This is a genomic window from Gluconobacter sphaericus NBRC 12467 (assembly GCF_006539125.1).
In the GTDB taxonomy this organism is placed as follows: domain Bacteria; phylum Pseudomonadota; class Alphaproteobacteria; order Acetobacterales; family Acetobacteraceae; genus Gluconobacter; species Gluconobacter sphaericus.
In genome coordinates this window covers 1-43,686 of the sequence record NZ_BJMK01000018.1, presented here as the reverse complement: position 1 = coordinate 43,686, position 43,686 = coordinate 1, and the positions used below count along the sequence as shown (strand labels likewise).

Annotated in this window: 41 protein-coding genes, 1 tRNA gene, 2 pseudogenes and 1 riboswitch; of the genes and pseudogenes, 15 read left to right on the top strand and 29 right to left on the bottom strand. The window is 57.6% G+C overall.

The features are described 5' to 3' along the window. Positions 1–344: 344 nt before the first annotated feature. Together GSP01_RS10555 and GSP01_RS10550 are read right to left on the bottom strand one after the other, a co-directional pair. Positions 345–1,205, bottom strand: a complete 861-nt coding sequence (locus GSP01_RS10555; protein ID WP_202257892.1) for an aldo/keto reductase — start codon at positions 1,203–1,205, stop codon at positions 345–347. A 24-nt stretch (positions 1,206–1,229) separates the two neighbouring features. Beyond that, positions 1,230–2,213, bottom strand: coding sequence for an aldo/keto reductase (locus GSP01_RS10550; RefSeq protein ID WP_141353352.1), 984 nt, complete (start codon positions 2,211–2,213; stop codon positions 1,230–1,232). A gap of 149 nt (positions 2,214–2,362) precedes the next feature. On the opposite strand from GSP01_RS10550, the gene GSP01_RS10545 reads away from it, so the two are divergent. Further along, positions 2,363–3,256, top strand: a complete 894-nt coding sequence (locus tag GSP01_RS10545) for a LysR family transcriptional regulator (protein WP_141353350.1) — start codon at positions 2,363–2,365, stop codon at positions 3,254–3,256. Between the two features lie 49 nt (positions 3,257–3,305). Here GSP01_RS10545 and GSP01_RS10540 read toward each other — a convergent pair. From GSP01_RS10540 to GSP01_RS10530, 3 genes and pseudogenes are all read right to left on the bottom strand, one after another. After that, positions 3,306–3,724: pseudogene (locus GSP01_RS10540) on the bottom strand (IS481 family transposase); the annotation flags it as partial. Positions 3,725–3,786: 62 nt separating this feature from the next. Continuing rightward, positions 3,787–4,551 (bottom strand): anti-sigma factor family protein, encoded by a 765-nt coding sequence (locus tag GSP01_RS10535; RefSeq protein WP_141353348.1) that lies wholly within the window; start codon positions 4,549–4,551, stop codon positions 3,787–3,789. Next, positions 4,548–5,051 carry a sigma-70 family RNA polymerase sigma factor gene (locus GSP01_RS10530; protein ID WP_141353346.1) on the bottom strand — a complete coding sequence of 168 codons (504 nt, stop codon included), beginning with the start codon at positions 5,049–5,051 and terminating at the stop codon, positions 4,548–4,550. Before GSP01_RS10530 ends, GSP01_RS10535 begins: the two co-directional genes overlap by 4 nt. A 173-nt stretch (positions 5,052–5,224) precedes the next feature. On the opposite strand from GSP01_RS10530, the gene GSP01_RS10525 reads away from it, so the two are divergent. Together GSP01_RS10525 and GSP01_RS10520 are read left to right on the top strand one after the other, a co-directional pair. Beyond that, positions 5,225–6,319, top strand: coding sequence for a catalase family peroxidase (locus GSP01_RS10525; RefSeq protein ID WP_141353344.1), 1,095 nt, complete (start codon positions 5,225–5,227; stop codon positions 6,317–6,319). Beyond that, positions 6,316–6,888 (top strand): cytochrome b, encoded by a 573-nt coding sequence (locus GSP01_RS10520; RefSeq protein ID WP_141353342.1) that lies wholly within the window; start codon positions 6,316–6,318, stop codon positions 6,886–6,888. Before GSP01_RS10525 ends, GSP01_RS10520 begins: the two co-directional genes overlap by 4 nt. Before the next feature lie 20 nt (positions 6,889–6,908). Here the strand turns inward: GSP01_RS10520 and GSP01_RS10515 are convergent, their stop codons facing one another. Continuing rightward, positions 6,909–7,745: an alpha/beta fold hydrolase gene (locus tag GSP01_RS10515; RefSeq protein WP_141353340.1), complete on the bottom strand. Its 837-nt coding sequence runs from the start codon at positions 7,743–7,745 to the stop codon at positions 6,909–6,911. 81 nt (positions 7,746–7,826) lie between these two features. Further along, the gene (locus GSP01_RS10510; RefSeq protein ID WP_141353338.1) at positions 7,827–8,579 is read right to left on the bottom strand and encodes an SDR family NAD(P)-dependent oxidoreductase; all 753 of its coding nucleotides are present in this window, start codon (positions 8,577–8,579) and stop codon (positions 7,827–7,829) included. Positions 8,580–8,692: 113 nt separating this feature from the next. Between GSP01_RS10510 and GSP01_RS10505 the strand changes: the two genes are divergently transcribed. Further along, positions 8,693–9,586 (top strand): LysR family transcriptional regulator, encoded by an 894-nt coding sequence (locus tag GSP01_RS10505; protein WP_141353336.1) that lies wholly within the window; start codon positions 8,693–8,695, stop codon positions 9,584–9,586. A 220-nt stretch (positions 9,587–9,806) separates the two neighbouring features. Here the strand turns inward: GSP01_RS10505 and GSP01_RS10500 are convergent, their stop codons facing one another. From GSP01_RS10500 to GSP01_RS10475, 6 genes are all read right to left on the bottom strand, one after another. Then, positions 9,807–10,697, bottom strand: coding sequence for a helix-turn-helix domain-containing protein (locus tag GSP01_RS10500; protein ID WP_141353334.1), 891 nt, complete (start codon positions 10,695–10,697; stop codon positions 9,807–9,809). A gap of 212 nt (positions 10,698–10,909) precedes the next feature. Further along, the gene (locus tag GSP01_RS10495) at positions 10,910–14,329 is read right to left on the bottom strand and encodes an ATP-binding protein (protein WP_141353332.1); all 3,420 of its coding nucleotides are present in this window, start codon (positions 14,327–14,329) and stop codon (positions 10,910–10,912) included. Continuing rightward, on the bottom strand, positions 14,329–15,567 hold the full coding sequence (locus tag GSP01_RS10490; protein WP_141353330.1) for a metallophosphoesterase family protein: 1,239 nt from the start codon (positions 15,565–15,567) through the stop codon (positions 14,329–14,331). Before GSP01_RS10490 ends, GSP01_RS10495 begins: the two co-directional genes overlap by 1 nt. Before the next feature lie 40 nt (positions 15,568–15,607). After that, complete coding sequence (locus GSP01_RS10485) at positions 15,608–16,111, bottom strand: DUF892 family protein (RefSeq protein ID WP_141353328.1); 504 nt, start codon at positions 16,109–16,111, stop codon at positions 15,608–15,610. Positions 16,112–16,279: 168 nt separating this feature from the next. Then, the gene (locus GSP01_RS10480) at positions 16,280–18,790 is read right to left on the bottom strand and encodes a TonB-dependent receptor (RefSeq protein ID WP_141353326.1); all 2,511 of its coding nucleotides are present in this window, start codon (positions 18,788–18,790) and stop codon (positions 16,280–16,282) included. 225 nt (positions 18,791–19,015) lie between these two features. Next, positions 19,016–19,783 (bottom strand): sulfotransferase family protein, encoded by a 768-nt coding sequence (locus GSP01_RS10475; protein ID WP_141353324.1) that lies wholly within the window; start codon positions 19,781–19,783, stop codon positions 19,016–19,018. A 159-nt stretch (positions 19,784–19,942) separates the two neighbouring features. Beyond that, positions 19,943–20,151, top strand: a riboswitch (cobalamin riboswitch). 107 nt (positions 20,152–20,258) lie between these two features. Here GSP01_RS10475 and GSP01_RS10470 point away from each other — a divergent pair. Genes GSP01_RS10470 through GSP01_RS10455 form a run of 4 tightly spaced genes read left to right on the top strand, consistent with a single transcriptional unit; the run spans position 20,259 to position 24,882 of the window. Then, positions 20,259–22,256 carry a TonB-dependent receptor plug domain-containing protein gene (locus tag GSP01_RS10470; RefSeq protein WP_228123910.1) on the top strand — a complete coding sequence of 666 codons (1,998 nt, stop codon included), beginning with the start codon at positions 20,259–20,261 and terminating at the stop codon, positions 22,254–22,256. Next, positions 22,246–23,118, top strand: a complete 873-nt coding sequence (locus GSP01_RS10465) for an ABC transporter substrate-binding protein (RefSeq protein ID WP_141353322.1) — start codon at positions 22,246–22,248, stop codon at positions 23,116–23,118. Before GSP01_RS10470 ends, GSP01_RS10465 begins: the two co-directional genes overlap by 11 nt. After that, positions 23,115–24,101, top strand: coding sequence for a FecCD family ABC transporter permease (locus tag GSP01_RS10460; protein ID WP_141353320.1), 987 nt, complete (start codon positions 23,115–23,117; stop codon positions 24,099–24,101). Before GSP01_RS10465 ends, GSP01_RS10460 begins: the two co-directional genes overlap by 4 nt. A gap of 10 nt (positions 24,102–24,111) precedes the next feature. Then, a complete protein-coding gene (locus GSP01_RS10455; protein WP_141353318.1) occupies positions 24,112–24,882 on the top strand; it encodes an ABC transporter ATP-binding protein in 771 nt (256 codons plus the stop codon). Here GSP01_RS10455 and GSP01_RS10450 read toward each other — a convergent pair. From GSP01_RS10450 to GSP01_RS10400, 11 genes are all read right to left on the bottom strand, one after another. After that, on the bottom strand, positions 24,807–25,829 hold the full coding sequence (locus GSP01_RS10450; protein ID WP_141353316.1) for a bile acid:sodium symporter family protein: 1,023 nt from the start codon (positions 25,827–25,829) through the stop codon (positions 24,807–24,809). The two genes, GSP01_RS10455 and GSP01_RS10450, sit on opposite strands and share 76 nt — an antisense overlap. 672 nt (positions 25,830–26,501) lie before the next feature. Continuing rightward, on the bottom strand, positions 26,502–26,891 hold the full coding sequence (locus GSP01_RS10445; RefSeq protein ID WP_228123911.1) for a DUF1269 domain-containing protein: 390 nt from the start codon (positions 26,889–26,891) through the stop codon (positions 26,502–26,504). 116 nt (positions 26,892–27,007) lie between these two features. After that, positions 27,008–27,469: a hypothetical protein gene (locus tag GSP01_RS10440; protein ID WP_141353356.1), complete on the bottom strand. Its 462-nt coding sequence runs from the start codon at positions 27,467–27,469 to the stop codon at positions 27,008–27,010. A gap of 134 nt (positions 27,470–27,603) precedes the next feature. Next, on the bottom strand, positions 27,604–27,882 hold the full coding sequence (locus GSP01_RS15445) for an energy transducer TonB (RefSeq protein ID WP_373320060.1): 279 nt from the start codon (positions 27,880–27,882) through the stop codon (positions 27,604–27,606). Positions 27,883–28,000: 118 nt separating this feature from the next. Continuing rightward, positions 28,001–28,076, bottom strand: a tRNA-Phe gene (locus GSP01_RS10430). Positions 28,077–28,136: 60 nt separating this feature from the next. Further along, a complete protein-coding gene (locus tag GSP01_RS10425) occupies positions 28,137–28,316 on the bottom strand; it encodes a DNA gyrase inhibitor YacG (protein WP_141353314.1) in 180 nt (59 codons plus the stop codon). Continuing rightward, a complete protein-coding gene (locus GSP01_RS10420; protein ID WP_141353312.1) occupies positions 28,313–29,356 on the bottom strand; it encodes a ribonuclease E/G in 1,044 nt (347 codons plus the stop codon). The genes GSP01_RS10425 and GSP01_RS10420 overlap by 4 nt, the downstream gene beginning before the upstream one ends. Further along, complete coding sequence (locus tag GSP01_RS10415; RefSeq protein WP_141353310.1) at positions 29,353–30,009, bottom strand: Maf family protein; 657 nt, start codon at positions 30,007–30,009, stop codon at positions 29,353–29,355. The genes GSP01_RS10420 and GSP01_RS10415 overlap by 4 nt, the downstream gene beginning before the upstream one ends. A 13-nt stretch (positions 30,010–30,022) precedes the next feature. After that, positions 30,023–30,241, bottom strand: coding sequence for a translation initiation factor IF-1 (infA, locus tag GSP01_RS10410; protein ID WP_007282896.1), 219 nt, complete (start codon positions 30,239–30,241; stop codon positions 30,023–30,025). Positions 30,242–30,436: 195 nt separating this feature from the next. Next, entirely contained in the window at positions 30,437–31,732 is a 1,296-nt protein-coding gene (locus tag GSP01_RS10405) for a DEAD/DEAH box helicase (protein ID WP_141353308.1), read from the bottom strand. Between the two features lie 127 nt (positions 31,733–31,859). Further along, positions 31,860–32,300 carry a hypothetical protein gene (locus tag GSP01_RS10400; RefSeq protein WP_141353306.1) on the bottom strand — a complete coding sequence of 147 codons (441 nt, stop codon included), beginning with the start codon at positions 32,298–32,300 and terminating at the stop codon, positions 31,860–31,862. Between the two features lie 567 nt (positions 32,301–32,867). Here GSP01_RS10400 and GSP01_RS10395 point away from each other — a divergent pair. Together GSP01_RS10395 and GSP01_RS10390 are read left to right on the top strand one after the other, a co-directional pair. Continuing rightward, positions 32,868–34,097: a cytochrome-c peroxidase gene (locus tag GSP01_RS10395; protein ID WP_141353304.1), complete on the top strand. Its 1,230-nt coding sequence runs from the start codon at positions 32,868–32,870 to the stop codon at positions 34,095–34,097. 103 nt (positions 34,098–34,200) lie between these two features. After that, on the top strand, positions 34,201–35,826 hold the full coding sequence (locus GSP01_RS10390; protein ID WP_141353302.1) for a phospholipase C: 1,626 nt from the start codon (positions 34,201–34,203) through the stop codon (positions 35,824–35,826). A gap of 42 nt (positions 35,827–35,868) precedes the next feature. On the opposite strand, the gene hisD is transcribed toward GSP01_RS10390, so the two are convergent. The 4 genes from hisD to GSP01_RS10370 all read right to left on the bottom strand — a co-directional run bounded on the left by hisD (position 35,869) and on the right by GSP01_RS10370 (position 40,120). Continuing rightward, positions 35,869–37,158, bottom strand: coding sequence for a histidinol dehydrogenase (hisD, locus tag GSP01_RS10385; RefSeq protein ID WP_141353300.1), 1,290 nt, complete (start codon positions 37,156–37,158; stop codon positions 35,869–35,871). Further along, positions 37,158–37,883, bottom strand: a complete 726-nt coding sequence (hisG, locus tag GSP01_RS10380) for an ATP phosphoribosyltransferase (RefSeq protein WP_141353298.1) — start codon at positions 37,881–37,883, stop codon at positions 37,158–37,160. Before hisG ends, hisD begins: the two co-directional genes overlap by 1 nt. Positions 37,884–38,026: 143 nt before the next feature. Continuing rightward, positions 38,027–38,653, bottom strand: coding sequence for a guanylate kinase (gmk, locus tag GSP01_RS10375; RefSeq protein ID WP_141353296.1), 627 nt, complete (start codon positions 38,651–38,653; stop codon positions 38,027–38,029). A 207-nt stretch (positions 38,654–38,860) separates the two neighbouring features. Next, positions 38,861–40,120 carry an AI-2E family transporter gene (locus GSP01_RS10370; protein ID WP_141353295.1) on the bottom strand — a complete coding sequence of 420 codons (1,260 nt, stop codon included), beginning with the start codon at positions 40,118–40,120 and terminating at the stop codon, positions 38,861–38,863. Between the two features lie 182 nt (positions 40,121–40,302). On the opposite strand from GSP01_RS10370, the gene pqqA reads away from it, so the two are divergent. The 5 genes from pqqA (at position 40,303) to pqqE (ending at position 43,473) form a co-directional block, all read left to right on the top strand. Beyond that, a complete protein-coding gene (pqqA, locus tag GSP01_RS10365) occupies positions 40,303–40,383 on the top strand; it encodes a pyrroloquinoline quinone precursor peptide PqqA (RefSeq protein ID WP_010502998.1) in 81 nt (26 codons plus the stop codon). Positions 40,384–40,497: 114 nt separating this feature from the next. Beyond that, the gene (gene pqqB, locus GSP01_RS10360) at positions 40,498–41,412 is read left to right on the top strand and encodes a pyrroloquinoline quinone biosynthesis protein PqqB (RefSeq protein WP_141353293.1); all 915 of its coding nucleotides are present in this window, start codon (positions 40,498–40,500) and stop codon (positions 41,410–41,412) included. Further along, positions 41,409–42,128 carry a pyrroloquinoline-quinone synthase PqqC gene (gene pqqC, locus GSP01_RS10355; RefSeq protein WP_141353291.1) on the top strand — a complete coding sequence of 240 codons (720 nt, stop codon included), beginning with the start codon at positions 41,409–41,411 and terminating at the stop codon, positions 42,126–42,128. Before pqqB ends, pqqC begins: the two co-directional genes overlap by 4 nt. Beyond that, positions 42,125–42,415 carry a pyrroloquinoline quinone biosynthesis peptide chaperone PqqD gene (pqqD, locus tag GSP01_RS10350; protein ID WP_141353289.1) on the top strand — a complete coding sequence of 97 codons (291 nt, stop codon included), beginning with the start codon at positions 42,125–42,127 and terminating at the stop codon, positions 42,413–42,415. The genes pqqC and pqqD overlap by 4 nt, the downstream gene beginning before the upstream one ends. After that, on the top strand, positions 42,412–43,473 hold the full coding sequence (gene pqqE, locus GSP01_RS10345; protein ID WP_141353287.1) for a pyrroloquinoline quinone biosynthesis protein PqqE: 1,062 nt from the start codon (positions 42,412–42,414) through the stop codon (positions 43,471–43,473). The genes pqqD and pqqE overlap by 4 nt, the downstream gene beginning before the upstream one ends. Before the next feature lie 58 nt (positions 43,474–43,531). Here pqqE and GSP01_RS10340 read toward each other — a convergent pair. Continuing rightward, positions 43,532–43,686: pseudogene (locus GSP01_RS10340) on the bottom strand (IS481 family transposase); the annotation flags it as partial.

The window sequence follows — 43,686 nt, the reverse complement described above, 5'->3', positions numbered from 1 at the left end:
AAAACAGATCGCTCATCTTCAGCCTCCTTACAGAGCCTGAATCAGATTTTTGTAATAAAATCAATGGCTCTTGAACCTAGGCCCGTTTAACAACACGTCAAATTAGAGCAAGCAGAAACAAACTTCACTGCACAGCCTGCTCAGAAGAAGAACAGGCCTCTCATCCATGAACTTCTCTATTTTTGCCTGCTATGGGGGAGGGGAAGCAGAATGTCTGATTATGAGCGAAATTGCCGATACTCGGACATTCTCTTTAACTCACATGGATCGAAAAAATATCCGCTCTAATCCGATAGGATATGCAGAAATCTGAATGTAGGCGGACAACTCTGACAAGAAACCTCTTACCCTAACTTTCTTGTGCCTAGCCATCGGACTTTTTCTGGATCGCGGTGATCGAAGAAACTGCTGGCTCTCTGATCAAGCGTGGCAATTGCCTCAATATCAGCATTGTCCAACGTAAAATCGAAGATAGCGAAGTTTGTGGCCATACGCTCTTTTCTGACTGATTTGGGGATCGCGACAATTCCGCGCTGGTTCAACCAACGCAATACGACCTGAGCGATAGTCTTGCCATGTTTCTGCGCAATGGACTGAAGCACGTCATTCGAGAACAGCCCGTTTCGCCCCTCTGCAAACGGTCCCCAGGCTTCCGCCTGAACATCATACTGCTTCAGGATTTCCAAAGCATCGTCCTGTTGATGAAAAGGATGGAGCTCAATCTGATTGATCGCGGGTGTGATCTCATTATGCAGTACGAAGTCCACCAGTCGGTCAGGATAGAAATTGCTGACACCAATCGCCCGGATACGGCCCGCACGATACAGTTCTTCCATTGCGCGCCATGCCCCATAGACGTCTCCATATGGTTGATGGATCAGCCAAAGATCGAGATAGTCAGTTTGGAGTTTGTTCAACGATCGTTCAAAAGCAGCCTTGGCTCCCTCATAGCTCGTATCTTCAATCCAGAGCTTGGTGGTGACGAAAAGTTCGTTTCGGTCGATCCCATGGTTGTGAATCGCATGTCCGACTGCTTCCTCGTTGCCATAGGAGGTGGCTGTGTCCAGAAGTCGATAACCGACATCAATGGCATCCCGAACGCTGCGTTCACACTCCGCCGGGTCAGGAACCTGAAATACACCGAAGCCAAGAGAAGGCATTGGGATGCCATTGTTCAACATCACGACAGATGTGGCGATAGTCACGATTATTCTCTCCGCGACAGTAGCTTAGCGATTGATGAGGTTCTGATGTGAGGCAGGATAACGATCCCCTTGCAGGGTAATTTCGTTGAGCGCCTGTTCAATGCGAGTCAGGTCATCAACCGTCAGATTGACATCAGCCCCTCCCAGATTTTCTTTTAGACGATCAAGTTTCGTCGTACCGGGAATGGGAGCAATCCACGGCTTCTGAGCTAGAAGCCACGCTAATGCGATTTGCGCAGGTGTGCAGGATTTTTCAGATGCAATGACTTTGACAAGATCAACAAGAGCCTGGTTCGCGGCTAGTGCATCAGCTTGGAAACGGGGAACAGAGCTTCGGAAATCATCCTTGGCGAACACGGCCTTTGGGTCGAGTTTTCCAGTCAGAAACCCTTTGCCAAGCGGCGCAAATGGCACAAAGCCGATACCCAGTTCTTCAAGCAGCGGTAGGATTTCCAATTCCGGCTCGCGCCAGAACATCGAGTATTCACTCTGGAGAGCTGCAACCGGCTGTACGGTATGTGCACGACGGATTGAATTCGTTCCGGCTTCAGACATGCCAAAATGCTTGACCTTTCCCGCTGCGATAAGGTCTTTCACTGTTCCGGCAACATCTTCAACCGGCACGTTTGGATCGACGCGATGCTGGTAAAAGAGATCAATCCTGTCAGTCCGCAGGCGCTTCAGCGCTTCATCTGCAACCTGTCGAATACGCTCCGGCCGACTATCCAGTCCCTGTGCTGGTACGCCGTTTACGAACCCAAATTTGGTGGCAATCACGACCTGATTACGAACCGGCTCTAGTGCCTCCCCAACAACTTCTTCATTAATGCCTGGTCCATAAGCTTCGGCAGTATCGAAGAAAGTGACCCCACGCTCATAAGCTGCGCGGATCAGGGTAATAGCATCCTTGCGGTCGGTGGCAGGGCCATAGCCATAGCTCAGACCCATGCAGCCGAAGCCAAGCGCTGATACTTCCAAACCACTCTGGCCCAATAGACGTTTTTGCATGTTTCTTGATCCCGCGTGTTAATCCTTGGGCATCGACCAAGGCTCTGAACACACAAATCTTAAGCCCAGACTCATCAATCGATTAGACGAGGTAAATTACTTAGGTCTATGACTTTCAGTCATGAAAATCACCAGAAGGCCTGAGTACAATGCTGCGTGAAGAGCTTGGAAGTCTGGCCATGTTCATGGCAGTTGCTGATGAAGGCAGCTTCACTAAGGCCGCAGGGAAGCTTGGCATTTCACAATCTGCGCTCAGCCATTCTCTTCGGCGGCTCGAAGCCAGACTGGGTCTACGATTGCTTACACGCACAACCAGAAGCGTCGCACTTACACTGGCTGGTGAACGCCTTATAGAAACACTGCGTCCTGCCCTAGAAGATATTGATCAGAAGCTTGCCGCACTGACCGAGTTGCGGGATCGCCCTGCTGGCACTGTTCGGATCACGACAAGCTCTCACGCGGCGTACACATTGCTCTGGCCAGCTATTGATCGTGTCACAGCCGAACATCCTGACATCAACGTGGAAATCAATATCGAAGGAGGCCTCGTCGATATTGTGGCTGAGCGATATGACGCCGGGATAAGGCTTGGAGAAAGACTGGAGCAGGACATGATTGCAGTACCAATCAGCCCACGCCTTAGGATGGCTGCTGTGGCCTCCCCATCATATCTGAGCGAAAAGACCATCCCGGAAACGCCGTACGATCTGGCGCAACATAACTGCATCAATCTGCGCTTGCCGACTTCTGGTGGATTATACGCTTGGGAGTTTGAGCGCGATGGCAAAGAGATCCGGGTTAAAACGCAAGGACAGCTTGTGCTCAATGATATCAATCTGATTGTGGAAGCCGCCCTCACCGGGCACGGTATTGCTTTCATGCTTGAGGATCACGTCAAAGATCACCTTTCTTCCGGAACTTTGATGCAAATTCTTGAAGAGTGGTGTGAGCCATTTGATGGCTATTATCTGTATTACCCAAGCAAGCGTCAGCCCTCTCCAGCATTCAATCTTGTTCTTGATGCTCTGCGTTACAAAAGCTGAATAAGGTTTGTTACAGGTAAATCAGGGGAGGGGGCAGAATGTCTCCTTAAATCAGAAGTGTGTCCTCAGCGGTCTGGACTTCCGCGATATCAAGATGAAAATACCCAATCGGGGTGTGTTCGAAGTGTTGTCGTTTTTGGTTTGTCTCCCTCGTTGGCCGGCAATCGTGAGATCTCGTGGCGCTGAAAGCAGCGATGCAGGGCTGAGCGGGTCAAATGAGGGCGGCAGCAACGTATGTCAGTGAAATGCCATGGTCATCGCTTCGTCCGTCTCGGACAGGATCGTTGATCGCGGCTCTTTAGGACCTGTATTCTGATCTTCGACACTCTGTCGCTTCTGCCACTTTGCAACTGTTTTCGGGTTGATCCCGAACTCCTTGCTCAGCGCCACGAGCGAAGCTTGCGATCGCTGTATTGCTTCTTGCACGGCGTGCGTCGTCGTTGCACTGCCATGACGTATCTGCCCCATAAGGCTTTCTTCCACTCACGTGAAAATATCACGCTATCAAAATACGGGACTAAACAATAAACCTATAGAGATGAATGCCGCTGTGCCATGAGATCCCGCGCCTGATTTGCAAGACTGTGCAGACCTAGAACTGATTCGTCCGATATCATGCTAACACCCAGGCCATCCTGCGCCCAAATATAGCCCGGTATATCCCTCATCGCGCGCATCGGGGCCGTCATGTCACGGCCGTGCATGGGACGAATGAAAAGTGAAATGCGTGTACCGTGTTTATCCTTGTATAAAAATACACAAGCTGGCCCATGATCTGTCGTGACCAGTTGTCCTGTCAGAAAATGGTAACCTGCGGCGGATAGGTCCGGTGCACGCACTAGGCGACCAGATGTTTGCGTCCCCCAGGCTGTGAGCTGAGCAACATTTCCCTCTGCGATTATGCTGTCCGTACCTGAAACATGTACGATCATTGCTTCCTGTTCAACGGATGCAAGTCCAAGAGGGACTTCGCGTTCCCGAAGGAACCAACCTCCTCCAAGTCCAATAGATAGCGCAAGGACAACGGACGCAGCCATCTGCGATATGCTGAAATAACGAATTCGTAATTGATTTGGTATCGTAATATCCAAATGTACAGGAGGATACTGTTCAAAGTCAGTATTCAGTGCAGCCCGTAGCAAGATTCTCTCTTTCCGCCATGTCATCACACGCTGTTGCACTGCTGGATTTTCATCCAGCCACCTTTCTACAGTCCGCAGTCGTTCCGGCGAAAGCAGCTCATCGACCCAGGCGTGAAGATCATCCTCAGTTACGGGGGGGGCAGACCGTGTCATTTTATCCTCCTGAGCTTGGGTCGTTCGCCTTCATCGACAAGCCGGTGCAAGGCATCTCGGGCTCTGGATAGTCGGGACATTACGGTTCCGATCGGAACTCTCAGGATGTCCGAGACAGTTGCATATTCTAAATCTTCAACTCCCACGAGTAGCAGGACCTGCCGATGCTCATCAGACAAACGGTCAAAGGCATTGATGACTTCCTTCCACTCAAGGTGTGGGATCTGGGTAGCATCCTGAATTGAGTCAGAAGATGTTTCCGGTGGAGTGACCAGAGATTTCAGGTGACGCCAGTGGCTGATATTGAGACGATACGCGATAGTGAACAGCCATGGCCGCAGATCCGATAGGTCGCGCACCTGATGCATTCGCGTAAGGGCACGCTCCAAACAGTCCTGCACAAGATCTTCTGCTCGGTGGGGATCGCGCGTCAGGACCCGCGAGTACCGTCTCAAGGCCGGTATCGCCCGTTGTAACCTGATGTCGTTGGTCTCGTTCAACCCGGCCTCTGCTTCATGTAGTTATCATACTTCTGAATGTGAACGCGCACGGGTCCAGTTTATTCCGAGCCAAATGACGAGACGGGTACATTTTCACTAAATATTTTACTCAGACGGAATAGATCCGCCTGCTCGATCGTCTTTAAACCAGACGAGGTCAGAGGATCGAAAAAATGACGACCAACACTCATACGCTGTCTGGTTCCATCCTGCGCTGGCTCGGTGTGATCGCGCTTCCATTTTTTCTCATGCTGTTATTTCTTTGGGCGGGCGGGTGGCTGACGCCTTACCGCCTGACACAGGTCGCTATGCTGGACGCTTTGCAGAAAGGGAGTGGCATGCACCCTGGATTTCGTCGCAACCACGCCAAAGGTGTCTGTATAACTGGATGGTTTGAGGGTAATGGGAACGCCTCCAGCCTTTCGATGGCCACCGTCCTGCAGAAAGGGCGGGTTCCTGTCGTTGGGCGGTTCGCACTTGCTGGCGGCCTTCCATATCAGGCCGATGCTCCTGAGAAAGTGCGCAGCATGGCCCTGCGTCTGATGCCGTCGGACCGTCAGGAATGGCGTATGGGAATTAACGATATTCCTGTCTTTCCTGTTGGAACGCCGCAGGAATTCCACGACCTCCAGCTTGCATCGCGCCCGGATTTGACGACGGGAAAACCTGACCCCGCACGCATGCAGGTTTTCCGTACAAGCCATCCTTGGTTACAAACTGCGAGGGCACAGATTGGTCGACGACCTGTTTCGTCGGGTTTCGCCGATGATACCTATCGTAGTCTCGACAGCTTTCTTTTTGTCGCGGAAGACGGAACGAAGACAGCCGTACGTTGGGCTATGGTGCCGGTCCAACCAGTTATGCCTGAGATTGGTCATGCGAATGATCATGATTATCTGTTTCATAAAGTTATCGAAGACATTCACACCCATCCACTGCAATGGCGGCTGATGGTAACGCTGGCAGGTAGCGGCGACGCAATTGACAACCCGAGCAAGGGATGGCCGCAGGATGATCGACAGATCAATGCGGGAACCTTGACCCTGACAGGTATCGGGAGTGAGGAAAACGGCCCATGTACCGGCATAACTTTTGATCCGCTTGTCTTGCCCGAGGGCATAATGCCGTCAGGCGATCCGATCCTACAGGCCCGATCTGCGGCCTATATGCGTTCGTTTTATCTGCGTTCCGGCGAACGGCCGACTGCCCCTGCTGTTTCACCTGAAATGACGGTCCCGTCTGCCAATGCGAGAGACAAAAAATCATGAAAAACGTGGAATCTTTCACCCTGCCGTCTCGCATCCTGCACTGGGTTATGGCCGTCATGATCTTGGCCATGCTCCTCATTGGTGTGTTCATGGCGTCGACCGTTGGATCTGGTTACTATCGCCTGGTGGCGTTGCATCGCTCTGTGGGGATCGCAATCCTTGTCCTTGCTATGCTGCGTCTGGGAAACCGGCTGCACACGCCTCCACCTCCCTTACCGGAGGATTTTCCCCCAGTGATGAAAATTGGAGCTCATGCATCGCATATCCTGCTTTATGTGCTGATGATTGTTTTGCCGCTTGTTGGATGGGGGATGTTGTCGGCAGGGGGTTATCCCATTCCGCTATGGGGTCAGTCCGTGCTTTTACCACCGATCCTTCCTCACAATCCGATGCTCTGGGCGGAACTTCGATCAGTGCATACCCTACTGGCCTTTCTGCTGTTTGGTCTCGTTTTGGCGCATATCGCCGCCGCTTTGTTTCATGGCCTGATCCGGCGCGATGGCGTACTTCGCAGCATGGTGTTCCGGAAAAGCCTTGATCCGATCTCTCAAGAGAGCCACGGCGATTAAGCCGTGGCTGCTGATGGATGTCAGCTTGCAGCAAACGCAAGGAGATCCACGTTGAGTGCCTCCGCATTGACCGTCAGCATTCCGTGCGAGAAGCCGGGATAGGTTTTAAGGGTGCTATTGGCGAGTAACTCAACAGACTTGAGTGCTGAATCAGCGATGGGCACGATCTGGTCGTCTTCTCCATGCAGCACGAGTGTTGGTATCGTGATGCTTTTCAGGTCTTCGGTCTGGTCTGTTTCGGAAAATGCCTTAATGCCCTCGTAGTGCGCTTTGGCGCTCCCCATCATGCCCTGACGCCACCAGTTTTGAATGACGCCCTCTTGCGAGCTGTTACCCTCGCGATTGAACCCATAGAACGGACCGGTTGGCACATCGCGGAAGAACTGTGCCCGGTTGGCTGCGAGGGCAGCGCGGAAACCATCGAACACCTCAAGCGGCAGACCCTCGGGATTTGCTTCTGTGCGCAGCATCAGGGGCGGGACAGCGCTGACCAGAACGGCTTTGGCGGCGCGTCCGGACGGCTGACCGTGTTTGGCCACATAACGTGCGACTTCGCCGCCACCAGTGGAATGACCGATATGTACGACGTTTCGGAGGTCCAGTTTTTCGACCACGGCGAACGCATCTGATGCGTAGTGGTCCATGTCATGCCCCGCCGAAACCTGCTCAGAGCGCCCGTGGCCGCGGCGGTCATGGGCCACAACGCGGAATCCATTCTGTAAAAAGAAGAGCATCTGGGCATCCCAGTCGTCGGAAGAGAGGGGCCAGCCATGATGGAACATGATGGGACGGGCGTCTTTCGGTCCCCAGTCCTTGTAGAAGATCTCGACATCATCCTTGGTGGTAACGAACGACATGATTATTTCTCCAAAATTCAGATGGTGACAGTTGTCTCGGGGCTACCCCGGAACACGTCCGGGAGGCAGTTTTGATGGCGTTCAGATCTGTTTCTGACCACCGTCAACGTAAAGTTCGATCCCATTGATGAAACTAGCCTCGTCAGACGCCAGAAACAGAACCGAGCGGGCGATTTCTTCCGGCTGGGCCACGCGACCTGAGGGGATCAGGCCAGAGAGATAGGTTTTGGTTTCTTTGGCCTGTTCGCCGCCGCCAAAAAGCTGATTCAAACCTGCCGTATCGGTCACACCCGGACTAACTGCATTGACGCGAATATGTCGGTCCTTGAGGTCAAGCATCCAGTTTCGCGCAAAGCTGCGTACAGCTGCCTTCGTTGCAGAATACACGCTGAGAGCCGGGGTGCCCGCGGCGCTGACATTCGAAGCATTCAGCACGATCGAGGCCCCGTCGCGCAGCAGGGGAAGCGCCTTCTGTACAGTAAAGAGCACGCCTTTGACGTTATTGTCGAAAGTGGACTGATAGTGTTCTTCGGAAATGGCACCAAGTGGTGCAAATTCCCCGCCACCGGCATTGGCGAAGACAACATCGATCTGGCTATGTGTTTGCTGAACGGTATCATATAGACGGTCGATATCTTCTAGACGGCCCATATCACCGCGTACACCCGTTACTTTGCCACCGATGCGAGTGACAGCGGCGTCGAGCGCTTCCTGTCGTCTTCCGGTGATGAAAACGAATGCGCCTTCATCGGCGAAAGCTTTGGCGGTAGCCAGACCAATGCCACTTGTACCGCCGGTTACAATCACGACCTTGCCATCAAATCCGTAAGTCATTGTTCTGTTCCTTATTTTCAGCGCTCCGTTTGCGCCGTCAGGAAAGAGATGCCATTGGAACGATCATCGCTGTAGATGGCAATACTGACACACAGCGTTCAGAAAGAGGAACGATGAAACGTCGAGATCTCAATGATTATGCGTATTTCGTAGCAGTCGTCGCGCATGGCGGCTTTTCGGCTGCTTCGCGTGTGCTGCATGAGCCGAAGTCAAAACTCAGCCGCCGCATTACCGATCTGGAAAGCCGGCTCGGTATACGTCTGATCGAGCGGTCCAGTAGACGCTTCCGCGTCACGGACCTCGGTCGGATATTTTATGAGCGCTGCCGTACTATGCTGGATGAGGCAGAAGCTGCAGAGGCAATCATCAGCGCGGCCCAGGCTGAGCCAGCGGGCGTCGTTCGGTTCAGTTGTCCGACTGGCATGGTTGCTGTGATCGGTCACTTGATGACAGGCTTTCTGGATCGCTACCCCAAGGTGCGGTTGCAACTTTTGGCGGTAGATCGGGCAGTGGATCTGATAGAGGAGCGCATCGACCTCGCATTACGGGTTCGCCTGGCTCTCACCTCGGATGCAGCTTTGACAATGCGTACTCTCGGGCGCTCCACACGTGTTTTAGTCGCACATCCGCGTGTAGCTGCAAGCATCAGAAACCTGCAGGATCTGAAGAGTGCATCGCTCTTAACAACAAGCGACGAGGCAACAGACTGCATCTGGCCTTTAATAAATCACCACGGCGAGACTCACGAAATACGCCGAATGCCTCGGTTTGGTTCGCAGGATATGGGCATAGTGCGGGATGCGGCGATTGCAGGGCTGGGTGTTGCGTGGCTTCCGGATCATTTCGTTCGGGAGCCACTGGAGAAGGGTCTGGTAGTGCAGGTCCTTCCGGAATGGAGAGGAGCAGAAGGAATCGTCCATCTCGTATTTACAACGCGGCGTGGGCTGCCATCAGCGGTACGTGCGTTCATCGATTACCTCGCCGCTGGATTTCCGAAGCGCCTATAAGTGCTGCGCTCTGGCGGCAGAGACGCCCGTTTCTAGATAATGGTGTGAATCGTGACGGTTTCGACTACCTAGGTGACTGCTACCCTGAGGGTTCGAAAACCCTTCGCAAGCACTTTCAGTGTACGACCATACCAAGGGCTTGTGAGTCTGAATTAACTGGGCAAGAGGGTTTTTCGAATCCTCCAAGTCGTTCTGCTGGACCTGGTCGTAGGCCAGTCTACTACCCGCCTCGTCCGTGCCATCCTGACGATCCAGTCTGTTCCAAACGCCCCAGCCGCAAGGCGGAACGCTGCCGGATTTCCCGCGGGGACGCCCCGAATTTCTGCCGGAAACGCCGGGAGAAATGCGCGGCATTGCGGAAACCATGGTTCAGCGCGATCTGCGCGATCGACAGTGTATCATGTGCTGGGTTCGTCAGATCCGCATGGATCCGCTCAAGCCGCCTGTTAAGGATCCAGCCCGCGACCGCCCCGTCCTTGCCATCGAAAAGCTGATAGAGCGCACGGGTGGAAATCCCCGACGCCTCCGCAATACTCTGCGGCGTCAGATCATGCTCGTGTAAACGTGTCTCTATATAGTGTCGGATATGCTTCTGCCGATGCCGGCGCCGCCCGGCGACACTGACTTCCAGTTGCAGGCAGTCCAGAATTGTCGTGATGAGTAGATCCGTAACATGCTGCATGAGGCGCTGGCGTGTCTGCGAAATCGTGCCTTCCAGCATACCAGCCTCAAGCATGGACCCCGCGGACAACAGGAATGCCCCCGGCCCTTTCTCCATATTGAAAGACAGGGGCGGCAGCGCCGCAAGCATCGGAAGATACCGCAGCAACGCACTGCGCGTAACGCTCAGCAGAAAGACATCTGCCGTCGGTTCGATCTGCGGCGGCGTGGCCAGTGTCGAGAACTGGTGCTGATCCAGATAAAGCTTGCCCGTGGAATGCCGTGACAGCACAAGAACCGCCCGTTCCTGCTCCAGAACCTCCGCGATACCCTCAGACAGAGCCGTGCTGAGACGAGCGACGATCGGGTCCATTCCACGGGGAGGTGCCGCAAGGGTTGCGAGCGGTATGATGCGCTGTGCATTCAGGCTACCGCGTGGGCTTTCAGTCACGACTGCGCTCCGTGAAGGAAAGTGGGAATGCCTCTAAACACCATTTTTAATAGTAAGACCAGTCAAAACACCCATGTCAGGATGGCTATATTGAAGATCAGCTCAAAGGAAAATAGACAGTCTGTATTTCATAATATTTCGTCACTCAGTGCCATTGAAAAAGAAGGAAAGAATTAAAATATCATAAAATAAATATTTTTTCATTAATATAATTATAGTTCTATAAAAGAACAAATTTCTTTCGATTGATTTAAAATATATCTATGATGGGTAAAAAACAGAACCTGCGTTTTTTCCGAAATCTCAGCCAAAATTTTCAGACCCGCATCCGTGCGCTCTTCATCAAACGTCACGAACAAGTCATCCGCAAGGAAAGGTAGACGGATTCCCCGCTCCAAAGCCTGTTCGACGGATGCCAGTCGCAGCGCCAGATAAAGCTGGTCGCGCGTGCCCTCGCTCATGGCGTAAACTGGAACAAGCGCCGTATTTCCCGGTCGGCATCCTGCCAGAACCAGCCCGTCCGAGCCGTCTTCTTCCGTCGCAAGCCCGACATAACGCCCAAGTGTCAGTCGGGAAAACAGCGCCCCCGCACGCGTCAGCAACGGCCCGTGCGCTTGCTGGCGCCCCTGTTCCACCAGTCGTGACAGCATCAATTGCTGGAGCCTGAGTGAGACATAGCGGCTGGCCCGCTCGGCAATCTCCGCTTCTGTCTCTTGGATTTCCTCGGCCGTCTCATGAACGCCTCGCGCATTTTCCAGCCCCGCCAGAACTGCGCGCGCATTGAACAGCCGCTCATCCACTTCCGATCTGCGGGCGTTCAGCGCCGTTGTTTCTGCCTCGATGGCTTCGAATTCCTGCTCGAGTTGTGCCGGGTCCGTTTCACGGGCTTCTTCCAGAAGAATATCGAGTGGACGGCCATTGCCCGCCTGAAGGATCTGATCCCGCAATCCCTCACGCGTCTCACAAAGCCCGGCGCGCTCGCAGGCTCGTGACAAAGCGCGGCGCAAATCATCATTCGGCCCCAGACCCAGCGTTGATCGCACAGGCACCAACTCCGCCATCAGCGATGCAATCTTCAGATCCTTCTGCGCAATCTCGGCCTCAAGGGCCGCATGTGCCTGCACAGTCGCCAGCCGCTTTTGCTCGAGACCCAGCTTCTGCGTCAGGAAGGTCTCAAGTTCCACCGCAGAGCCCTGCCCGTGACGCTGAAGGAACACCCGCAGTTCATCGTGGAAAGCCGCAATATCGCGGGCCTCGGCCACCTGTTCCTTCTGCTCGCTGTCCATCCGGCTCTGGATCGTTCGCGCCTCACGCACATCCAGCAGATCCGTGCGGTCCGGCCGGCCCGGGTAATGACACGCCTGACAGGCCAGCGCCCAGTCTTCGTCCCACTGCGCCAGACTGCGCTCCAGTGCGACCAACGCAGCCCGGTCTTTCGCCACGGCCTCCAGTAAGCGGCGCTGCTCCGCGATCCGGGTCTCGTTCTGGCGGGCTTCGGCCTCGTCACGCTCCAGAACGGACGCGGCCTGCCGGATCTGAGCCGCCAGCCGGTCGGACGGAGATGCGGGCACGAAAACCTGCAGCCGGCGACACATATCCGCCCGCGTTTCTGTCGCGGCCTGCAACTGCGAGCGTGTGACCTGCAACTGCTCTTCAGCTTCAAGAGCCTCCTGACGCCGCGTAATCCAGACCTGAAGCGGGGCAGGCGGCAAGACCGGCGCACCCAAGGTTTCCAGAAGAGCCGACCATGCGGCATCCCGTCGATCCAACTCTGCCTCTGCATGAGCCGTCCGACGCCGGGCCTCTGCGGTCCTCAGCACCAGATCCTCGACCTGCCGTGAAAGCGCCGCAAGCTGGGCGGACTGCTCGGCATGGTCATGGCGCCGGTCCGCCAGACCATCCGCATTCTGGACCAGAACCCCAAACGCCTCCCGTATTGCCGAAGGCGGAATGTCTCCGGACTGGCAATGACGGTCCATCTCCTGCCACAGCCGGTCGCGTTCTTGTCGCGCCGCGGAAAGCTGCTCGCGTGACACCGCCTGTCCGCTTTCCTCAAGTCGCCGACGCTGCTGCTCCAGACGCGCGTGTTCCGTCTCCGTCGCCTGCGCGTCGTCGCACGCGGCCCGCCGCTGCTCGTCCAGCGCTGTCCGGAGCCGTAATTCCTCTTCGAGGACCGCCATGTCCGGCAACGCAAGCGCCGTCAGTTCGGCCTTCGGATTTGCACCTGTCGTACGCCACGGCAACAACGCTCCATAAGCCGCTGCCGTGACATTTTCGTGCCGTGCAACCTCATCCGAAAGGCTGTCGATCAGCTCATCCAGCTTACCAAGGCTACGCGCCTCATCCAGTTCCAGCCGAAACAGGCGCAGACGCTCCCCATCGGCTTTTTCATCCGTATCTGGAACGGATCTCGGACGAAGCGCACCGAGCGCCTGCTCCGTCTCCCGAAGCCGCGCGCCCAGGTCCTGCGCCTGCGTCTGCAGCAGCGCGCGCGCCTGAAGTCGCTGGTCCAGATCGTCCAGTTCCGACAATTCTGGCAGCGCGCCCGCCTCACAGCCATGCCGCGCCCTGAACTGCTCAAGCCAGATCCCGTCCCGCGTCAGCCGTGCCTGACGGTCTCCCACCGCCGCTTCAAGACGCGCGACAAGCACAGCCCGTCCCAGCAGCGCCCGGATGGCGTCCTGCTCTGCAAGAACAGGATGTGGCTCCCCATAGTCCCGCACCTGCCCGGATAATGTCTCAAGTTTCTGGCGCGTGATCGAAAGCGCCTCTTCGTCCCGATGCAGGGTTTCAAGGGTTTTCTCGATCCGCGCGCAATCCTGAGCCGTCAGATCCCAATGCGGAAAAGTAGCGATCTCCGCTTCGGTCTCCATCAGTTTCTGAATAGGAACAGATGTCGCTTTCAGCCGGGAGTTGGTCCTGCGACGCACCCCGAGCGCCTGAGCTTGCTTTTCACAGGCTGTCCGTTCTGATTCAGAAACTGATACTGCCTTGTTCGCAATCGAAAGTTGCCGCGCTGTCGTCGTGTCCTGACGCAGGGTCTGCTGCAAATCTTTCAGTTTCTGCTTTGCCTGCTGCAAGGCCGAGCGTGCCCGCCCGGATTTCCATTCCGAATTCACTTCTTCCTGAAGCGTCGTCGCCAGTTTCCCGATGCCTTCAAGACCCAGACCAGCCGCCAGAATCTGAAGCCCTGCATCATCCTTCAGACGACGCATCTCCTCGCCGCCTTCGCGCAGCCGCGCATGATCCAGCGCCCAGGCCGCCTCGAACCCTTTTGCGTCCAGCCCACCAAGCCAGCTCCGCAATGTCAATGTCAGATCATCGAGAGCAGTCTTATCATCGGTCGCAAAAAGCGTCTGATTCCGCCCCCGACGCCGCAGGCCCTCAAAAACCGTTCCGTCCTGCTCCAGACACGCCCCGACCCGCAGCAGCGACGCGGCCGTCATCCAGTCACCCCTCGCAACATGATGCGGAAACCCGAACAGGAAATCCCGGATCGCACAAAGCGTCGTCGATTTTCCGGCTTCGTTGGGCCCGTAAATGACATGCAGATCCCGCGCACCTTTTGGAAAGGTCAGCGTTGCATCCTGAAACCCACCATAGCGCAGAAGATCGAGACGTTCGAAACGCATTATTCCGTCTCCCCCACAAGCCGCGCCCGCAAGGCCGCCCGGGCCTGCTCAAGAGGAAACTGCCCCTCCGGCATCAGACTGTCGCGTTCAACGCAGGACGGCAGAACCGAGAAAAATCCTTCAAACGCCTCGGGCAGGGACGCCAGAAACTCGTCGTCCTGCCTCAGCCCTTCAAGTGCCAGATCCAGCTCTCGCGTCTCCGCCACGCCCGTCCGGTGCGCAGGCGCGGAAGTCTCGTTACGGATTTTCTCCAGCGCAATCTGGGCTGTGCCCTGCGCCATCGACACTGCTATGCCCCGCAGATCCTCTTTCCATGCCTGCGACGCACATAACCGGTCATGCAGAACGCTCCGTCCCGTCAACACGATCCGCGCAATGACCGTCCGCCCCCCGGCCTCGGACAGTGCGCCTTCCATCGCCTGACGCGCCGTGCCCAGAACCGCATCCATAGTCTGGATATCGCTGACATCGAGCTCCAGCCGGGCCCAGCGCACAACATCACATTCCACGAATTCAACAGACCGGACGATCCCGTCCTCAACCGTAACCAGTTCACAGCCACAGGCTCCGGTCTCGCGCGCATGGCGCCCCTGAAGCACGCCGGGAAACACAATCCACGGATGCTCGCAGACAATCTCGCGCGCATGAACATGCCCCAGCGCCCAGTAATCATACCCCTTGGCCGAGAGGGTCTCGACAGAGCAGGGCGCATAGGTTTCGTGCTCCCCATATCCTGAGAGCGACGTATGCAGCACACCGATATTAAAACACCCCGCCACTGGCGCGGGATAGGCACGCGTCATGTCCTGCGTGACATGCCGGTCCCGGAAACTCTGCCCATGGAGTCCCACGCCCAGTTCGGGCCAGTGCAGCGTCTGGGGTGCATCATAGGAGAAATGATCGATCCCGTCCGGAAGCGGCAGTTCGCGCGCAATGACCGACTGGGCATCATGATTGCCCGAAAGCGTCACGACCCGGATGCCAGCCTGAACCAGCCGGCTCAGTGCCCGGACCATGTAAAGCCCGGTCCCCACATCCTGCCAGGATCCGTCATACAGATCCCCCGCCAGCACGAGGAAATCGACCTTTTCCGTCAGCGCTGTCTCGACAAGCCGGTCCAGCGCGCGCCGCGTGGAGCCCCGGATTTCCGCCTCGGGAAGCCCCTCGTAACGGCTCAGTCCCCGCAGGGGGCTGTCGAGGTGGATGTCAGCAGCGTGAAGAAAGCGGAATGAGGACATACCCGAAGTTTACGCCCTCACGGATGTCTTGCAAGCTGCCTCAGCCTGCCGCCAGATACTGCGCCACGATTTCTGGCGTCAGTCCTTCGAGCGCCCCGGCCGCCGCTATTTCCTCATCCTTCAGGCAGTCCAGAGCCGCTGCGTCCTGCGCAAAACCAAGCTGCTGTGCCAGCACAATTAGAACCTGAAGTGATGCGATCTGATGCGCGCGATATCCGCTCGCCGCCAGCACGTTCTTCAGAACGTCATGCTCCTCACCCCCATGCAGAAGCCCCGAGACGGTGCTGAGAATGGACGAGACGGTTTCATGAGGAACTGGGGCAGGGTGTCCGTGTCGGGACAGAAGGATCGTGACCTCCCGCGCATGGCTCCGACCCATCGCCAGATCCTGCTCCATCCGCCGACATAGCCCCGGATACCGCTCACATACAGGCAACTCGGAAAGCGCGGTCTCGATGGCCTTGGATTCAATGGACAGATGATCCCTAAGAGCCCTCAGATAGATATCCAGAGCTGACCTGTCCGTCGTTTTCGTTCTGCCCACCGTGGATCCTTATGTGTCTCTGGTGTGTCGCGAGTGTGGGTTTAAATGGCCCTATTGTCCAATAGAGCGCAAGAGTGCAGCGCTTCGTTTTGGAATACCTTAACGGTCATGAAAAAACCCATGCCGGAGACCGGCATGGGGCATTCAGGGTTAACAAGATTTGAAGGATCAGAAACCAGCGCTGATGGAACCGGTTGCAGCGAACGGTGCCGCGATCATGTAAGTCGGAGCTGTTCCTTTGACGGTGGTTCCGAAGATACCGCGCTGTGTTTGTGCGTTGGTCTGAACGCCGGTCGGAAAACCGAGGTAATGGTTGTTGGTGATGTTGGTCAGGTTGAATTTGATGTTCGGTGCTTGCAGGAAGCCCAGGTTTTTGAAGCGATAGCCGACCGAGATATTCATTTTAACGTAACCTGGAATGTGCTGGTCGTCCATGAATGTCGAATACTGCTTGGCAACGTACTTCAGGCTGTAAGCGCCAAAGATATTACCGTCGTCATAGTCGAGGTTGAAGCCAACTTGGTATTTGGGGGTCTCAGGAGCAAATTTTCCAGCGGTATGCAGGTAGTCGCTTGATGCACCGCTACCAGCACGCAGGTTACTGGTGGTCCGGGCGTCAACGTACTCGAAGGATGCATAGGGCCGTAGGTGATAGAAAATCGGACGTGTTCCGATTTCGGCATCCACACCGTTCGTGCTCTGACCACCGGCATTGATGTTGGTCGTGGCGTAGTTGGTGCACGATGAGTTCAGACATTCGGTCTGAGAGAACAGACGGTTTGTGAAGTTGTAGTGGAAGTACGTGATTGAGGCCATGACCGTTGGGCCTGTGTAACGCCAGCCGGCTTCTTCCGAAATGGAAATTTCAGGCTGTTGGTTTGCATTGGCCTGCGTGCTGTATCCGCCGTTTTTATAATATGTACCCGCGTCATAGAGCGAGTAGTTCATCGGGATACGGAAGTTTGTCGCACCAGACACGAAGACCTGCATTTCCGGATTGATCTGATAGCGGATCGATGCTGTCGGCAGCGGTTGGTAGAATGTTTTGTCGATGTAAGGACCTGTTGACGTATTGGGCAGCATATTGTGACCGTCACGTGTGACGATTGCATATTTCAACCCTGCGTCGATGGTCAGCTTGTTGTGCAGCAGCGACAGGCTGTCACCAATAAACATGACGTGGGTGCGGGTCTGCGTCAGACTGGCGCGGTACTGATAGGTCGTGCCGTCATTGAAGATGAAGTTCGAACCACTGCCCCAGATGTTCCAAGGTGTACCGTTGGATGCGATGCCCGTTGCAGGCGCTGTCTGGATTTGCTTGGCGTATTCGAACCAGTATCCGACCATCAGGCGGTTAACGCCGGTTGTCAGTGTTAGCTTCGTGACGGCACCCGGGCGATAGGTCGTGGTGAGCGAGGGTTCATACATCAGTGTGCTGCTGGAGGGCTTTTTGCCGTTCAGTGTGCCAGTCATGCTCGTGGCACCCCAGCTTGTTGGTGTCGTGTAAGCCCCGCCGCCGCTGCCGTCACCGTACCAGAAATAAGGCGTTTCCGTGAGAACAAGGTGATCTGTCAACTTAAAGGTTGAGGGAGCACTGGCATAGATATTGGTGAACGGGTTCTGGTGAAGTTTATAGTAATTACTATTATTTTCTTTATATGTACCGTTATAAACGGTATTATTTATTGTAGCATTGCTTGTGTTTTTAAAAGTGGTTCCATTCGGGCGAGTACAGGTGGAACCAGCATAACACGATGCAACGTAACCCGTTTTTTCGCCAAAACCATACGCATTCCACGATGGAAGATTTACGCTTGGCGACAGGTAGTTATAGAGTCGGTTTCCGACGATCGCGAGCGACACGCGGTTGCCATCACCCCAGTCATTCACGAACTTCGCTTCAGCATGCAGCTTGCGGTTCGTGGCCATGGAATGGATAGCGTCTTCTGTCGCGTAGGAGCCAGAAAAATAGGCGCGCAGATTGGTCTGGCCGATCTTGCCGGTATCCAGACGCAGGAAGCCGCGCGTGTAGTCGTATGAGCCGTAGGAGACGTCGAATGCGCCGCCCTTCTTCATCTTAGGGTCGATCATGTACATGTCGACCACACCGCCGGTGGCGCTCAGATGCGGGCTGTCGAGGTCTGCGGAGCCCTGTGCAAGGCTGATCTTACGCAGGTTTTCGGAATCTACAATTTCCTGAGAATATACCGCGAAGTTTCCAATATCATTGAGCGGGAAGCCTTCAAGCGTGAAACCCATCTGTGACTGGTCGAGGCCACGGGCGCTCATGTGACTTCCCGTCAGACCCGCCGGATCGGAGGATGTAACGTTCGCACCTGGAAGCAGCGCGATAAGTTGCATCGGGTCCTGACCGGGGGCCTGTTTTTCGATGTAGTCGCGGGAGATGGCAGAAACGGATTTCGCCGCATCCTGTTTTTGCATCAGACCACCACCAACATCGCGGCGTGTTACGCCATCGAAATAGGAATGGTGACCGCTGACAGAGATATGTTCGTCTGTTGGAGCCGTGTTGCCCATCATGGACGGGGCGGCGGCGGCAGCGACTTTGGTATGGCTCTTCTTGGCAGAAGGAGCCGTGTTGTTTGCGGGTGCGGCAAAGGCCGATACCGTACCGAACGCAAACAGGGCCGAAGTCGAAAGCAGGCGAACAAGGCGCATCGTATTTTCGGTCTTTCTCGGTCAGGGGAACTTTCAGCCGAGAAAAAGCATGAGTGATGGCCTTATTTCAATCGGATGTGGGCTGACATGATATGACATACACAGGGCATGGTAATTTAGCCACATTCCACTATCGCAATGGCAAAAAAATGGCAGGAAACCTGCCATTGATTGTGACATTTGGAAGACATGTCCCGTTTTTCTGGGAAGGATCGTTTTAAAGTATTATCCAGCTGGGCGCAGCGCTTCGTCTGCGCTGTAGAGCTGTCGAATCCTTTTTGCTTGCGCGGCCGTGGGAACGACATCGTGGGTGTTGCCGTTCAAATGGGGAATCGTTTTGCCTTTCAGGACAGGTACCAAATCGGGCAGGGACGCAATCCGATCCATCGAAAACAGCTGATCGACGCTCAGCTGGCCATTACGGTCGCAAACATACAAAGCCTGCGGACGAAAAACATGGTCCATCTCGTAAACGCTCGGACAGGATTCCACATGTTCGAGAGCATGGTCCAGCGTGTGGAACGAGCGGTAGAGTGCGTTGACGGAAGGATGGATTTTCACCCGTGACGTGCCGCCACGACGGGCAAAGGCCCATGCGGAAACGAAACGCTTTACGGGATCACGCCAGATCGCGAAGCTGGGAAGGGTCCGGCACAGATCGGGGGCGACATGCTGATAATAGCGCCAGGTCTCATGCATCATGATCCCTCCATACAGCAGGTCACAGATCGACGTGCCGCCATTCTTGGGAACATGGATGAATAGCGCCCCGGCTTCGCGGATGCGTTCGATCCGCTGAAGGCGTTTGCGGCCCAGCGGCAGCCGCAGTCTCAGATCCGCGGCGCGTGCATGTACGTCGTTATACTGCCGGACCCGGAAAGTGCTGCATAACAGACGTTGGGGAAGACCGGGCCCTTCTCCTTTCATGCCATCGCATCCTGCCGGAAGGTCGCGTTCGTGGTGAACCGTCTGGGCAGCAGAGGGGGTCGTCATGATCGCGTCCTGATCCTGTATCCGATGGCGGGAACACTGACGTCTAGGGACATTCGAGGCAAAGACCGGATTGCAACGGAATGAAAGCGATGTTGCAGAGTTGTGCGGTATCAAATCAGCGATGAATGGATGTTTGTGTTTGACTTGTGCTGCCCGGGGCGCTTCATGACATCTGACGGTGCCCGGTCTGCCGGGTGAAAAGGGAACGCAGTGCAAAACTGCGGCTGCCCCCGCAACTGTAAGCACTGACTGTCGCTCCGTAACGAGTGGACAGTACGGCTTCAGGAGAGAACCCACTGGCCCGGTGCCGGGAAGGGGCCTGAGACCAAAGCGCGAGCCAGGAGACCTGCCGTCAGCATAAGTTGTCCGAAGGACGGTCCGGGCGGGGTGCATCGGAACGCTGGATCAGACCCTGTCACTGCGGGGCTGCCTCCTTCTTGAGGGCGACGCAGAACGACGAGACATTACTATCGCCATGCCCCGTATTTCCTGCCTTCTTTTCGCGACGAGCATGCTTGCCGCCGTTCCCGCGCTGGCGTCCGTCCCGGCCCAGGAGCCAACACCGCCGCAGAAGCCCAAGACACCCCCGACCGTTTCCCGGACGACAGCCACCAGAGCCCCGCAGACCACTCCTGACACCGTAACCGCCACCATTCCTGAGACCGTCACCGTAACGGCCAACCGCATGCCGCAGGACATCAGCAAAGTCGGTTCTCAGGTTACGGTTGTGACCCAGCGTGACATTGAACTGCTCCAGAGGCGCGACCTCGCAGACCTTCTGTCGCGTGAACCGGGCCTGAACATGGTGCGTACGGGCGGTCCTGGCGGTACAGGGTCGATCTTCATGCGCGGCACCAACGCCAATGAAGTGAAGGTGCGGCTGGACGGCATGGACATTAACGATCCGTCCACGCCGGCTGGGGCATTTGATACAGCGCAGTTTCTTACTGATGGGCTGGCCCGCGTGGAAATCCTGCGTGGCCCGCAGAGCGGCCTATACGGTGCGGATGCGATGGGAGGCGTCATCGACATGACGACCAAACAGGGGCAGGGACCGTTGCACGGCTTCGTCCGTCTCGAAGGCGGCAGCTATTCAACGAAGAACCAGACGGCCGGGTTCTCGGGATCGCTGCACCGTTTCCACTACATGGTCGAAGTCTCGCACAATCATGTCGGCGACTATCAGGCCGTACCAAAAGCCATTCGCGCGCAGGTTCACGACCATGACGTTGCGTCCAACCGTAACGACAACCGCACAGCCAATGTGCGGCTCGGCTACGACGTGACGGACAATTTCGATCTCGGCTTCACGGCCCATCTCACGCAGGCGGATTACGAATACGTCGCTGACGATTACAGTTCCTACCCGACGCTGCCCTCAGCCCAGCAGAATGAAAGCGATCTCAAACAAGCAATTCTGCGCGGAACGGCTCATCTGAAATCCTTCAAGGGTGTGTTCGAGCAGACGCTCGGCGTCGGGTACGTCACCTATCGTCGCCATGACATCACGGCTGGAGAATCAGACATCGCGTCCAACCGTGGCGATCGTCTGAAGGTGGACTGGCAGGGCCTGACCCATCTTGGTCATAATGGCTCCTTCCTCGTGGGATATGACTATATCCGCGAGCGGATCATGACCCCGGTCGTAGCTCAGACCACAACGAATGCCGCCTGGGGTCAGCTTGAAGGTCATTGGCACGATATTCTCTTCGGTTCAGCCAATATCCGTTACGACAACAATTCCCGTTACGGTAATTACGTGACCTGGCGTGTCGCCCCGGCGGTGAAGATTCCTGGTACCGGTCTGACGCTAAAAGCCAGCGGTGGTTCAGGCTTCCATGGTCCGTCGCTGAACCAGCTTTTCGTCAGCTATCCCGCCTATTACTCCCTTGCCAATCCGAACCTGCGAGCCGAGCGTCTTCTGGGCTTCGACGCTGGGTTCGAGGAGCGTCTTCTGGGCGGTAAGCTGACGTTTGGTGCTGACTATTATGGCAACCATGTCCGCAATCTCATCAACTATGCACTGTCGGGCTACAACTACACCTATATCAATGTCGCCCGTGCGCAGACGCATGGTGTGGAAGCCTTTATTGATTACCGTATCATCAAGAGCGTGGATCTGCGCGGCACCTATACCTGGACGGACGCCACGGATCGCAGCACGGGTGCGGCCCTCGTGCGTCGTCCCCGCCACAAGGCCACGGCCAGTGTGATCTGGACGCCGACCAAGCGCCTGAGCATTACGCCAAGCCTGCTGTATGTTAGTGGCTGGCATGACCTCGACCGGTATACGTCCATGAGCACGATCGGGCATGATTATGTGACGGTGAACATTGCCGCGGAATACAAGCTGGCCAATTTTGTCACCCTGTTCGCGCGTGGCGACAATCTGGGGAACCGGTATTATGAAAATCCGGTCGGCTATCTCCAGCCGGGTCGTTCCTTTTACGGCGGTGTGACGTTTGGCCTCTAAGGCGTTCCTTCACGTCCTTTCAACCCCGGCGGCAGTTTTGCTGCTGTGGGGCCTGATGGCGGGTGCGCTTACCGGATCTGCTAGCGCTGTTCCGGCGCGCACCCGCGTCGTTTCGCTGAACCTGTGTACCGACGAACTGCTGCTTGAACTGGCGGAACCGGCCCATATTCTCGGTCTCAGTCCATTGTCCACGGATTGCGCGGAATCCGTACGCTGTGAGGCTGCCAGAGCTTACTCCGTCCAACGTCCTGACGGCGAGAATCTTGTTGCCACCCATCCTGACGTCGTTCTGGACGGGACATGGCACCGTCCGACCGTTCCGCTCGTGACCGATGTGCTACATGTCCCCTTCGTGCAGCTTCCCTCCATTGCATCTCTAGCGGATATTCCCACCCAGATCCGCACAGTCGCCCACGCCATCGGCGAAGATGCACGCGGCGAGGACATGATCCGTGCGTTTGGTAAGCGTCTGGAAAGTCTCCATCCTGTTCATCCGGAGCAGATCCTGACGGCTACGGTCATCGGCGCGAACCTTGCCGGAGAAGAGGGCGGCTTGATTACCGATTTGCTGAAACGCGCGGGCTTCCGCATGTCTGCGTCCGAGCGACCAGATGGCACCATCGCGCTGGAAACGCTGATTGCCCATCCGCCGGATCTTTTGGTGACGGGCATGATTTCGGAAGGCGTCTCTTTAGCGGAAGATGCCGTTCATCATCCTGCCCTGCGGGACCGCTTCACGGGCATGCATCTGTTAGCCCTTCCCGGTCGGCTGACCATGTGCGGCACGCCTGATACTCTCGATGCGCTGACCGCCCTGATCGCCGCGCATGACCGTCTGACCGGCGCGGAGTCTACACCATGAGCCGTTATGCCCTGACCGTTGCCATTCTTACCACGCTGGTTCTGGCTCTCGCCATTTTGTCATTGGCCGCAGGTCCGGCGGGGATCGGCGTCACTCAGGGCCTGTCCGACATGCTGCATGGCCGCGCGACGATCGCCGCGACCATCATCGGCCAGATCCGCCTGCCGCGTATGATCCTCGCTTTGCTGATCGGCGCAACGCTGGGTCTGTCGGGGGCGGCGCTTCAGGGACTGGTCCGTAATCCACTCGCTGATCCGGGCGTGCTGGGTATTTCGGGCTGTGGTGCTCTTGGGGCGGTATTAGTCTTCTATACTGGCGTCTCGGCAGTCTGGGCGCCCGCACTCCCGCTGGCGGCGTTGTCCGGCGCTGGGCTCGCGACACTCCTGCTTCTGGTCCTCACGCGCGGCGGTACGCTGGTTCTGGTACTCGCCGGTGCGGCGCTGGGCTCCATGAGTGCCGCGCTTCTGGCTTTGACGCTCAATCTCGTGCCAAGCCCTTATGCGTCTTATGAAATCATGCACTGGCTCATGGGCTCCCTGTCGCGTGCCAGCCAGCAGGATGTTCTGATTGCGATGCCTGGTCTGCTGATCGGCTCCGCGCTGCTTTTCAGCACGGGGCGGTCGCTGGATGCCCTGACCCTTGGTGAAGATGTTGCCCAGACGATGGGCTTCTCCCTGCGGGTCGTGCAGTGGCGCGTCGTGATCGGAACAGCGCTTGCGGTCGGCAGCGGGGTTGCCGTTGCGGGCGGGATCGGGTTTGTCGGGCTCGTCATGCCGCATCTCCTGCGCCCGCTCGCCGGAGCGCGCCCGTCACGTCTGCTGTTGCCCTCTGCCCTTGGTGGCGCGGCGCTCCTGCTGGCGGCTGACCTGTTTGTACGCCTGCCCGTCAGCGGGGCCGAACTGCAACTCGGTGTCGTCACGTCGCTGATCGGAACACCGGTCTTTTTCTGGCAGGTCTGGCGCCTGCGCGGCCGGCCGGTATGAGGAGTGCGTCATGATCCTCCAGACAGACACGATCAGCCTGACCCTTCAGGGCAACAGACTTCTCAACGATATTGCACTCGAGGTGCGTCCCGGCGAAGTCCTCGGCCTGATCGGCCCTAACGGTGCGGGCAAGAGTACGCTCCTGCGCGTTATGGCCGGTCTGCTTCGCCCCGATACGGGCTGTGTTTTTCTGGATGGACGGGACCTGTTCACCATGCCGCCCGAAGAGCGCGGTCGCCATCTGGCCTATCTCCCGCAGGAAGCCCCGGCCTCAATCGGAATGAGCGTGCGGGACGTCGTGGCCCTCGGTCGTCTGCCCCATCGCCGTACGGCTTCAGCGCAACAGGACGCCGCCGCCGTGCGACAGGCGCTCGACGCGGTCGGGATGAGCGCCTTCGCCGACCGTTCTTCCGCCCGTCTGTCAGGCGGCGAACGCGCCCGCATTCTGCTCGCGCGTGCGCTTGCCGTTCAGGCTCCTGTGATGCTGGCGGACGAACCCGTCGCGGCTCTTGATCCCGCGCAGGCCTTGACAGTTATGAACCTTTTTGGCCAGTACGCCGCACAGGGCCAGGCCGTCGCTGTGGTTCTGCACGATCTGGCGCTCGCGGCCCGCTTCTGCACTCGCATCGCGGTCCTTTCGGAGGGGTGTCTTGTCGGTATCGGGACGCCCGCCGAAGTGCTGACGGATGCGTTGTTTGCCGAAGTCTATGGTGTGGCAGTGCGACGCTGCGGTGAGGTCGCCGTGCCCTGGTCGCTGGTTGCGAGCACGCGACGACCATAACGCCGGGCCAGCAGCGTACAGGTGAAGAGCTGGATCTGGTGGTAGATCATCAGGGGCAGCACGATGATGCCGACCGACGCCGCCGGAAAAATGACGCTCGCCATAGGCACGCCTGACGCCAGTGATTTTTTCGAGCCACAGAACTGGAGCGTGATCTTGTTTTCCGTCGTCTGTTCCAGACCGTCGCCCATCAGATGGGACAGCACAAGAACCAGCGCTAGCATGAGACTGTCGAGTAGCGCGACTTGCAGTAGATGCGCGCCCGAAACCCGGTGCCAGATCCCTTCGACCACGGCCGAACTGAACGCCGTATAGACCACCACGATGATAGACCCACGATCGGTGAATGAGATCAGGATTTTGTGCCTGCGTACGATCGGCCCGACCCATTTTTGTAGGATCTGCCCCAGCGCAAACGGCAACAGCAACTCCTTGCTTACGTCGAGAATGGACTCCAGCGGCGAATGTCCCGCGCCCACATGCCCGAGCACTAGTCCCGTCAGTAGCGGTGTGAGCGCGATACCTGCGATGTTGGAAACCGTTGCCGCGCAGATCGCCGCCGGAACATTGCCCTTCGCGATGGAGGTCAGCGCGATGGAAGACTGCACGGTGGATGGCAGGCAGCACAGGAACAGAATGCCCGACCACAGATCCTCACCGAACAGGGCATCCGGAAAGACTGCCCGAAACAGCAGATGCAGCCCGATCCCCAGCAACGGAAACAGCGCGAACGTGCAGAGCAGCACGCTCCCCTGAAGTTTCCAATCCTTCACGCTGTCCACGATGGCATGACGTTCGAGCTTTGCGCCCTGAAAGAAGAACATGAACGTGATGAGGATCGTCACAACATGCTGGAGGATATGCTCCATCTGCCCACGGCAGGGCAGAAAAGAGGCCAGTGCAATGGCGGCGATAAGAGACAGGAGAAAGGGGTCGAGACGCTTCATGCCGCACTATGTCCGTATCCGGGCCGGACATGCAACGTCCTGTCCCCAGGCTCATGCCCTCTCTCTTAAAATAAAGCGTCCCATGTATCCTGTCCGCCATGACAGACCATAAGGACCTTTCCGTCTCGGGCCGCTGCCACGTCCTGACATCCCTTCTTGCCACCGGAACCATCGGCAGCAGCCTACGTCTGACGGAAAGTGTCAGGGCGGTGTAAAGGTTGTCCTCCCCACAGGCACCGCCATCGAACTTCTCCTGACCGCCACCATCGGTGAGAGCAACAACCCGCAGCCGAGCGGCGAACAGGGACGCGTGGGACGCTTCGTGATCGTGTTTCCCACCTAGAGGGAAAATCTCTGTTTATCGGTTTTCGATGCTTTCCAGCTCTGGCTCAAGCGCGGTTTCTCACGGCCGTTCTTCACAGAGCGCTTCTCCACGCCACTGATTTCCAACAGCCGCCACTCTTTTCTGCGTATGACACAGAACGCCTGCGCACTGGGAATCTTCTTCAATCCGCTGACGGCGCTGGGCCATCGTGACGACATCCTGCAAGGAAATGTTTCGTCACGATGGCCCGCATTAGGGGCTCAGCTCACGACCGTAACGGTCTCAGTCGCTCGTGATCCTGTTCTTCAGATTGTGAAGGCTGGTCGCAACCTGTTTCTGCCACTAGTTCAGACGGTCGTGCCATTCGGTCGAATGCTGCTCCACAAGGAGGCGCTTGGCCTCTGCTGCTGCGCCAGGAGGCTCCTGCGGATCATCGCATCCTCAGCCGACAGGCTCGATCCCACGAGCGCACCCATGGACGCCCCGAGAAGTACGCCCAGCGGCCCTAGAAGAAGCCCAACAAGTGAGCCCAGAAGCGTTCCGTTCAGAACCTGCTCGCCTGAAGATCCGTTGGTCCAGTTGTCATGGATGATGATGTTTCCGTTCGTGCCGCGCTCAACGACAGCTTCACTGATGACAACCAGTTTCTGGTCCTCAGCGCATTCCCGAAGTTCGGAAAACGCTTGGAACGCCTTGCTCTGCTCGGTGAAGGAGAGAACAATAATGTTGGTATCCATGATCTGTCATGCTCCGATCCCCCGTAAAAATTCGGAAGAAACGGGCACGCGGGGGAAGTGTCTGGCCTGTAACCGCATCCTTATTTGAAATAAGGATGCGCTAGGAGGGTACAAAATTACTTGCTCAACGTAAAGGTCAGACCCTGCGCACCTGCTGCCAGACGTGCGCCTTGCGTTGCGGTCTCGATCTTGATTCGCACGCCATTGCTGTTGGAAAGGATCGCACCACCCAGACCTTTGTCGAGCGTTGCCTCACCGGCAAGTGCGCCATAGCTGCCGTCGAAATCATGCAGATGCTTGAGGTTATAGACGGGACCCTCGGCCTTCAGGGTGGAGTAACCAACGGCTGCAATGTTCCCGCCGCTGACCTTGAAGTGATAGGTGTGATGGCCATAGGTCAGGGTGCCGTCGCCCCAGGTGTAACCGATGCCGACATCTGCCGAATGAGCAGAGAGTGTGATGTGTCCCACCGGGGTTCCGAGCGTATCTTCAGCGCGGACGGCGGGGGCTGCGACAAGACCTGCTCCGAAAAGGACGGTTGCAAGGGCGACGCCACGGCGGCTGATATTGAAAGACATCATGAAACCTTCTGTCTGTTTTCGTAGTCACTGCGTGCGGGTCAGAACCCGTGTTGTTCTGACGCTTGAGAAAACAACGCCCCCGACCACGGTTCGGATGCATACGAAGGGAAAATTCATGTTCCGGCTATCAGTCAGCGGTCCGGTGGGATGAGGAAATTGAAGTGCATCCTGTAGTGTGGGCTGACGGGATGATCTCTTCTTATTGCAGAGAAATAGGGTGCCTGAACCACATAGTCGCGTGCGGCCTGATTCAGCTCCGCGTAATGCCCTTCCCGGACCAGGCAGTCGCGAGAGCGGCCTTGTGTATCGAGCGTACAGGCCACCGTGGTGTGATCTTTGATATGCTGGTCGATTATGCTCTGAAGATAACGGGGATTTCGAGATAGGGCGCGGTTGAGTTGGGCGGCGATGGCCTGCCCGGCTTCATCATGGAAGATCTGGCTGTCAGAACATCAGAGGGAATCGTGCCTTTATGGAGACAACCATTCGCGTGAAGTGCTGATCAGAAAATAATTTTTATGGAGAAAATGGTGCCCAAGGGCGGAATCGAACCACCGACACTGCGATTTTCAGTCGCATGCTCTACCAACTGAGCTACTTGGGCACCGAAGCCACAGGGCGGACCCTGCTGCGGAATGGGGTTTAGCGGATGATTGAGGTGGGATCAACCCTCTCCGTCGTGATATTCGTTCTGCTCTTCGTCATTATCCTGACGGAAGGACGGAACCCGGTATGATCCATTGAACCAACGGCCCAGATCTACGTCTGCACAGTGTCGGGAGCAGAACGGGCGGAACCGGGGATCCGTGGGGCGATGGCAGATCGGACAGGTGGACTCGCTCATGACAGGCTCCAGCTTGCGGGTGGGGCATTGGGATCAAGGACAAGGTCCAGCGGCCGGGCGCGGCGGGACGTGAAATTAGCAAGCGCCTCGGGGTCACTTTCCAGTGCTTTGATAAGGCCGATCGAAGCTGTCAGCGTCTGGCCTGGGCGCTCTTCGAGCAGGATCGTCCGCAGGATGGACAGAGCCAGACCTTGTGGGGAAGACAGAAGTTCATGCAAAGGAGGGCGACGGCGAGGGCGCGTCAGTTCCAGCAGGCCCGACGGTGTTGCGCCGAGAACGTTTGGCTTGAGCGGATCGTCGGACAGGGCTTCGCGCAGGAATGCGACTAGCGCGGGGCGTTTGCGCGTCTTTACACCTGCCGGATCTACCAGAATCGTGCCTGAGAGGTTCCGCAGGCGGATCTGCCGCGCCAGTTCGGGAAAGGCCGCTACATTCCCCTTGAAGTCAGGAGTGCCAGTGCTGTCGAGGTCGACAGCGACAAGGGCGGGGGTCGGAAAAAAACTGGCGGTCAGCAGGCCCAGATCGGCATCGGAACTGCCAAGACTGTCGAAATCGGCCTCAAGCGTACCATCGAATGCCTGCTGGCAACGCTGGAGGCGCGGACGCAGCCGGACAGGGAGTTTTGCGGCAATGCCCGGATCATCCACGAAAATCGGAGCCTCCGGATAGCGGTCCGCAAGTTCGTCGAGCGGGGTCGGGCCGCGTTCCAGGAGTTTTGGAGCGGAGGGGGCTTCGGTGGGCATGTCCGCCCGACGCAGGCGCAGACCCTTGTTGTTCTGGGCTGCGCGACTGACGCGCGCTGCGGTCAGAGCCCCTTCGATCAGGGTTTCACGTGTGGAGAGAAAGCCGCTCTGGCCGTATTCGAGCAGGACGAACGCGCCCCCCAGAGCGGAAGCGGCTTTCTGGACGCGGACAACATGCCAGTCTTCCAGACCATCCGGGCTGCCGGGGCGCCAGATCGCGGCATCCAGGAGCGTGTCATGATCTGTGACGGCAATCCGCACTTCACCTGGAGAACAGGCTGCGCGGATTTCGGTCATGCGATCCAGCCACCTGAGGGCTTGCCAACCGGCTGTCCACGTAGGAGTTGCGCGGTTTCAAACAGAGGTAGCCCCACAACGGCGGAGTAGCTGCCACCGATCTGGCGGATATGAGCAGCGGCGGCGCCCTGAATGGCATAACCGCCTGCCTTGCCCTTCCAGTCCCCCTGCGCGATCAGAGCGTCGATCTGAGCATCCGTCAGGCGATGGAAAATGACGGAGGTTTCCACCAACCGCTCGCAGGAATTGCCCTGCGGCCAGCTCGCGCTCGGGCGCAGGACAACAGCGGTCAGAACCTTGTGCCGACGGCCCGATAGCAGCTTCAGGCACGCGCGGGCTGTCTTTTCGTCTTCGACTTTCGGCAGGATGCGCCGACCGACCGACACCACGGTATCCGCGCCGAGGACCAATGCGGCGTCCGTGCGCTGCGCGGCCACATGCTCCGCCTTTTGGCGGGCGAGGCGCTGCGCGAGCGGGCGCGGCAATTCGCCGGGGCGCGGTTCTTCGTCGATATCGGCGCTGACGATGGCGTCAGGCACGATGCCGATTTGTTCCAGCAGGCTCAGGCGGCGCGGGGAGGCAGAGGCCAGAACGAGCTTCGGACGGTCCAAAAGGCCGGATGACCCTTCTGCGGAAGACGGGGATGCGGTCATGCGGCGGACTGTCTTACTTGAAGCGGAACGTGATCCGTCCCTTGGACAGGTCGTAGGGCGTCATTTCGACATTGACACGGTCACCGGCCAGAACGCGGATGCGGTTCTTGCGCATCTTACCGCTCGTATGGGCGAGGATGGTGTGCTCGTTGTCGAGCGTGACGCGGAACATGGCGTTAGGGAGCAGTTCCATGACGGTGCCGGTAAACTCGATAAGGTCTTCTTTTGACATGTGAATCCTTGCTTCAGGGACAGGGTAATGATCTGCGCGCGGCAGTGGCTCCGGTGCAGAGCCAGAAAATCCAGCCCGCTATGTGCGGACTGTCAGCCCAAAGGTCAAGCATGACCGGTCCCTGTCCGAGGATTCTTGTGGTTTTTTGGCACTCTGGCGTCGTGTCGCCCTCTCAGACAGCACGACAGGGTCCGTTCAGGACGTCTTGGCAGCGGCAGCCCGTGCGGCCATTTTTTCCTCTTCGGTCCACACGCGGCGCTCACGAACCTTCTGCGGCTTGACCTGTTTGACCGGACCACCACCGAGCACGGGCGGGCGCATGGTCGAGTTCCGGGCCTTTTCACAGTGCCATTCATGGTTGTCATGAACGTCCAGAGTCCGGCCAATCTCACGCTCCACGGCATGGAGCCAGGCGCGCTGTTCGGCATCGCAGAGCGTGATGGCAAACCCGCTGCGGCCCGCACGACCTGTGCGACCGATCCTGTGCACATAGCTTTCTGGCAGGCTCGGCAGATCATGGTTGATGACATGCGTGACCGTATCGACGTCAATGCCACGTGCGGCGATATCGGTCGCCACCAGAACCTGCACAGTGCCTTCACGGAATGCGTTCAGCGCTCGCTCGCGCTGACCCTGCGACCGGTTGCCGTGCAGCGCTTCCGCCGTGATTCCTGACTCCGTCAGGAAGGTGCAGACCTCGTTGGCGATATTCTTTTGCAATGTGAAGACGACGGCCTGACCGATACCCGGCGCCTGAAGCTGGGACAGGAGGGCCGCTTTCTTGTTGGACGCATCGAGGAACATGACAGACTGCGCGATCCGGTCCACCGTGGTCGAAGGCGGTGCGATTTCGACCTTTGCCGGGTCGCGCAGGAGGCTCTCGACGAGGGCCGTGATGGATTTCGGCATCGTTGCGGAGAACAGCACTGTGTGCCGGTGTTCGGGGAGCGTTGCGACAATGCGCTCGATCGGCTTTGCAAAGCCCATGTCCAGCATCTGGTCGGCTTCATCCAGCACCAGCGCCTCAAGCTGTGACAGATCGCACAGGCCCTGCTCGATCAGGTCCAGCAGGCGTCCCGGTGCGGCGACGATGATGTCCACGCCCTCTTCAAGCGCCTTTACCTGATGCACCTGACTGACGCCGCCGAAAATCGTGGTGACGCGCACCGGCTGGTGACGGCTGAAGCTCTCGAACCCGTCCGCAATTTGGGAAACCAGTTCACGCGTGGGTGCCAGAACCAGAACGCGCGCGCCGTTCCTGGGCGCGGGACGGGGCGTTGCGGCGAGCCGGTGCAGCAGGGGAAGTGCGAAGGAGGCCGTCTTGCCAGTGCCGGTCTGGGCCAGCCCGAGCAGATCGCGGCCTTCAAGAAGCAGCGGGATGGACTGGGCCTGAATGGGTGTGGGTTTGACGTAGCCCGCTTCATCCAGCGCGCGGAGAAGCGTGGGCGCCAGGGCGAGATCGGCAAAAGCCTGGGCAGAAGTCGTGGACATGATGAAGCGGCGCCTCCGGCGCTGAGTAAAGCTGCGCCTGATGGGGCTTCGCGGATTCAGAAAACGGGCTTGTACGAATGATGCTTCCCGCCGTCAACGCGGCCGAAAAGCATGCAGACTCAGCGCGTCAGGACAGTTTGGAAATATCGCGCATGGCGACGACCAGAGACATGTGTGATGCCAGAAGCCGCTGCGGTAATGTGGGCAGATAGATCCGGATGGCCTCAAGCCGCTTTGATTCCGGAAGAGCTGCAAAAGGGGGACGTGACCCCGGCCCGTCACATCCCGCATCATAACTTTTGGCGATTGCAACAAGGAGGGGCGAGGGGACCGCGGCGAGAAGGGCTCTTTGCGCGGGATTCAGGAGCCGGTCTCGTAGCGGGCCGGAAAGGGTGCGTTCTTCTGCTACTTTCGGAGGCTCGTAAGGCTTGAGCTGGCTCAGCGGAAATTCGACTTCTACGCCATTGGCCTGCTCCACATAGCCGGTAGAGCCGTCGATATCGACCAGCCTGCCGTCATGCGTGCCTTTTAGGTCCGAAACATGATCACCGATCGACAATAGGGCCATGATTGATTTCTCCTTCTCGGCCCTGAGCCTAGAGCACTTCTGGGTCGTGGGTGGAAATGTTGTGATTCCCGTGCCGGATTTCAAATCCGAATGCGTATACGAGTATGGCGCGGGCTGCATCACTGCTGTTTTCATGAGAAAAGAACGTGAAAACCGCAGGTTAAGGTTCATAAAACTGTCATATCCCTCTTCGCGCTGAATCCGTTATCAGCCCTTGTCTCGGATACAGCGATTACTCCTTTTTTGGAGATGATCATGAGGACTGGCTCAGTACCGGTAATAAGGAAGCTCCCGCATTTCAGTATGGTATGACCTTTGGTTATGACGGGTTCAGGAAATGGTTCACGTGCAGGATGGAGAACAGACGTCTCTCCTGTGAGGAGCGCGACGTGGACAATCCGGTGTGTCAGTATAGTTCTTTGGATGACACTGCTCGGCGCAAGTTGTGAGGCGCAATCCCCACCTGTATCACCAGCGCTCTCTCAGGGTGCCTGTGATCCCGCGCCAGATGGTCGCAATCCTTGTCCCCAGACTTTTCATCGTCCCAGACAGACTCCTCTGTCGCAAATGGCACAGATCGGGCGCATGCTATTTTACGACAGGGCATTGTCCGGTTCGGGCAAACTGTCCTGCGCTTCCTGTCATGATCCGGCGAACCATTATGGGCCGACGGGCAATACTTCCGTTTTCGAAGGCGGGGCCGATTTGCATCAGCAGGGCCGGCGCGCAATTCCCACGCTGACTTATCTGGAACGTATGCCGCCGTTCAGTATCGGGCCGGATCTGGGGAATGACGATGTGGCTCCGCGCGTCATCGCTGTGCCGAATACGGGAAACCAGCGTGGCAGCAAAAGTGCTACGGATACAGCGTCATCCGCCGCCCATATTGTTCCACAGGGTGGACTTTTCTGGGATGGCCGGGTCGATACACTCCAGCAACAGGCGGGTGGACCGCTTTTTGATCCCGATGAGATGGCTTCCACGCCGGAGCATGTCACTGCACGGCTGAACACGTCACTTTACCGTGCGGCTCTTCTTGCATTGGCGGGAGCGCGCGGGGAAAAGGATCCTGCCTTCCTGCGTGAAGAAGCGCTATTCGCAATCGGGCGTTATGAACTGGAAGATCCCCATTTCCACGAATATTCCAGCAGGTTTGATGCCTGGCTGGAAGGGAAAGCCCGGTTCACGCCGCTCGAACGTGATGGGTATCTTCTGTTCAACGATCCGCAAAAAGGCAACTGTGCGGCGTGTCATCTCGACCACATCACACGCGATGGCCTGCCACCGCTTTTCACCGATCATCAGTATGAAGCGCTTGGTGCGCCACGCAACATGGCGATCAGCCGCAATACCGTCGCCCGCTATGATGATCTAGGGGTTTGCGACAGTCAGCCCGATGGTCGAAAGGCCTTTGCGGCTTATTGCGGAATGTTCATGACGCCGACCTTGCGGAATGTCGCGACGCGTCATGTTTTTTTCCATAACGGTGTTTTTCACACACTCAAAGCTGTTCTGGATTTTTATGCTGTTCGGGATCTTCAGCCAGAAAAATTTTATCCCCGTGGAACTGACGGGAAAATCAACATCTACAACGATATTCCAGAAAAATATCGTTCCAATATTGACACGATAGATGCGCCATTTGATCGCCGCTCCGGTGAAGCCCCGGTGTTAACCGAAAACGAGCGCCAGGCGATCATCGCATTCCTTGAAACGCTGACAGATATGGATGCTCCGTCTGTGGATCACGTGGCTGCCACTGTCACGGGACAGGTAGGGAGGGGACAGGATGAGTGACATGCTCAACCAACCAGGAACATTCGGACGAACAATGGACGTGGGGTTCAGAATGTTTGTCAAACCGGTTGATCGTAGTGAAGAAAGGTTCTGTAAGGTGTTCATGAAGCGCGTACAACGAGCAAAATCCGGCCTAGCAGTCCTTCTGTCCGGCTCCGTTCTTTTCCCGTCCATGGGGCTGGCTTCCTCTGTGGCTGCGTCCTATCAGACAGCGACGCCCATCAAGCATGTTGTAGTGATTTTTCAGGAAAATCGTTCCTTCGATCATTATTTCGCGACTTATCCCAAGGCGGCGAATGTGAGCGGTGAACCGGCTTTTACGGCGTTGGCTGATACGCCTTCTGTCAATAATCTTACGAGCGCAAATCTCCTTACGAACAATCCGAATTCCAGTCCGGCGAACGGTATGGGAACAGCACTTCCGTTCCGTATTGACCGAACGCAGGCGAATACAGCAGATCAGAACCACAGCTACACGCCGGAACAACAGGCTTACGATGGCGGAAAGATGGATCTGTTTCCAAAATATACCGGATCAGCAACATATGGAAGCTCGGGTGCTTTCGGAACGAAAGGGCAGGTCCTAGGGTATTTTGATGGCAACACGGTCACGGCGCTTTGGAGTTACGCCCAGCATTACGCGATGAGCGACAATAACTGGAGCGATACTTACGGGCCGTCCACGCCGGGTGCGCTTGAGATTGTGTCTGGACAGACCAATGGTCTTCAGCCCATCGCGGGAAACATGCTCGGCAATGCCTACATTCATGACGGACAGGGCGGATACACCCTGATTAACGATGAGGATCCGGCTTATGATCGCTGTTCGACCTCATCACAGGTAAGGATGAATGCCAAAAATATCGGTGATCTGTTGAACGAGAAGGGTATTTCCTGGGGTGGTTTCATGGGCGGCTTCGACCTGACGCTCACGAACGCGAACAACACCACGGGGTGCAGTCGCAGCACCTATTCCGAAATAGTGGGAACCCGCACTGATTATGTTCCGCATCATGCCTGGTTCCAGTATTTCGCAAGTACGGCCAATCCGACGCATGCCCGGCCGAACTCCACGGCTTCGATCGGCTTCAGCACGATCCCCGGAACCTCGACCCGGGAACCGGCCAACCATCAGTATGATATCAAGGATTTCTATAAGGCCGTGAAAGCGGGGAATTTCTCCGCGGTCTCCTATATCAAGATGCCGGCCTATCAGGACGCTCATCCTGGCAACTCGGACCCGCTGGATGAGCAGAACGCTATCGTGACGCTCGTCAATTTTATCCAGAGCCAGCCGGAATGGGCCAGTACGGCGATCATCATTGATTATGATGACTCCGATGGCTGGTACGATCATGCGTTCCACAAACCGCTTTGGGGTTCATTCGACAGCATCGCGGATCAACTCAACGGTCCCGGGATCTGCGGAACCGCAGGGTCGGCTCCAAAAGGTGTGGCGGGCAAGGTGGTCAATGGCCGTTGCGGACCAGGGACGCGCATCCCGCTCATCGTGATCTCGCCGTATGCCCGCCGGAACTTTGTCAGTCATGACCTGACCAGTCAGGCCTCCGTAGTGCGCTTCATTGAAGACAACTGGCTGGGCGGAAAACGGCTTGGGGGCGGTTCGTTTGATGCGGCTGCGGGCCAGATCAATACGCTGTTTGACTTCACGCAAAAGCCGAACACCACGCCTCTGGTTCTGGATCCGGATACAGGCTCGCTCCGGTAAAGCGGGATGCTCCGGGAGGTGTCAGAACCTCTCGGATGGAGGCTAATTTTCCAGCCGGACCGACAGGCTGAGCGCATGGGCGTCCAGTCCTTCGGCATTCGCCAGCGCCACACCGGCCGGGCCGATCCGGCGCAGACCGGCTTCGTCGGCTTCGATGGTGGTGGTACGTTTAATGAAGTCGAAGACCGATAGACCTGAGGCAAAACGCGCCGTGCGGCTGGTCGGCAGGACGTGGTTTGGGCCGCCGACATAATCGCCCACTGCTTCGGGGCAGTAGCGGCCCATGAAGATCGCGCCTGCGTGGCGAATCATGTCCGAAAACTCGCGCGGGGCGTCGAGCATGACTTCCAGATGCTCGGGGGCCAGCGCATTTACAATTTCAGAGGCCTCCTCAAGTGAGCGCACTACGATGATCGCGCCATGATCGTACCAGCTTTTGGAGGCGATGGCTGTGCGAGGGAGCGTTTCCAATTCCTTGCGGACGGCTTCGGCAGCGCGGTCGGCAAAGGCGGCATCCGTCGTGATGAGGATGGCCTGGGCCTGCTCGTCATGTTCGGCTTGGGCGAGTAGATCGAGCGCGACAAGGCGCGGATCGTTCTGGCCATCAGCGACGACCACGACTTCGGACGGCCCGGCGATGCTGTCGATGCCGACGTGCCCAAAGACCTGCCGCTTGGCTTCCGCAACGAACGCATTGCCGGGACCGACAATACGGTCCACGGGCGCGATAAGGTCCGTACCGAACGCCATGGCGCCCACAGCCTGCGCGCCACCAATACGATAGATTTCTTCAACGCCGCAGAGCTGTGCGGCCGCGAGAACCAGCGGGTTCAGCACGCCACCCGGCGACGGCACGCACATAGCGAGCCGCTTCACACCTGCGACGCGGGCGGGCAGGGCGTTCATCAGTACGGAGGACGGATAGGCCGCTTTGCCACCTGGAACATACAGCCCGACCGCATCCAGTGGGGTCCAGCGCATGCCAAGGCGAATGCCGTCCTCATCTGTGAAATCCAGATCCCTAGGCATCTGTGCGGCATGGAACGTCTCGATCCGGCGGGCGGCGGTGCGCAGGGCATCCATCAGGTCGGCAGGGACGCGTGCGGCTTCGGAGGCGATTTCTTCCGCACTGATCCGCAGTTTTTCAGCTGGCAGGGACAGGCGGTCAAAGCGGGCAGTGTAATCGCACAGGGCTTCATCGCCCCGGCTGCGTACATCGGCGAGAATGATGCGGACCGGTTCGGCCACGCTGCGCTCGTCGCTTCCACGTGCGGCAAGCAGTGTTGCGAAGTCTTCGGAGAACCCGGCGACAGATGTATCGAGGCGTTTCATCAGGCGTCTTCTTCCGTGTTCAGCGCGGCGCGGAAGCGTTCGATCAGGGCGCTGATTTCTTCAGGACGGGTCTTGAGCGCGACGCGGTTGACGATCAGGCGGCTCGTGACATGGGCGATAGTTTCGGTTTCCATCAGGCCATTGGCGCGGAGCGTGGAACCGGTATCAACCAGATCGACGATCACGCTTGCCAGATCCAGCGTCGGTGCCAGTTCCATCGCGCCATTCAGATGCACGATTTCAGCGTTGATGGCGCGGGAGGCAAAGTGTCGGCGGGCGATAGTCGGGTATTTCGTGGCGACGCGAAGACGAGACTGACCGGTTGCGGGGTCCTCGACCATGGTTTTTGGTCGTGCGACGGCAATGCGACAGCCTCCGATGCCCAGATCAAGTGGCGCATAAATGTCCGGATAATCGAACTCCATCAGTACATCCGCGCCGCACACGCCGATATCCGCGCCGCCATAGGCCACGAAGGTCGCGACATCGAAGGAGCGGACCCGGACCACATCCAGATTCGGATCGGACGTGCCAAAGCGCAGTCGGCGGCTGCTTTCCGTCAGGCAATCCGGATCGGGTTCGATACCGGTGCGCGTCAGGACAGGGGCCAGGGCCTTGAGAATACGCCCTTTCGGAAGCGCCAGAATCAGAGGTGAATCACTGCGGACAGCGAGGTCCGCTCCGGTCTGGAGGCCATTTCCGGTCCCGTTCTGGGGCGCTGTCATGAAGTGTCTTTCCCTTGCCGTCCGCAGCCACTGAGAGAACGGCAGGCCATATCACGAAGCCGGAGTCTTCCCAAATTCTGCAGAAAGCTTTCCATCTGCATAAAAACCGGGAAGCAGGCTCTCAAGATTCGCGAGTGACGAGATCATCGGCTGAAGCTGGCGACCATGTCCAGCAGGTTGCGCTGGCGCCGTGTGGACAGTCGCGCAGCTGTGAGGACGGATCGGGCCTGCGAAATGGCGGTGTCGAGATCCGAATTGATGATCGTGTGATCGAACTCGGACCAGTGGGAAATTTCATCCAGCGCTGCCTCCATGCGCTTGGTGATTTCTTCCGGATGGTCCGAAGCGCGTTTGTTCAAGCGGCGTTCCAGTTCTTCCAGCGACGGCGGCAAAACGAATAGGCTCACCACATCGTCAGGCAGGGCCGCGCGCAGAAGGCGGTGCCCTTGCCAGTCGATATCGAACACCATGTCATGCCCGGCATTCAGCGCTTCCTCAACCGGTGCGCGCGGTGTGCCATAGCCTCGACCAAAGACCTCCGCCCATTCCAGCAGTTCGCCATCCGCAGCCATGCGGCGGAATTCCTCGATATCCCGGAAATGGTAATGCACACCCTCGACTTCCCCCGGACGCGGCCTGCGCGTCGTGACCGAGACGGAATGGCGCAAGGTTGGCTCCGAAGCGCGCAGGGCGTTGGCAATGGTAGACTTGCCCGCGCCAGACGGGGCCGAGATCACCAGACAGACGCCACGGCGGGGCAATTGGGTCATGGGGTCTCCTTGGAAGAATGAACCGGACAGGAATGTTCTGCCGAAGCGTCTAGCGTAAAGGGGGCGGTTCTGGCCAGATATTCAGAGCCTGTTCAGGGCGCTGCCCTGAAACCCGCCAAAGGCTGGGGATCTTTGGAAACCGCTTTATTTGGAATCGGGATCAAAGGGGCGAGCCCCTTTGTGGGGCGCGGGGCAAAGCCCCGATCTTCACGGTTCAGACTGCAACTGCGCAACAATGGCGCTGCTGATCGTCCTGCGTGTCGGGCCACCCAGAACATGGCCGAGCGGCGCCAGAACTTCGATATGGTCACAGACGATCTTGAAGACCGCGAGCATCGGCACGGACAGGAAGGCGCCCGAAATGCCCCACATCCAGTCCCAGAACAGCAGCGATCCCATGACGAATACGGGATTGAGCGTGAAGCGCCGGGCCAGCAGCATGGGCGTGATGGTCTCGCCTTCCAGCACATGGATTAGCAGATAGATTGACGGCGGCAGGAGCGCGTAAAGCAGGGACGGAAAACTGAACAGCCCGACCACGAAATAGACCACTACACCCGTTAGTGGCCCGATGATTGGAATGTAATTCAGCAGGAACGCCAGCACGCCCCACAGAAGCGGGTTGGGCATACCGGTCGCCCAGCACTGGATCATGTTCACCAGCCCCACACCCAGATTCATCATCGTGATCGTCACGAGATAGAGCGAGACGTTCTGTTCAATCTGCGTCGCCATTTCCACGAGGCGGCGTTTCTTGGCGTAGGTCGGCATGATCTCGACGCAGCGGCGCAGAAGCGTGTCGCCTTCCGTCATAAGGAAGAACAGCATCAGCAGCATCGAGAAGAAGCCGCCTGCAAGCTCCCGCGTCCCGGCAAGAACGGAAGAGCCGAGCCGCGAGAGCGCCGTCTCCCCGCTGATCGGTCCGGTGACGCCATGCGCTGTATGCGTGTTGCCCGCATGGCCGCCGAACATAGCCGACAAGCGCATGTAATCGTGCTGGACCACGTCAATCGGGCCGCTGAGCACTGCCAACTTGCTTTGCAGGGCGGGAAGCGTCTGAGGGGCGCGGGTGATCCAGCCGGCGGCCGGTACGGAAATGGTCGTGGCGATTCCCCCCACAATGCCGAACATCATGACGATCAGCGTAAGCCCCGCCACATGCCTCGGCAGGCGCAGACGCTGGGTCAGGAATCGCATGGGCGCGATCATGAGGAGGTTCAGAACGAGCGCGAAGACGAACGGCAGCAGGATCGGGGCTGTGAAATACAGAGAATAGAATACGGCCAGAATCGTCAGGATCAGGACGCACATATCCCGGATGTTCAGGTGTTCACGCAGGAGGTTCCGGTCAAGCGTCGGGTCTGGGAAATCGCCGTCAGGCGTCAGTTTCTTATCGGGTTTTCCGGACGGAGACGGGCTCTTGCTACAGGCAGGGTCGGCGGAAGGCGTAATGGGACGGCCGGACATATTTTCTGCCTGCAACGAAGACGGAGCTTAGGGATCAAAATGATCCGCGAAAGGACACAGTTGCGTGTTCTGCCCAAAAAACCCCTTGAACTCCAGTGGCATCCGGTCACTAAATCATGAGGAGCGCCTGCGGATGTGTTGTTGTCACATCTGCCGGTTATCGGAGACCAAGGAGAAAAATCATGGCCTGGAACACACCGAAAGTTACCGAAATCCCGCTGGGCGCAGAAATCAACTCGTATGTCTGCGGCGAGAAGAAATAAGTCACTTTCCTGAGGCACCGTCCTTGAGGAATATGGCACGGCCGCTCCCCCACGGAGCGGCCGTTTTCGTTCATGGGTGCCCTGAGGCGCCCCAGTCAGACGGTTTGTGATAAAATGATTGATGTCATCGTGCTCGGCGCGGCGGCAGGGGGCGGGTTTCCGCAATGGAACTCCGCAGCACCCGGCTGTGTGGCCGCCCGCACGCGACAGGGCGCGAAAGCCCGGACCCAGGCCTCTCTTGCCGTTAGTGCTGACGGTAAGCGCTGGTTCATTCTCAACGCCTCGCCCGATCTGCGGCAACAGATCATCGACACGCCAGCCTTGCATCATCAGGGTAGCTTGCGTGGCACGCCCATTCAGAGTGTCGTCCTGACCTGCGGTGAGATCGACGCTATAACCGGGCTTCTAACCCTGCGTGAGCGTGAGCCTTTTACCCTGATGGGCAGCGACTCGACACTTCAGCAGCTTGTGGACAATCCGATCTTCGGTGCGCTCGATCCGGAAATCGTCCCGCGTGTCCCGCTTATTCTCGATGAAGCCACCTCCCTGATGAACAAGGACGGAGTTCCGTCCGGTCTTCTGCTCACGGCCTTCGCTGTTCCGGGCAAGGCGCCGCTTTACGCGGAAGCCGCAGGCTCACGCCCGGACGAGACGCTTGGTCTGTCCATCACGGATGGAAAGAAGACGCTGCTCTTCATTCCCGGCTGTGCGCACATCACACCCGCCATCGTGGAGCGGGTCGCTGCGGCCGATCTCGTTTTCTTCGATGGCACGCTCTGGCGGGATGATGAAATGATCCGCGCCGGACTGAGCCCCAAGAGCGGGCAGCGTATGGGGCATGTGTCGGTGAATGATGCCGGGGGGCCGGTCGAATGTTTCACGACATGCGAAAAACCACATAAAGTGTTGATTCATATCAACAACTCCAACCCAATTCTGTTCGAAAACAGCCCCGAACGTAAAGAAGTCGAACGCACCGGATGGACGGTTGCGGAAGACGGCATGACTTTCAGACTGGATACACCATGACGCTTCTCACACCTGACCAGCTTGAAGCACGGCTTCGCCAGATCGGGGCCGAGCGGTACCACAACCGACATCCGTTCCATCGCAAGCTGCATGACGGCAAGCTCGATAAGGCTCAGGTTCAAGCCTGGGCACTGAACCGCTATTATTATCAGGCTCGTATTCCAGCCAAGGATGCCACGCTTCTCGCACGCCTGCCGACGGCAGAGCTTCGCCGCGAATGGCGTCGCCGGATCGAAGACCATGACGGCACGGAGCCCGGAACCGGCGGTGTCGCGCGCTGGCTGATGCTAACGAATGGCCTGGGGCTGGACCGGAACTATGTGGAAAGCTTAGATGGCCTGCTTCCGGCCACTCGCTTTTCGGTCGATGCCTATGTGAACTTCGTGAGGGACCAGTCGATTCTGGCGGCCATTGCGTCGTCGCTGACGGAACTGTTTTCACCTACGATTATCAGCGAGCGCGTGTCGGGGATGCTGCGTCACTATGACTTCGTGTCGGAAAAAACGCTAGCCTATTTTACACCGCGCCTGACGCAGGCCCCCCGGGATTCCGATTTCGCGTTGGCCTATGTTCGCGAAAATGCCCGTACGCCAGAACAGCAGAAAGAAGTTCTGGGAGCGCTAGAGTTCAAGTGTTCTGTGCTGTGGACGATGCTGGATGCGCTCGACTATGCCTATGTAGAAGGTCACATTCCACCAGGGGCTTTCGTTCCATGACTGATGTCCAGCATGTCGTGGTGGAGGGGGCGGCCCTCTCCTTTGCCCGGGGACATCGTCTGCAGCATGATCGCGTACGGGACGTGTGGATCGTGCAGGCGCCTGAAAAAGCATTTGTAGTTGAAGGCGCCGCGCCGCATATTCTGCGGCTGCTAGATGGGAAGCGCAGCGTCGGCGACATCATCCAGCAGCTTGCAATCGAGTTTTCCGCCCCGCGTGAGGTCATTGCGAAGGATGTCCTCGCGCTTCTTTCTGAACTGACAGAAAAGAACGTCCTACACATATGACACTCCCTTCGCCGCCGATGAGCCTTCTGGCTGAACTGACGCATCGATGCCCGCTTTCCTGCCCCTACTGCTCCAACCCGCTTGAACTCGAACGCAAAGCGGCAGAGCTCGATACGGCGACCTGGACTGCTGTACTGGAGCAAGCGGCCGAGCTTGGGGTGCTCCAGGTTCATTTCTCCGGCGGCGAGCCCATGGCGCGGCCTGATCTGGTCGAACTGGTCTCCGTCGCACGGAGACTCAACCTGTATTCCAACCTGATCACGTCCGGTGTGCTGCTGGACGAACCGAAATTGGAAGTCCTTGACAGGGCAGGGCTGGATCACATCCAACTTTCCTTCCAGGACGTGACGGAGGCGGGAGCCGAGCGTATCGGCGGTCTCAAGGGCGCGCAGGCCCGCAAGGTCGCGGCGGCACGCCTCATCCGCGCCTCCGGCATTCCGATGACGCTCAATTTTGTGGTGCACAGGGAAAATGTCGCCCGTATCCCCGAGATGTTCGCGTTGGCGCGGGAGCTTGGAGCGGGACGGGTCGAGATCGCGCATACTCAGTATTATGGCTGGGGGCTGAAAAACCGCGATGCGCTTCTTCCCAGCCGAGAGCAGTTGGAGGAATCCACCCGTGCCGTTGAAGCTGAACGCGCGAAGGGTGGGCTTTCCATCGATTATGTGACGCCGGACTATCATGCAGACCGGCCCAAGCCCTGCATGGGGGGGTGGGGGCAGCGTTTCGTGAATGTCACGCCCTCGGGCCGGGTGCTGCCGTGTCATGCGGCCGAGATCATTCCCGATGTCTCGTTCCCGAATGTGAAAGACGTGACCCTGTCCGAAATCTGGAACATCTCGCCGCTGTTCAACATGTTCCGCGGGACGGACTGGATGCCCGAGCCCTGCCGTTCCTGCGAACGCAAGGAACGGGACTGGGGCGGATGCCGCTGTCAGGCCCTGGCCCTGACAGGAAATGCGGCGAACACCGATCCGGTCTGTAGCCTGTCGCCGTTTCACAATCTTGTGGAACAGGCAGGAAGTCAAAAAACAGAATTTGTCTATCGGGGACGGTAAAGTACGGTCGGTTTTTTAACCTACGTCTTGTCTAATGATGATCCTTCTTCGAGACGGCTTAGTTGTTTAGTCCCGTGCTTTGGTGGTTTGGATTGGTGATGAATTTTTCTGGCTCTGAAGTCCAGATTTTGCAGACATATTCGTAAGGAGTGAGGCCGTTCAGTGTCTTGAGTCTTCGCCCGAAGTTATAGGCTGCCATGAAGTCATTGAGGA

Bases quoted from the DNA above. Each gene is read 5' to 3' on its own strand.
- GSP01_RS10475 (WP_141353324.1), bottom strand. From the start codon at position 19,783: ATGACGACCCCCTCTGCTGCCCAGACGGTTCACCACGAACGCGACCTT.
- GSP01_RS10525 (WP_141353344.1), top strand. From the start codon at position 5,225: ATGACGACCAACACTCATACGCTGTCTGGTTCCATCCTGCGCTGGCTC.
- pqqE (WP_141353287.1), top strand. From the start codon at position 42,412: ATGACACTCCCTTCGCCGCCGATGAGCCTTCTGGCTGAACTGACGCAT.
- GSP01_RS10425 (WP_141353314.1), bottom strand. From the start codon at position 28,316: ATGAGCGAGTCCACCTGTCCGATCTGCCATCGCCCCACGGATCCCCGG.
- GSP01_RS10420 (WP_141353312.1), bottom strand. From the start codon at position 29,356: ATGACCGAAATCCGCGCAGCCTGTTCTCCAGGTGAAGTGCGGATTGCC.
- GSP01_RS10455 (WP_141353318.1), top strand. From the start codon at position 24,112: ATGATCCTCCAGACAGACACGATCAGCCTGACCCTTCAGGGCAACAGA.
- GSP01_RS10520 (WP_141353342.1), top strand. From the start codon at position 6,316: ATGAAAAACGTGGAATCTTTCACCCTGCCGTCTCGCATCCTGCACTGG.
- GSP01_RS10405 (WP_141353308.1), bottom strand. From the start codon at position 31,732: ATGTCCACGACTTCTGCCCAGGCTTTTGCCGATCTCGCCCTGGCGCCC.
- GSP01_RS10370 (WP_141353295.1), bottom strand. From the start codon at position 40,120: ATGTCCGGCCGTCCCATTACGCCTTCCGCCGACCCTGCCTGTAGCAAG.
- pqqB (WP_141353293.1), top strand. From the start codon at position 40,498: ATGATTGATGTCATCGTGCTCGGCGCGGCGGCAGGGGGCGGGTTTCCG.
- GSP01_RS10545 (WP_141353350.1), top strand. From the start codon at position 2,363: ATGCTGCGTGAAGAGCTTGGAAGTCTGGCCATGTTCATGGCAGTTGCT.
- GSP01_RS10470 (WP_228123910.1), top strand. From the start codon at position 20,259: ATGCCCCGTATTTCCTGCCTTCTTTTCGCGACGAGCATGCTTGCCGCC.
- GSP01_RS10395 (WP_141353304.1), top strand. From the start codon at position 32,868: ATGGCACAGATCGGGCGCATGCTATTTTACGACAGGGCATTGTCCGGT.
- pqqC (WP_141353291.1), top strand. From the start codon at position 41,409: ATGACGCTTCTCACACCTGACCAGCTTGAAGCACGGCTTCGCCAGATC.
- GSP01_RS10460 (WP_141353320.1), top strand. From the start codon at position 23,115: ATGAGCCGTTATGCCCTGACCGTTGCCATTCTTACCACGCTGGTTCTG.
- infA (WP_007282896.1), bottom strand. From the start codon at position 30,241: ATGTCAAAAGAAGACCTTATCGAGTTTACCGGCACCGTCATGGAACTG.
- GSP01_RS10445 (WP_228123911.1), bottom strand. From the start codon at position 26,891: ATGGATACCAACATTATTGTTCTCTCCTTCACCGAGCAGAGCAAGGCG.
- GSP01_RS10450 (WP_141353316.1), bottom strand. From the start codon at position 25,829: ATGAAGCGTCTCGACCCCTTTCTCCTGTCTCTTATCGCCGCCATTGCA.
- pqqA (WP_010502998.1), top strand. From the start codon at position 40,303: ATGGCCTGGAACACACCGAAAGTTACCGAAATCCCGCTGGGCGCAGAA.
- GSP01_RS10480 (WP_141353326.1), bottom strand. From the start codon at position 18,790: ATGCGCCTTGTTCGCCTGCTTTCGACTTCGGCCCTGTTTGCGTTCGGT.
- hisD (WP_141353300.1), bottom strand. From the start codon at position 37,158: ATGAAACGCCTCGATACATCTGTCGCCGGGTTCTCCGAAGACTTCGCA.
- GSP01_RS10535 (WP_141353348.1), bottom strand. From the start codon at position 4,551: ATGACACGGTCTGCCCCCCCCGTAACTGAGGATGATCTTCACGCCTGG.
- GSP01_RS10550 (WP_141353352.1), bottom strand. From the start codon at position 2,213: ATGCAAAAACGTCTATTGGGCCAGAGTGGTTTGGAAGTATCAGCGCTT.
- pqqD (WP_141353289.1), top strand. From the start codon at position 42,125: ATGACTGATGTCCAGCATGTCGTGGTGGAGGGGGCGGCCCTCTCCTTT.
- GSP01_RS10440 (WP_141353356.1), bottom strand. From the start codon at position 27,469: ATGTCTTTCAATATCAGCCGCCGTGGCGTCGCCCTTGCAACCGTCCTT.
- GSP01_RS10505 (WP_141353336.1), top strand. From the start codon at position 8,693: ATGAAACGTCGAGATCTCAATGATTATGCGTATTTCGTAGCAGTCGTC.
- GSP01_RS10415 (WP_141353310.1), bottom strand. From the start codon at position 30,009: ATGACCGCATCCCCGTCTTCCGCAGAAGGGTCATCCGGCCTTTTGGAC.
- GSP01_RS10515 (WP_141353340.1), bottom strand. From the start codon at position 7,745: ATGTCGTTCGTTACCACCAAGGATGATGTCGAGATCTTCTACAAGGAC.
- GSP01_RS10390 (WP_141353302.1), top strand. From the start codon at position 34,201: ATGAAGCGCGTACAACGAGCAAAATCCGGCCTAGCAGTCCTTCTGTCC.
- GSP01_RS10510 (WP_141353338.1), bottom strand. From the start codon at position 8,579: ATGACTTACGGATTTGATGGCAAGGTCGTGATTGTAACCGGCGGTACA.
- GSP01_RS10400 (WP_141353306.1), bottom strand. From the start codon at position 32,300: ATGGCCCTATTGTCGATCGGTGATCATGTTTCGGACCTAAAAGGCACG.
- GSP01_RS10490 (WP_141353330.1), bottom strand. From the start codon at position 15,567: ATGTCCTCATTCCGCTTTCTTCACGCTGCTGACATCCACCTCGACAGC.
- hisG (WP_141353298.1), bottom strand. From the start codon at position 37,883: ATGACAGCGCCCCAGAACGGGACCGGAAATGGCCTCCAGACCGGAGCG.
- GSP01_RS10495 (WP_141353332.1), bottom strand. From the start codon at position 14,329: ATGCGTTTCGAACGTCTCGATCTTCTGCGCTATGGTGGGTTTCAGGAT.
- gmk (WP_141353296.1), bottom strand. From the start codon at position 38,653: ATGACCCAATTGCCCCGCCGTGGCGTCTGTCTGGTGATCTCGGCCCCG.